Here is a 57,671-nt window from a genome sequence, read left to right on the forward strand (position 1 = left end):
GAACAATGTTGAAGCAATGAAAGCTGAGGGGGATACTTATGATGTTAAAGAATGTCAAGCCGTTGATGGTGTTGGTACAATGCTCGGCTCTGTTTTTGGCGGCTTATTCCCTACTACCGTCTATATAGCGACAGTAGGATCAAAGAAAATGGGGGCAGGTCGTGGTTATAGTTTATTGAATGCTATTGTAGTTGGATTCGCCGCCATTTTCGGTGTTATTGCAGCTTTAAGTGCTATTTTACCAGTAGCCGTCGTTGCCCCTATCCTTGTTTTTGTCGGTATATCAATGGTAAGTTCTGCTTTCAGCACGAACAAAGAAAAATATTATCCTGCTGTCGCCATTGCCATGCTTCCATACTTTGCAAATTATTTAATGACACGTTTTGAAAATCGTGCACCCGATGCATTAGCTGATATATCATCAGGGATCATTCCATTAGGACAGGGTGCTATGTTTACAGGTATTATCTTAGGCGCTATGACTGTCTTTATTATAGATCACGACTATCTAAAAGCAGCACTCTTTGCATTTGTCGGTGCTTTATTGAGTTTTGGCGGTCTTATGCATGCGCCTGAAATGGCCTTTGGAGCTGCTAACGACTTTGCCGCAGGTTATAGTTTAATTGGGTTATGTTTTATCGCTTATTTCATTAAAGAGGTTGTGCAATCAAGAGACCAACGTCTTAACAATGATAAAAAAGTAGCTTAGTTAATGCTACATCACCGTCTAAAAAGAGCCCCTCCATCTCTGGCTGGGCTCTTTTTGCATTGTTAGTCTTGTAATTGGTGAGTGATAACTGAACGTATGGCTTTAGCTACGCCATCTTCTCCATTAGTCGCTGTCGTGAAATCACATAGCTGTTTGATCTCTTTTTCAGCATTCCCCATAGCTACAGCATAACCTGCTATTTGCATCATTGAGACATCATTAAAGTTATCGCCCACTACCATGGCTTCTGAGACGTCTAAATTAAAACGTTTTGTCATTATCTCGATACCTTTACCTTTTGTTGCATACTGGTGGGTAATTTCTAAATTATCTCTTGCTGAAGCACTGACGCTAATATTTAATTCTTGAGCCAATTTAGCTTCTGCCCGTTCACGTTTTTCACGGTCAGTTGAAAAAGCCAATACTTTTAGTAATAGGGTCCCTTCTCCTCGTAAAATCTCGTGATAATCATCTGTTCGAAAAACAGCTCCTTGCTCAAACCTTTTCTCAGCTAATGCCATCGCTTCCTCGTAGGACGAAAACTCTCCAGTCGTTTTTAACAAATCGACGACTAACTCTAATCCTCGTTTTTCGTTATTTGTATATGTCCCTTTAGATGTCGTTATTTCAAAATAAATTTCTTCTTCTTGTAAAATGCGATTAATAACGTTAAATTGATCTGTTGACAGGGATTGTTGCTGAATAACGTTTCCATCTTCTTCTCTTATATCTGCGCCATTAACACAAATTAGAGGAAGACGTAGACCCACTTCTTTCAATGGTGTAATCGCTTCTGTATAATCGCGCCCTGTTGCTACAACTACTGTTATACCTGCCTTTTGTGCTTCTTTTATAGCACGAACACTTTCCTCTGAAACTTTACGATTATTATCTAGTAATGTTCCATCCATATCGGTTGCAATAAATTTAATTGTTTTCATATGATAATCTCCTTCTGTCTGTGCTGCACCAACTTAATAAAATCCGTTCACAATTCGTATTCGCCAAGAAAGGTTAGACGCCTAAAATACGAAATAAAACATATGATTTAATGATGATAAATCATTTTTCGAGTCATTCCCCCATCGATAATGATATTTTCTCCAGTAATGAAGTCAGCGTCTTCCCTTGATAAAAAAAGGCATGCTTTTGCCACATCAGCCGGTTGACCGACTCGTTGTGAGAAATGTTGATGATGGTCTTCTTCACGAAGCAGAGAATAATTTTCCGTTTGAATCCACCCAGGGCTAATAGCATTCACTCGAATATATTTTTCTGACAAGGTTGCTGCCAAAGCATGTGTGAGAGCTATTACTGCTCCTTTGGATGCGGCATATGCTTCACAATTAGGCTCTGACATAAGAGCTCTTGTAGAAGCTATGTTAATGATAGATCCTCCTAACTTCATTAAGGGCACACAATATTTTGACATTAACATCATGCTTCTCACATTTGTATTCATGACAGTGTCCCATTCAGTGACTTCCAGTTCACTAAATCGTTTAAAATGAGAGATACCAGCGTTATTAACAAGCGTATTGATAACGGCATTTTCACCAGCTAGTCGTAAAAAAAATGCTTTAATTTCTTCGGGATGTTGAACATCTAATTGTTGAAATGTAACATTGTACCCTTTCTCCTGTAAATCCCCTTCCACTTGTTTCCCCTTCGATAAATTGCAATCAAGTAACCATACATGTGCCCGAGCCTCAGCAAATAATTCTGCTATCTTTTTTCCAATACCTTGGGATGCCCCGGTTACAATAACATGTTTATCGTCTCGTTGATTCAAATTTCTTACCTCCTTGTCTATTTTACCATATCGTTTAAAACCGATCATTTTATTGTGAGGAAAGAGAATCTAGTTAGAAACTCTCACTATAGAAAACTCCCCATTCACAAGCCATAAGCCCCACTAAAAAGAAATACTAGTCTTAGTACACCATTATTCTTTCACCATTTTTCGGCCAAATTTAGAAGCATTAAAAAAATCAATTTTTCATAAGGTGAATAATGTTAATTAAACCATTCGAAATAAGAAGTCAAAATTCGAATAAGAATGTGGCCTTCACTTCAGACGGACGCTTTCCTGAGGGCTTGTCTTCAGCGAGTATTTGTACTAGGTAATCCTCGCAAAAGTGGATCTTCAGTCTACGCTTTATCCTCTTCGAGTCGCCGTCTTACGATTAAGCCACTTTTTATCCGTATATTAAAATGAAATGTAACATATTTGTCGTTTTATTGCTCATGAAGCGCCATTATGAAATTGATTTATTTAATTTTAGTTTAGCGTTCTCTCATGATCCACAAACGTACAGAAGTATTTTCCTTCACTCAAATTACTGTTCCATATCGCGTTACTTTCTTACGGATCAGCTTACTAGAAATGGAGAACTTCTGTCACACGTCCTTAGTACTTTTCTTCATTGACACTACTCACTCTTTCACTATAATTAATTTTAAGAAAATACAACTTTATCCTTATCCACACACTTCTTTCCCCTCAATCCATTGCCCCTGAAAGGAGATGTGCCGTAATTCTCGCTGATTCAAAAATCGTTGGTAGCCCACTCCCTGGATGTGTACCCCCTCCAACGAGCCAAAGACCTCGAAATTCTTTCAATTTATTATGGGGTCTGAAGTACATCATTTGTCGCAAATTATGAGCTAGGTTAAACGTAGCCCCTTTATAGACGTACTTTTTATTTTCCCAATCAGCCGGTGTTAAAACGGTTTCTGTTTCAATTTTATGTCGAAGGTTGTGTAAGCCTGTTTTTTCCTCCACTTTAGACAGGATTAAATCATGAAAAGCTCCTTTTTCTTTCTCCCAATCTATATGACTAAAATTGTTAGGGACTGGAGCTAGAATGTACAATGCTGACTTCCCCGTCGGAGCTAATGTTGAATCTGTTATTGAGGCATTTTGAATATAGATAGACGGGTCTTGGGATACTGTTTTCAAATGTGAAATCTCTTCTACATTACGTTTGTAATCTTTAGAGAATAATACGGTATGGTGATCTAACGGTACAGAGGTATCTACTCCAGCGTAGATCATAAAAGTAGAACACGAGTAGCGTTTTTTTTCTAAATGGATGGTCTTATACTTTCTTCGCAGATCATCAGCCACAAGCTGACTCATAGCTTGAGCAAAATCAGCATTCATAATCACATGATCAGCCGCTATTTTATCACCAGTATCTAGTTGTAAGCCTTGAACAGTCCGCTTATTATCAATGATTAACTTAGACACCCCTGTTCCTGTATGTATCTCTGCTCCGTGTTCTCTGGCAACTATCCCCATAGCTGCAGTTAACTTACTTAGTCCCCCTACTGGATGGAAAATACCATACTCATGTTCCATAAATGCTAAGATGCTAAATAAACCTGGGCACTCCCAGGGAGACATTCCTAAATATTTGGACTGAAAGGTGAATGATAATTTTAAGCGATCATCGTCAAAATATTTGGATAACACTTCATATAACGTTTTACTTAATTCTAATTTTGGCCAGGCTTTTATACTTCGTAAACGTACATAATCAAAAATAGAATCGTGATTTTTTTGTAGAATTGGTAATAATACGTTCATTTTCTTACGTGTATCTAACATAAAACGTTCGTATTGCATACCATACCCAGGGAAATGTGTCTCTACAATTTGTTTCATTTTTTGTCGATCTGAGCTTGCTTTCATGGAGAAATCATCAAACATAAGCGTATACATAGGATCTATTTTTCTTAGCGATACGTAATCTTCTAACCGGCGGCCTGCTTCCTGAAATAGTTCTTCAAGAATATATGGCATACTAAAAAAAGTTGGGCCTAAATCAAATGTATAACCAAATTTAGAAAATGAGGATGTTCGTCCACCAATATATTTTTGTTTTTCGAACAGCTGAACGTGATAGCCTTTTGCTGACAATAACATCGCTGCGGCTAATCCCCCTGGGCCAGTCCCTATTATTGCAATTTTCTTCCTCTGCATGTGTCACCTCTGCTATAAATATCTATAATAAGTTCCTACTTCTATAAGAAAAACATAATACAGTCAGTATTCTGTTTCCTCTAGACTAAAGTTCTTCTTTTCAATTATGTTCTGAATGTGAAGGCATCATACAAAAAACACCTCCGATTTGTCGTTAAGTTTATATACGACTATGGAGGCATTTTTGTATCATATTATTATAAATTCTTTGGTTTTATAGGGATAAAAGGGGGTACCTAATTTGTTGCCCCAGTAGTTTAAAGATGTTCCAACTTATGTTAAGTTGTATGAAAAATGACTAGATCTTATTAGTAAATCATTATCCTTTCTAAAGCTTAATGGCTTCTTCAACTCACATTATAGTGTCTCATCCAACCATCCAATTGAAGCAAGTAAGCCATTAACTGGGGGCCTGTCATCAATTGTCCGAAATACGGTTTCTTAAAGGAGCTCCCTTCTGTTTCAGCAAGTATCTTTACCTTTTGATAATCAAGCTTATTGAAAATAGGAGACTCTTTCTGTTTAACAAGTTTCATGAGCGAATCTGAGACCAATTTTCGATAAATAGGATGGTGAGTTTTAGGGAAAGGACTTTTCTTTCTATATAATACATCGTCCGGTAGAATGCCTTCCATCGCACGTCTTAATATTCCCTTTTCCCTGCCGTTTAACATCTTCATTTCCCATGGTATGTTCCACACATATTCCACGAGCTTATGATCAGCGAAGGGGACTCGAACCTCCAAGCTTTGTGCCATACTCATACGGTCTTTTCGTTCCAGTAAAGTGGTCATAAACCATATCATATTGACGTAAAATAAGCTTCTCCTTTGCGCCTCTTCTTCTCCTTCTCCTTCTAAAACAGGTACTTCATCTAATGTTTCTCTATAGCGTTCTGTCACGTAATCCTTTAGTTGAAGTTGAGTTTGCCATTCCGGTCTAAGTAACTGTTCTCTTTCTTCTAATGAACTCATCCATGGGAAGATTTCTCCCTGTAATTTTTCTTTATCACGAAACCACGGATAACCGCCAAAAATCTCATCGGCACATTCGCCAGACAAAGCCACAGTCGCTTGTTTACGAATTTCTCCGCAAAACCACAGCAATGAAGAATCAATGTCTGCCATTCCAGGTAAGTCTCTCGCTTTAACTGCTGACTCAAGTAACTTATATAGCTCAGTTTGTTTTATAATCGCTTTCGTATGAGCAGTATTAAGTTCTTCAACCATTCGTTCTACCCATGGGCTATCAGCATCTGGTTGAAAATGACTAGAGGTAAAATAACGGTCATTATCCTCATAATCAAAAGAGAAGGTTTTTAAAGGTGAACGCCCTTTTTGTTTATAAAATCCAGCTGCAATCGCTGAAATAGCGCTAGAATCGAGCCCACCTGACAGAAATGTTGAGACTGGCACATCAGCTACCAACTGTTCTTCAACGGCTGTCGTCAATAAATGGCGTATATGAGCCGCTGTTTCTTCAGTTGATTCACGATGTTGTTGACTTTTTACTTGCCAATATCTTTGAATAGTTGCTTTGCCATTATTAAATCGCATGAAATGAGCAGGTCTTAATTCATTAATGCCACTAAAAATACCATGACCTGGTGTACGAGATGGACTTAATCCAAGTAATTCTTGCCACCCTTCAATACCAACACTTGTATTTATAGCTGGATGAGCTAATAGCGCTTTTATTTCCGAACCAAAGATTATCCCTTTGTTGCCCAAACTATAAAACAATGGCTTCACACCTAATCGATCTCTCGCTAAAAATAGTTCATTTCTTTCTTCATCCCACACAGCAAATGCAAAGATACCTGTTAGTCTTTCAACGCAGGCTTCTCTCCATTGAATATAGGCAGTCAACAGAACTTCTGTATCAGAATGGGAGTTAAAGCTGTATCCGTGAGCGCGCAATTCTTTTCTAATGTCCTCAGTATTGTATAATTCGCCGTTATAACAAATCGTATAGCTAAATCCGTTTTTCTTCTTCGTCATTGGTTGAGCACCACCTGCTGGATCAACTACGATTAGACGTGTATGACCGAAAACAGCCTTTTCACAGCTCCATGTCGTAATCGCATCTGGACCACGCAGGCTCAATTGGTTAGCCATCTGTCTTAACGTGTCTTCGTGGTTCATTAAATTTTCTGATTGATCCACCCATCCAGTAATTCCACACATGTTCATCCCTCGTTTCCAATCTTGAACTGTAAACAGTCGTTTTTTTATGCTATTCAATGAGGGTTGTCCTATTGACTACTGATTAGGTGGTCAATCTATTAAATTGTTTTTCTCATTGTCACTAAGTACCAACCACCTTCTCTAATAAGCGGTTTAATCGTCATTATTTTAAGTCCAGCTTTTTTGCTGTTACGCTTCATTTCTTTTAATGTTGGAAGCGGGTAGAGATTTTTGTGAGCTGTCATAAATGTATTAAATGCCGCTGTAAAGGTTTGTCCATGTTTGGCTCCCTTGACAGGTTGTATAAACGTGATGATGCCTCCTTGATTCATGATTGAAGCTATTTTTTTAAATAGCTCTGCTCTTTCCTCAGGTGCAAAATAATAGAGTAAATTATGTACCATGACCATATCTGTTTTACCGCTATACTTTTCTATAAATGTCTCCATATCAGTACAATGAATCTGCGCGTGTTCATTCAATGCGTCTCTCGCTTGTTTAGCCACCTTGTCATTTATTTCAACGCCATTTAGAGCTATCGTTGGAAAGCGTTTTTGTATGCGTTTTAAATAACCGCCATAGCCGCAGCCTAAATCGATAATTGTGGCCGGCTTATTTTTTTTCACAATTTTTAAAATTGGGTAAATGGAAACCTTTTCCAATAGCGTGGATGTTTCTGCCACTACATTTGCAAAAGAATCTTCCAAATATTCTATCCGCTCGTTATTTTTTAATAGATCAGGATATTTTAATAAAGTGGGAAGGTGTAATTCCATCATCTCTCTTAATAAAACGCCAACAGACTCCGAACTGTTTGCTGAAGCATATTTTATGAGTTTTCGTTTCGCTTTTATTTTACCCGTCATACTTTTTTTCAAATGACCTATCTCCAGACCCACTTCTATCCACCTATTAAGAAGAGCACGGTTGAAATCACATGTTTCTGCTACATGCTCCACAGAGCGATATTGACTAAAATAATAAAACAAATCTAATGTATAGCCTACATGCGCATGCCAAGTGGACAAGAAATTTTCATTTGTTTTCATCCATTTTCTTGCCTGCAGCATACGATTAAATTCACTCAATTCTCTCAACTCCCCAATTGTCTTAACCAAAACACTGTAACCTCTATACCCTATTAGCTACTTGAACTAAACTATTCTAAACATTCATAAGCATAAGGAGGTTATTTAGAAACATTGAGAAGTTTTTTACAAAAAGAGCACCTACCAAATAAAACGCCCGCCCTTCAATCAAGTCATTATCGATCGTTAACTCATGCTAAATAGAGATAGCTCTCTCTCCTCTTTATTTTGAGCCGAGAGGTTTACGGACCTTTATCTATGATAAAAAACCGACCCTGTAGTAGGTCGGTGAACTTTAAATAGGTTTGATATTTGTCTAGATACCTTCTTTATCTTTGATGAACGCTAATAAAGCGCTACACCCCTCATTAATTAAATCATATACTTCATCAAAATTCCCCGTGAAATATGGGTCGGGAACATCTTTTACTTGACTTATTTCTACAAAATCTAGTAGCTTATGCAAGTGAACAATGACTCCTAATGTATTAAGCTCATTAAGATGCTTCATATTCGATGCATCCATGGCAATAATGTAATCATACGTTGATAAATCTTGTTCAACCACCTGACGTGCAACCAACTGTTCGTCCTCTACATGATACTTTGCCAAAATAGCGAGCGTCCCTTCGTGTGGGCGTTTTCCAATATGCCAATTTCCAGTCCCTGCTGAGTCTGTCACTATTTTATTCTGTAATCCCGCCTGTTTTACTTTCTGGCGAAAAATAGCTTCTGCCATTGGTGACCGACAAATATTCCCTAAACATACAAATAAAACGTTTATCACTTTATGTCTCTCCTTTGCACATCTGTTATTTACATTCTAGTAGAGATTTGCTGTTTTTATAATTTAATTGTAAAGCTTCAAACTTCATTATACGCGATTTATCTCCTTTTAGGTGTCGTCATATCGTTTAAGATTTTTTCTCCATTTTATTTCAGCTTTATTTCGCCTGTTTAAAAAAGGTCCTCTTATTTAACCCGATTAACAAGAAAAAACCCCTTGGTTATCCAAGAGGGGCTAATTCAGGCTTATCGATCAGATAGTGTGAATGTTTTAATTTTATATCTTCTATGATCGCTTCGATGGAAGTGAAATCTTCACCAACTTTATAAGTTGCCGCGCTTGTTAACGATTTCGATGCTTCCGGATTACCTATTAAAATCTGAATGATTTCTTCCGGATCACATTCGATCTCCTCTACCGCGTCCCCTACACATTGACAGTCCTTATTATCAAACCTTTCGTACACTACAAAGACATCTTCAGGTGTTTCGTCGGCCAAAAGCTCTCTCGTCTCCACTAAATCTTTTACGATCACTATAAACTTCCTCTCTTTTATTCCGTGAGTTAGCATGTGAAATTATTCACGGTTTTATTAGATTACAAGGTCTACTATACACCATTTCACTAGGTAATTTGTGAACTTTTCGTGAACATTCAGTTACATTTATCGGTCATAAATGAACATAAATTCAGTTATAGCAAGGTTTTGGTGTAATTAACCATTTAACGACACACAATGATATATCATCTGACAATTGACAAAGCTGTTTTCTTCTGATAAGTCATTTTTTATTCATATGCTTACCAAGTATTTTTTGAAATAAGGTGGGACACAGTTGATATAAAATAGCACCTGCTCCCATCCATATCGGAAGGTTAATTTCTCGTTTTGGCTTTTTTAACAATTGGGCTGTCTTTTTAGACACGTACGCTGGCTCTAACATATAATTTTGGACATTTTTTTTGTAATTACCTGATTTATCAGCAACATTGAAAAAATCAGTACGGACAGGCCCCGGATTGACGATGCTTACATGGAGGGGACTGTCTTGAAGCTCCATCCTTAAAGCATTTGCAAAGCCGAGAACAGCATGCTTCGTAGCTGAATAGACACTGGCTTTAGGTGTGGGAATTTTGCTAGCCACTGACCCGATAAAAATAATGTGTCCATATCCTTGCGTCATCATGTATGGAAGAACTTGCTTTGTACATGCAATCGTTCCAAATACATTTACTTTAAACATGTTTTCCATGTCTATTAAGTCAGCTTCTCTGACAGTGTCAAACACGGCAAAACCGGCATTATTTATAAGGGCAGTGATGGTACCTACCTCCTTATAAATGGTTTTAAATGTCGTGTCTATCGCGTTAAGGTCTGATACATCTAATTCATAAATTGGTGCGTCAACGCCAGTTGTACGACATATATAGTCTGAGACTGCTCTTAACTTATCACCCGAACGGGCAAGTAAGACTGGCGTGCCCCCTTGCTGAGCAACCTCAATCGCTAATTCTTTACCAATTCCACCGGATGCTCCTGTAATCACAACAACATCATTGTTTAAACATTTTTTCATCAATATCCCCACTTTTAAAGTACAAAATTTAAAATCACATTTTTACATTGTGTTACGTAAAAATAACAACTAGACAAGCTGATAGTGTAAAGGCACTGTTAGTAATTCGGAAAAAATTTTGACTAACTAAAAAAGCTAACATTGTTAAAATAACGTATTCTTTTAGTACTATCAGAAAATCTTTTGACGTTATTTTATCGTTATTCTATTGACTTTTCATCCATTCCCACTCATAATAATGGAAATTTGAACTATTCTATAATAATGGATGAGATAAAAGGTGGTCACTTATGAATACGATGATTAGTATACTTGGAGCAGGTTCAATGGCAGAAGCCCTTATTTGTGGATGGGTGAAAAGCGGACAGATAGCACCACAAAATATTTTAGTTACAAACCGATCAAATGATAAGCGTCTTGAAGAACTCTCTACTACTTATGGGGTGAAAACAACCCGTAACATAGAAGAGCTCATAGCACACGCACATATACTACTTATTGCTTGTAAACCAAAAGACTGGAAACAAGCGGTAAAACCGTTACAACATCTGTTGACTCAGGATATTCCCCTCGTTTCTGTCATGGCCGGTATTACAACTGAAGCGTTAGAAGACTTCTTCCCAAATTTAAATGCGCCCGTCATTCGCACTATACCAAATACCTCTGCTGTCGTAAATGCTTCGATGACACCAATAGCACTGGGAAAGTGGGTTAATCAAGACCATCTATCTAGAGTGAAAGACACATTTAAGTTAGTTGGGGAAACAGCAGAGGTTCCTGAAGACACGATGGATGCTCTCACAGCTTTAACCGGAACTGGTCCAGCCTATATTTATTATTTAATGGAAGCGATGGAATTGGCAGCTGTAAAAATTGGCGTTGATCAGAATCTTGCGAGACATCTCGTCTCTCAAACGTTGCTTGGAGCGGGCTTGCGTGTGCAGGCAAACGACTCTTCTCCATCCATTTTATACCAACAAATTATGAGTCCGGGAGGTACAACTGAAGCCGGATTCAATGTATTAAGAGAGCAAAAAATGCAAGAGATCATTATTTCCTGCATAGAAAAAGCAGCTGAACGCTCAAAAGAGTTGGGATCACTAACAAATGAGCGTACAATCGCCTCTAACAATGTAAAAAATGACGTAAAGTAGCCGTTATAATTGATTAACCCTGGGTAGCAAAGTAACTACACCCAGGGTATTTTCTCTCTTTAATCCATATTTACAGTAAGTTATAATTATTATTAGCAGTATACGTCATCTATCATACTGAATTCTTGCAGGAGGTCTCACAATGAAAAACAGCCAGTACGATGTGGTCATCGTAGGAGGAGGTCTAGCTGGATTAACCTCAGCCGCATATTTAGCTTACCACGGCAAAAAAGTCGCGCTATTAGAAAGAGGCAAACTTGGCGGTAGAGCTATGACAATCCAACTTAAAGGCTATCAATTTAATTTTGGAGCTCATGCTATTTATGCAAGAGATACCTCTTACCTCACTAAAATTGAACAAGAATTAGACCTTCGTATTCATTGGGAAGACTTCTCTCAATTAAAAGCTAAATATGATATGGGTGAAGAAGCAACTGTTATTACAAGTAATATCGGTGGTCTCTTACAAACAAAACTTCTCAAAGGCTTTGATAAATTTCGTTTTGCTTATCATATGCTTTTTACGACATTAGGATTTGAGAAAGGTGATCCTAACTTATCGATCCAGGAATGGATTGAGTTACGAAAAATAAGTCCAGCAGTGAAAGAAATGATGTTAAATCTCGCTACAACAAATTTTTTCTCTGGAGATCCGGATAGTATTCCTAGTGATGTTTTCTTTAATTATTATCGACGGCTTTTTAAAACAAATATACCCGTTAGCTTCATTCAAGGTGGTTGGAAAGTTCTCATTGAAGAGTACAAACGGGTTATTAAAGAAAATAATGGCGTTATTTTTGAAAAAACTAAAATAACCGATGTTGTTACAGAGCAAGGCCGTATCACAGAAGTACAAACGAAAAAACATGCTTTTTCAGGCGAACAATTTATTTTTGCTATTCCTCCGGAAGAACTACAAAAGTTGCTAAATGACACAGTCATTAAACCTGAATTAGAAAGGTATACAGATTATGAACCGACTTATGTCATGTTTTATGATGTAGGTTTGAAAAAGAGAATTGAATCAGACTATACGTATATTTTTGATAAAAACAGACAAATTTTTGTGACTGATATTTCTTACTATGATATGGAGGCTGCACCAGAAGGTGGACAATTATTACAGGCAGTTGGCTATTTAAAGCAAAGTGATATTAATGATCCAACAGCACATGATGCCATGGTTGAGAAAATGGAGCGATTCTATGACAAGCATTTCCCCGGATGGCGAAAAACGTTAGCTATTCCTAGAGCTTCTAAAAAACCTGTTTTACAAGCTATACGTTGGACGATGAATCAGCGAGGACTACCGTTGCATTTTGAAGCACTACCTAACGTCTTTTTCGCTGGTGATTGGTGTCAAGGTTATGGTCAGCTATCTGAAGTTTCTTTCTCAAGTGCCTATCTCGTCAGTAAAAGCATTCTAAACCAACACAGTGCTATAAATAATTCCTGAATTCAACCTCCAATGGTAATTCATTGGAGGTTTCCTTATGTCATGAATTTTTGTAGAATAATAGAATACTAAAACACGTTATCTCAATTGATTGATAGATGGAGGAATATACAATGAATCATCAAATTACCGATTCTAAATGGAAAATAAAACTCAATCACGTTGTTTCCCATCCATTTTTTAATGGTACAGTCATAACGCTCATTCTTATAAATGCAGTTGTTGTAGGATTAGAAACTTATCCTCATCTTTATTCAGAATATCGAACTGAATTCTGGATAGCGGACAGACTTTTACTTTGGATTTTTACCGTCGAAATTTTCCTTCGTCTACTAGCAGCTCCTCATCCGAAAACATTCTTTAAAAATAGTTGGAATTGGTTTGATTTTATTATTGTTAGTGCTGGCCATATTTTTGCTGGTGCTCACTTCGTTACTGTTTTAAGAATTCTACGTGTACTTCGTGTATTTAGAGCAATCTCTGTCATCCCATCGTTACGACGCCTAGTAGACGCACTCTTAATGACCATTCCTGCTTTAGGGAATATTATGCTTCTTATGAGCATCATCTTTTATATTTTTGCTGTTATCGGAACAATGCTGTTTCAAGAGACAGCACCTGAGTATTTCGGAAGCTTGCAACTTTCCCTTCTCACCCTCTTTCAAGTCGTCACGCTAGAATCATGGGCTAGTGAGGTCATGCGTCCAATTTTTGCTGAACTACCTTGGGCTTGGGTTTACTTTGTAGCTTTTGTACTTGTTGGGACCTTTGTTATTTTTAATTTATTCATCGGCGTTATTGTCAACAATGTTGAAAAAGTAGAAATTGCTGAACAGGAAGTGGAAGAAACTTCCGAAGAATTGAAAGAACTACGTAAAGATGTAAAAGAATTGAAATCACTCATTAAAAAGCAACTTACTGATAGCTAATAGAATCGCTATCTATGTAAGAAAATCTAACAATTTTGCCACTACCTTTACTCATCCATGATATAGTATAAGAAAATCACGGGAGTTACCGTATAAACAACTGTTAACTTCACCATGTATTTAAACACATCTCATCATTCAAATGAGACATGGTTACCTAATCTATAACTAATAAGTTAACAAAACAACGAACTTTCATGGAGAAGGAAGGGGATTCCTTTGGCATTCAGTTACAAGGATAAGAAAGTAATTAGCATTGGTATAACTAGTGAACTAACAGGGTTGTCCGAACGTCAAATACGTTATTATGAAGAACGAAAACTGGTATTCCCAGAGCGGAGTAAAGGCGGCACACGAAAGTATTCGTTTGCAGATGTAGAGAGGCTTGTCGAGATTGCAAACAAAATGGAAGATGGTATGCAGACATTTGAAATTCGTAAAGAAGAAATGAAAAAGGCTGATGTTAGAGATAAAATGCTTCGTGGTCAATTAAATGCTGCCTTTAAAATTAGGAAATAAACTGTGAGTATCTACCGTCAGTGAAAACTGACGGTTTTGTCATGTTCTTAGTCAAAAAGTGCATACTAATGTTATAAAACAGTATTAAAGGAGTATGCCTATGTTCGCCTTACGTGTTACATTCCTATTTTTTGTTAGCAGCCTCATTGTCATAAGTAGTGGTCACAATCTAAATGTCTCAGCAGCCTCTACAGAAGCAAAAGCTGCCATTATAATTGATGATTTTGGTGGGATTGGTAAAGGATCAAACGAATTTCTAACGCATAATATTCCGGTCACTGTTGCTGTCATGCCTTTTTTAGAAAATTCTCGCCTAGTGGCTGAAAAGGCTCATGAAGCTGGGTTTGAGGTAATGATTCATATGCCAATGGAACCAAAACAAGGAAAAAAATCATGGCTTGGTCCAAATCCTATTCTAGATAGCTTAACCGATGAAGAAATTAGATCACGGGTTCGAGAAGCAATCGATGACGTTCCATACGCTAGTGGTATTAACCAACATATGGGGTCAAAAATTGTGGAGAACGAACAAATAATGACGATCATTTTAGAAGTAGCAAAAGAGCATAACCTCTATGTCATAGATAGTGGGACAAACCCCAACTCATGCATTCCTAAGTTATGTGAGCAAACAAATATGTTATACGGTGAAAGGGACCTTTTTCTTGATAACACTCAGTCTTCTCGACACCACACTTACAAAATGGCTATAAAATTAGCTGAACTCGCGGAACAAAATGGCCAAGCTATCGGTATTGGACACGTTGGTATTAAAGGGCTGGATACATTTCACGCTTTACAAGAAGCAAAGTCATATTTTGCTGAAAAGAATGTTGACATCGTTCCAGTATCTCATTTACTAAAATCACCGATTGATAAGGATCCTTGGCACTTCTGGGAAGAAGGTTTATAATTTGTTATCAATTAAACGTCTACCTAACACTACGATCAAATGGAATGATCTCTGCTGGTTGATTGTAAAGGTAGACAGTTCGGCACTGATAGCCGCGCTTTTTCCAATAGTTAAACGTCTTTGCTGTGATCGGTCTCTTCTTCCCCCAATATAAAGAATCTGTATTTTCCCAGCTGTCATTCGTGATGATTTCTTGTTTGAAATAATACTTATTGCCTGATAAGTAGACTTCACAGAAATATCGGACAGTATTTTTTGAATGCAAATCGCTCACCCCTTATTACTTATTTTGTGATAAAACACCCCCATTTAAACGCCCCCTTTCCTTAAACGAGCTGTTCGAAAATGATTCTCTATGATACCCTTTCAAGTTGACATTTGTTCTACGTCTCGCTAACATTAAAGGTGTCAGCATGCTCTGTTTAAAAAGGTTACTTTTGTGGTATAACATTAAAGGTCAAATCTAATATAGAAAGTGTGCATAAGTATGCAAAATTTAGAAGAGAATGATGTGCTAAATTACGCTATAACATCGTTTCTAATATCCGCTGAGCAAGTAGCACATACGCAGCCTGAAAATAGTTTAGAACATGCGCTTTTAGTTTTAGTCAAATCAGGTTATACAGCTGTGCCTGTTTTAGATGACTCATTTAAGCTTAAGGGGATTATTAGCAAAGCCCAAATTTTAGACTCCATTTTAGGGATTGAGCGTATTGAACCAGAGAAACTTAATAATTGGAAAGTAGAAGAAATAATGACGCAGGATATTGCTTGTGTTCAGCGTGATGATCCTTTTGAAAAAGTAATGTCGCTATCAATTAATCATCCATTTATTTGTGTAGAGGATTCTACTGGTGCCTTTTCTGGTATTATTCCACGTAGCAAAATATTGGCTTTTCTTAATGGTTATTTCCATGAACAGCGTAAACAGGATCGTTCTTAATTAACGCCATTTAACCGGGATAATTCCCGGTTTTAAAAATTATTTTTCAACCTCTTATCTCGCTAGCACTGTTAATGAAATTCCTTCCATCAACATAAACTTCTCTATATGAATTACTCATCATATATACATATCAACTAAGAAGACGTCAAAACAAACCATCAATCAATGAGAGTTTTCCTTCTTCCTCCACTAATTGGTAGTGGCGTGAATCAGCGTATTATCCGACCCTTAAATAGATTTACCTCTCCTTTCTATTTCAGGTAGTTATCTGTGATAAATTTAAACCGTCTCATTTTCTTTTCTCACCTGTTAGATTGAATGGCCTCCCTAATTGGTGCGTCTTTTCTGACAAACGCTTCCATTTATGATACATTAACCTTAATTACTAAATAAGGAGTGATTGTTATGACGTCAAGCACAGCATTATTTTCCCCTTTGACCATTAAAGACGTTACATTTAAAAACAGAATTACCATGTCTCCAATGTGCATGTATTCATCGACTAACAAAGACGGTAAAGTTGCTCCATGGCATTACACTCATTACATAAGCAGAGCAGTAGGCCAAGTGGGGCTAATTATGGTTGAAGCTACTGCTGTCCAAATGGAAGGACGTATCTCACCATATGATTTAGGCATATGGGACGATCAACACATTCCTAATTTAAAAAAACTTGTGGATAGTATGAAAGAACATGGTGCTAAAACAGCTATTCAGTTGGCCCATGCTGGGAGAAAGGCTGAATTGAATAGTTCTATCTATGCCCCATCACCACTTGCTTTTGAAAATATGAAACAACCGTTAGAGATGTCAGAAGCAGATATTGCGGACACTATCACCGCTTTTAAAGAAGGCGCAAGACGAGCTAAAGAAGCCGGCTTTGATGTGATTGAAATTCATGGTGCACATGGATATTTAATCAATCAATTTCTTTCTCCACTCACTAATAAAAGGAAAGATGATTTCGGTGGTGACCGCGAAAAACGTTTCACTTTCTTAGATAAGGTCATTAAAGCCGTCAAAACAGCCTGGAATGGCCCATTATTTGTTCGACTGTCAGTGGATGAATACGCTGAAGGCGGCAATACGATGGATGACTTTATTTATTATGCTAAAAAAATGAAAACATTAGGCATAGACCTTATCGATTGCAGTACAGGTGGGGTTATTCATACACCGGTACACACTTATCCAGGCTACCAAATTGTGCATGCGGAAACGATCAAACATAGTGCCGACATCGCGACTGGTGCAGTGGGGATGATCTCAAGTGCTTTTCAAGCAGAGGAAATTTTACAAAATAACAGAGCAGATTTAATTTTTATTGGGAGAGCTTTATTAAAAGATCCCTATTGGCCACGCACTGCAGCTGTCGAGTTAAATGAAAAGCTAGATCCACCAGTGCCGTATTATCATGGCTGGTAACTAATTGAAGTAATGATGCAAATACTTTTCTCTATTAGAGAACATCATCGTTAACCCAATCGTCATAATACGTGACGGAAGGAAAGAGCTTACCGATATACGGTCAATCATCTGTGTTTGATTATGTGATAATGCTTTAAAAGTATGAACGTGCTGCCATGATCTAATGGGCCAAGGCAGCTTTTCTCCTTCATCAATAAAGTACACCCCATCGACTGTTTCACTAATTGTCCCTTTCCAATAAAAATTTAACAGAAGAAAATTCAGACGTAAATGCACTTTCGCTCCTTCATAAACGTTAGAGTCCCCTAAAACAGCTATTTTAGGTACACGCGTCATCTGTGCCAAATTTTCAGTGGACTGGAAAAATCGCCACACCTCTGTTAATGACTCATCAATAATCGTCTCATAATAAAATGTCAAATTAAACATTTAGTTCCTCCTAAAATGAATAGTGTTGTTATGGTTAACTCTTTCTTGTCACACGACGTATTAAAGTCTTTTTAATGTTGAAACATCATACTACTCTAAATACACAAGACAGTACTTCATGAAACAAATAATATTTTGTAACGGAGTTAATAAATAAAAACGTTTCACAGCAATTATTTTGCCGCAAAACGTTATTTACGCATATATATTCACTAGCAAGCCTTTAATTTCACCAACCATATTAAGAATATCTAAGCTCTTTTTTTGCTCATTAAGCACAGCATCAGTTAAATCCAAGAGCTTCCTGTCAACTTCTCGGACTATCTTATATACTTTCGTACGACCTCTTCGATTGAACCCTTTTCGTTCTTCAAGACTTAAGCCTAATTTTACGGCATCATCCATAAATTCTTTTACAAGTTGCTTATATTTTCTTAACTCTTCAACAGTTCGTGATTCAGATAGTATTTTTCCTTGATCGTCAATTTTTTGCATCAATTGGCCTAAACGCTCATATTCAGCGCTATGACGTCCACGTTGCATGATCTCTTGAAAAGAGACTTTTGCTTCTGTTCCATTCGTACTGCTCTTAGATACTGGCTTATTTAAACTTGTCCGACCGAGTTTTTGTACATCCATTTCATTACTTCCTTTCTCCACATCTTCCCCCAATTATAAAGAAGAAGTGCTTAACATGAAAGAGTGCTACGTAAAATACGTGTAATAGTCACGATCCAACCTTTTTCTTGTATCATCCTTTTTAATAAAACAAAATAAAACGTAAGACTGATCAACAGCCTTACGCCACAAATTTATTGCAACAACTGTAAAATCCCCTGTGGCAGCTGGTTCGCTTGAGCGAGCATTGCTGTAGCTGACTGGTTAAGAATGTTGTTACGTGTAAATTCAGTCATTTCAAGTGCCATATCAGCATCGCGAATACGTGATTCTGCACTCGTTAAATTCTCATGTGTCACTTGTAAGTTGTTAATGGTATGTTCCATTCGATTTTGAAGAGCACCCATTTTAGCACGAGCATTAGACACGGCATTAATCGCATTGGATAATGTTTCAATGGCTTCACTAGCATTCTCACGCGTCGTGACGCTTAATGTAATATTCCCGTCATCATCAGCAAGGCCTAATTCTGTCGCATTCATTTTAGGAATTTCAATGTCCACGGATTGTCCAGCATTTGCACCGATTTGGAAAACAAGTGTTAGGAATGGATCACCAGTTCCTTCATCACCATTTAATAAATCTTTTGTGTTAAACTCTGTTTTTTCAGCAATGCTGTTAATTTCGTTTACAAGCTCGTCAATTTCTTGTTGAATTGTTTCACGATCTTCTAACTCATAAGTATCGTTTGCCGCTTGTACCGCTAATTCCCGCATTCTTTGAAGAATAGAATGAACTTCTGTGAGTGCCCCTTCTGCTGTTTGAATAAGTGAAATGCCGTCCATTGCATTTCGTTCAGCTTGCTTTAAACCACGAATTTGCGAACGCATTTTCTCTGAAATAGCAAGGCCAGCTGCATCATCTGAGGCACGATTAATTCTTAATCCTGACGAAAGTTTTTCAAGGTTTTTAGATGTTTGGAATTGGTTTTGATTTAAATTACGATATGCATTTAACGCTTGAATATTGTTATTAATTTTCATCTAGATAACACTCCTTATGATTTGAACATTGAATTTTTTTCATACGCATTTTTTTTCAGTTTCATTACTTTTTGATCGTGATCAACATTGTTCTTCATAGCGTCAGTCCAAGCACGGTAAAGTATTTCAACGTGCTCAATGACTTCATCAATAATAACGGTATTTTTTTCATAGTTTGCCGTTACAACTTTGTCACTAAGATAGTTATACATTGCATCTAATTGATCCGCTATAATCCCTGCTTCATAATTCAACCCAGCACCAAGACGGTAGAAGATATCTGCGGCTTTTTGAAGCTTTGTATTTGCTGTCAAATATTCGCCGCTTTCAATTGCTTCCTTGGCTGACTCAAGATGATCCAGACTAGCTTCATACAATAAAGCTGTCAATTCTTGAGGGGTCTTCTTATGTAGTGCCTCATTTGAAATCACCGTTGCTCATGTCACCTCCGCCAAGTTAGCGCCACATCCATGTGGGTCATGTTAACGTCCTTGTTACTCCTAACCTATTTATCGGCATAATTTAAGAAAAGTTAATAACTTCTTTCCATTTCCTCAATTAATAACAAAATTTCCGCAATAACTGCATAAAGCTGAGGTGGAATGTTTTCTCCCAGATCCATGTCAAGTAAGTTTTCTAGAAGTAATGTATCTTCTTCTACATGTATGTTATTTTCTTTTGCCATAGCCATAATTTTTTCGGCTACATAGCCTTTCCCTTGAGCAACGATTGTCGGTTCTTCACCAGTTGATTCATCGTATCGAATAACAGCTGCAGAAGGGCCATTGACTTTTCGCCGATTCACATGATTAAAATGCTTAGAAATCATCATACTTTATAATCAAACCCTTCTTCAGTCATCACTGGTAATATAGGCTTTTCTTCAGGAGCCTCTTCTCCTACCTCTTGAACGTCATCCACCACTGTCATAGGCGCACTTTGAATCGTTTTCACGTTAAAACCTACTTCTTTTAAATTCTCTAAATACGATGTTGCTAATGGTTCTATTTTGTGAGCAAAGCCGTCAGTATCGTTTTTTAATGTGACATTTAAAGACCGATCATTGACTTGTAGAACGATGCCTAATGGCCCTAGTTTCTTTGTATCAATATGAAAATAGAGTTGGCAGTTTTCCCAATCCACTTGTTCCCCTTCATTACGGGAATTGACATAGACTTGTAGATTCTCGGCCTCACCTTTAAGCATAACGGGTATGGAAAGCTGCAACATTTGTAAGTTTTGTTGGCTATCTGAGCGATTTATAAGCTGCTGTCCAGATAGGCTCTGTAATGCTTGCTGTGCTTGTTGCTGTTGTCTTCCGCCTTCCTCCTCACCTCGCGCCATTTGCATGAGGATAGATTTTACATTACGCTGGTGTTGATCTTGCTGACTGAGATCACGTCCTGAAGCTAACATTTGACCTAGCTCTGTTTCTCGGTTCAAGCCTAACCCTCGTAAACCTTCAAATACGTGACGAGCAGATCCTTCTTGATTCACAAACTGTCTTGCTGTCTGTTCAAATTGCTGTGATAGCCTATGGACTGGTGTACGTGGTTCCCGCCATTCTTGTTCTTGGGTAAGAACATGTTGGACCCGTTGATTAGATGGGCGGAAATTTATTTGATCCATCGTACGCTGTACCTCTTTGACAATTTGTCTTGCCTCAACATACTGTCCTTTTGAGAGAAGATGCTTAGCTTCTGCTAGTCGACTGCTTGCGCCAAGCATACTCCGTTCTGTTTTCATGTCTGCATAGAGCATCCAATCACTTTTCATAATAGCCCGGTCCATCTGCTTAATAACATTCTCAAGCATTGGACGCGTTTGCTGAGTAGATTGACTCTTAAATTGTTGAATCATCGTATCAATACGTGAAAGTTGTTTAACCACATCTTTTTGGAGTAACTTAAAATTATCCGTTGCCTGAGCCAGTTTCTCAGTTACTTCTGTAATTAAAATGTGTTTTGATGATAGTCCACTTGTTTGGATTATTTCATTCCGCATATAATCCTGCATATGTGCAAGTGAATCTGATGCTGGAGATGTGGATTGGCTTGCTTGTAGTTGTTGTAATGTATCCATCAACACTTGCCTTGCTTTCAATTCACGCCCTTGGTTAAGTCTTGCCATGGCATCATTAAGAGCGGTAGTTAGTTTCTCTGTTGTTTGAACAGGAATCCCGCCCGCTTGACTCATATCTTGTTTTATATTAGCAATTGCTGATGAGAGATCAGCGGTATTTTGCACTGAAGTGATCCACTGAGACAAGAAGGACTGACTGATAGACTCACTCGTATTAGCAGCTATTGGTGGATTCACTGTACTCACTGTTTCAGGCGCTTGATTTGTCAAACTCTGCAATAAAACCATTATTCTTTCAGCAGCAGCTTCACGCCCATTAACAGCTTGTATTTGAAGCATCTCTCTTAAAGCTTGATTAATTTCTTTTTTCAGGACAACGCCTCCACTCTGCTCCACGGTTTGTTGTAGGTGTTCTACAGCTTGTCGCACATTCGTTCCTGATATTAAGCTCGTTCTTAACCGCTCAATAGCACGCTGAACTTCACGAGACACATCTCTATCTGATACACTTCCTCTAAGTTGTTCTGAAACAGAACGTGTTATATCTTTTACATGATCTCCCGTAGCACGTCCGTGTAACGCTTCATGAACAGCTCGTATTTGGCCTGCCGTTGGCTCAAGACGCTTTTGTGCCATCGTTTGAACCGTTTGACGACGTTCTCCTTCACTCCCCCGGCCAGATTGAAGATAGTTATTTAAATCATTTACTGACTCACGATTTAAAGACACACCACGATCAAGCAATTGCTGAGTGGCTTGGCGCAATTCTTTACTGGGCTCTTTGAAGCCCATTTCTCGTAAAACACGATCTGCTGATTGTCCGCTGCCGTTACGATGGTTTGTTTTATTTCCTTCATTACTTTGCTTGGTCTCCTCTTTCACTTCACGAACTTTAATGCCATCTTTAGTTTGCTCCTGAACTTGAACAGCCACTCTATCCCGGTCAGGAACCTTTCCATCAAAGGTTGCTTTTACTTCTTGGCCACGGATGGAAACCATTGCTTCCGTTGTAGATATTCGCGACGTTATTTTTGCGTTATATATATCGCCTTGTTTTAGACGTAATGATTGATTTGAACCATTTGTTTTCACATTTAATAATTGGGCCTGAATCTCCATACGTTTTGTCCCCTCCCGATTGCACTCTCTGCCTTTTTTATCGGTTAGAATATCGTTTATTTTAAGCGTTGCTGATAAAAGTGTTATTAATCCATGTAAGAGAACTGGTGAGACTACGGTTAGATAAGGACTTTACTATGTCTGCGGAACATGTCACTATTGAGTAAAATTCAGTTTCTTGCTAATTTATACGTGAGCTTATAGCTTATGAAGCCTTTTGTAATAGTTACATGCCACCTAATGTACAACTCGATATCTGAGTAAGTGACTAAAATAAAAAAAGGAGAGGCGACTATGAACAGTAAAAGTGATAAATTCCCCATACTTGAGACTAAAAGATTATTATTAAGAAACATTATTAATGAAGATGCGAAAAATATTTTACATTATATGTCTGACGAAGATGTTATGCAATATTATGGCTTAGCCCCTTTTAAATCACTGGATGATGCCTTTGAGGAGATTTCTTGGTACCAAACACTGCTTAACAAGAAAACGGGTATTAGATGGGGCATTACACTGAAGGAGAAAGGAATTATTATTGGAAGTTGCGGCTTTCATAATATTGTTTCTCAGCATTTTCGAACTGAAATTGGCTTTGAATTGAGTAAAGAGATGTGGGGAAAAGGGATTGCTTTTGAAGCTGTAGAAGCGATAACTAATTATGGATTTACCCATATGAGTTTTCAGCGGATAGAAGCATTGATTGAACCACCTAACCTATCATCACAAAGGTTGGTAGAAAAGTTGGGTTTTATGAGAGAAGGATTATTGAGGAATTATGAATTTACATGTGGGAAATTTTGTGATTTGTTTATGTATTCTTTGTTAAAACAAGACTTTGACAAAACTGATTAAAGTTAGTTTGTGAGTGTGTCGATTTATACTTATTGGCTTCGCGAAGGGTAGACAATCATATAAAGCTGTCCTTTTGGGATACCCATTTTAAGAGATGACCACAAAAGGTTCGGGAAATCAACTCCCTTGTTTATAGAATTAAAAACAGAAACTCTCATCATAGCAGCGCTTCTGTTTTTTCTAAAAATATGGCATTAGATGCTTTTTATTAAAGAATAGAGTAGATCATAACTATTCATCGGTAAATAATTTGTTTCGCAAAAAATCTTTTTCTAAACTTGTCCCACGCAGCTTTTTATCTCTCAAATCATCACTTCGATCTTTTGAGCCACCTTGTGTACCCTTAAGAAGAACATCCTCTCCATATTTATTACGAAGGGAGTCAACGACATCACTTAGCTTCACTTCTCTTTCTTCTTTTTTATAAGAGAATAAATCTAACTGCTTATATGCTTGCCCTTTTTCTACCAGGTCCATGCCTGTAACTCCGAGAAGTCGAATGGGTTCTCCATTCCAATATTTCTCCCACAGCCTCCAGGAGGCTTCAAAAATATCGTCGTGCAAATCAATGGGATGAGGGAGTTTACTGGAGCGTGTAATCGTTTTGCGATCATAGTACCGAATGGTTAACTGAATATTTCCCGTATAAACATTTTTGCGTCTCAATCTCCGTCCAACGGAATCACTTAAATTCATTAGAACCTTTCTTACTTTCGCCGGTTCTGTTGTATCTTCTGGCAATGTGGTAGAGTTGCCGATACTTTTGAACTCATTAACTGCATCAGGGTCTACAGGTCGGTCATCTATACCATAAGCTCGTTCATAGATACGTAGACCTCCGACTCCTAAGTGTCGATGAAGGAGGTCCTTATTAGCATTTGCAATATCTTTAATCGTATATATCCCTAATTTTTGCAGTTTTTCAGCTGTTTTGCTGCCTATCCCATGCATCTCTATTGTCTTCAGTGACCACAATTTTTCTCGCACTTCTCGTTTTCTCAATACAGTAATACCTTTTGGTTTTTTCATATCGCTCGCTGTTTTTGCTAAAAATTTATTTGGAGCTATTCCAATACTGCAAGGTAAAGAGAGTTCCTTCTCAATTCGCATTTGAATATGATTAGCCAGCTGAAGAGGTGTCATATCCGTCACAACATCGCTGACATCCATGTAACCTTCATCAATTGAAACAGGTTCAACAAGAGGCGTGTAATCGTACAATAACTGGAACATCCGCATGGATGCTTGCCGATAACGGTCAAAATTTGGCTGTCTAACAAGCAATTCAGGACAGGCTCTCTTTGCTTCCCATAGCGGCATTGGCGGCTTCACACCTCTGGCACGTGCCTCATAGCTAGCTGTTACGACAATACCACGTCTTTCTTTAGCATTTCCTGCTATAGCTAACGGTTTGCCAGCTAATGTCGGATCATAAGCCGCTTCTACAGATGCATAAAAGCTGTTCATATCAACATGGAAGATAATTCGGCTTTTCCCCATTTATAACGCCACCTTCTCTTCTATATGACCTTCTTCTATTATCTTGCCTGTTTTCCACAAAAAAATCAACGAACAACCGTTCTATCCTCAAGGTTAAGTATGAAGTTATAGCGGGAACCTAATCCTCTTACTTATGAGCTCTAAATTTTAAAAAACTGCTCCTCCAGTTGCTTCTATAGGAGGGCAGTTCATTTTAGGAGACTCTCAAAAGACATTTTTTCACACTTTCACATGACCTAAGACATACAAGTACATCATGATATGTTAAAATGGAAATTATATAAAGGTGAAAGGTGGTCGAAAAAATGGTTCAAATGACTCGCACAGACTCGACCCACAATGTTGTATTGTTTCTCGTCACTACGGTCATTAATGATTACGTAAAAAATGAATGGCCCTCACCTACGATTAAACAGCTTTCTTCCAAAATCGGTTATTCGGAGGAGGCAATTCTTGAATCAATGGAATTTGGAACGATAGAGCGCGTTCCCTTGCTTCAATAAGCAGGGTGCGGCTCTTTTTTATTGACATCGGGTGTTGAAGACACCTTCTTTAAGATAGCTCGAGCAATATGAACGCCATTAGCCCCAGCTTGTGCCAACCCTCTTGTTACTCCGCCGCCATCTCCACCAGCATAGAGACCACTAATTTCAGTTTCAAACTCATTATTTAATATAGGCCGTGATGAGTAAAATTTAGCTTCCACGCCATAAAATAACGTGTGCTCAGACGCAATGCCCGGTGTTACTTTATCTAGCGCTTCCATCATTTCAATTAAACTTCTCATTGTATTATAGGGCAGTACAAGCCCCAAATCACCTGGCACAGCTTCTTTTAGTGTAGGTTCAAGAAAACCTTCTTTTATGCGTTTTTCAGTCGATCGTCTACCTTTCATTATATCACCATATTTCTGAACAATAACGGATCCGTCCGATAGGTCGTTGGCTCGTTCAGATATCTCTTGAGCAAAAGCATTTGGCTTATCAAAAGGCTCAGTAAATGTGTGGGAGACAAGTAATGCAAAATTTGTGTTTTCACTACCTAACTTAGGATCTTTGTAGGCATGACCATTTGCTGTCATGATGCCACTGTGATTTTCGACCACAACATGGCCCGATGGATTTGAACAGAACGTGCGGACTTTCGTACCTACAGATGTATTATATACAAACTTAGCTTCATAAAGATGAGTGTTTATTTCCTCCATAATTACATCAGATGTTTCCACACGAACGCCAATGTCTACTTGATTATTCACCATAGTGTACCCGCGCTCTCTCAGCAAGCCACCTAGCCATTCAGAACCATCTCGCCCCGGTACAATGACAACGTTATCGGCATAAATTTCTTCTTCCTTTTTCTTTAATTTTACCCCTGTTACGCGATGACCATCCACTGTTTTTTCTGTGAGGATATCAGCGACTTCTGTTCGATGCATCATGTGACAACGTTCCTTAAGAGTTTCGTAAATACTCGTGAGAATTTGCATGTTTACTTCTGTACCTAAGTGACGAACAGAGGCACGCAATAATTTAAGTCCTGCTCCTAAACCGCGGCGTTCAATATTTCTTACTTCATCAGTAGTAGGATCCGTGCTTTCTTCAGGCGCCCCATGATCTAAATTAATGGCATCCACATACTTAATTAGCTCCAACACTTCTGAAGCAGGTAAATAATCCTGCATCCAGCCTCCAAAAGCAGTCGTAATATTAAATTTACCATCAGAGTAGGCACCAGCACCTCCAAACCCGCTCGTAATTGAACAGGCAGGTAAACACCCAGCAAATTCTTTTCGCCCTGCAGGGGGCGGACATTTTTGTATTTTCTTTTCATTAATAGGACAACGTCGTTGATGAATGGCATGACCTTTATCAATAAATAAAATCTTCAATTCAGGTTGTTGTTTTGTTAATTCATAAACAGTAAATATTCCTGCCGGTCCCATACCGACTACGATCACATCATAATGATCCATGGTTGTTCGCTCCTTTATCCCTTAACGTACATGTGTAAAAGGTTTTATAAAAGTCCCTTTCAAGGGCCGCACTTATCTTACCAAAACACCATCACAAAATCAAGTTAAATACGAACATTAAATAATATTAAATGTTTTATATTTCGTATTTTAAACAAAATAGCCTTCCACACACCGTTATATATCATTTTTCACTTCTTTTATCGAACAAACCATCAAAGTAATCATTAAGCGATATCAATAAGTGTGAACACGTCTCCTTTAACAACATAACTGCTTTTCTTATTTATAAAAAAAGGCTCTCAAAATCTAACCTTTGAGTCGCCTTTTTTACAAATTATTTACTGTGACACACTTTTTTCTATAAGAGCCACTACTAATTCAGCTGCCTTAACAAGCTCTTTTACTGGTATTTTTTCGCTTGTTGTATGGATATTTTCGTAGCCGATACCAAGATTCACGGTAGGAATGCCAAGACCAGAGATAATATTTGCATCACTACCTCCTCCACTTTGCTTCAAAACTGGTGTACGGCCAATCGATTGAACCGCTGACTTAGCTTTTTGTACAATATCATCCTTTTCAGTATGTTTAAAGCCTGGATAAGCCACATCAATCGTCACGTCTACCTTTCCACCCATTTCTTCGGCTGCTACTTCAAAGGCTGCTTTCATGTCTTGTGTTTGTTTTTCCATTTTTTCTGTTACAAGTGATCTTGCTTCAGCTAAAATATCAACGCGATCGCACACGATATTTGTTTGACTTCCCCCTTCAATTCGGCCAATATTTGCTGTTGTCTCTTCATCTATCCGGCCCAGTGGCATATTTGCAATTGCCTTGGAGGCGACGGTAATAGCGGAGACACCAAGCTCAGGCGCCACTCCCGCATGAGCCGTTTTCCCGTACACCACAGCTTTTACTTTTGATTGGTTAGGTGCTGCAGTAATTATATGTCCGACTGTTCCATCGCTGTCTAATGCGAATCCGTAATCAGCAAGAATATCTTGCCTGTTCAATGCTTTTGCCCCTACAAGCCCAGATTCTTCTCCAGCAGTAATAATAAATTGAACAGTTCCGTGTGGAATATTCTTTTCTTTTAATAGCTTTATCGCTTCAAGCATTGCTGCTAAACCAGCTTTATCATCAGCTCCAAGGACAGTTGTTCCATCGCTTGCAATATAACCGTTTTCTAATATCGGATTGACGTCTTTACCTGGTACAACAGTATCCATATGAGATGTGAAATATATCGTATCCCCTTGTTCAGCTGTACCAGCCAGTGTACAAATCAAGTTACCTGCACCATGACCTGTTACTACTGCAGAGGAATCCTCATTCACTTCTAGCCCTAATTTTTCAAATTTCTTTGTTAGGATATCAGCTATTTTGCGCTCATACCTTGTTTCTGAATCTATTTTTACAAGCTCCATAAATTCATCAATGAGTCGTTGTTCGTTTACCATAAGATCACTTCCTCTTCTAATCATTAATTTGATCGTTTTAGCCGGTTTAAATTAACTTGTTAAGCGGTTCATATTAAGTGTAGCAAATTACTATGTTAAAATCTCGTCATACCTATGTATATTAAAAGAAACCTTTAGGTCTTGAAAACACTGTTAAAACACATTAAAATAGGAATAGAATTGGGTGCGAAGGAGTGAAAACCGAATGCCTCGTAAATTTAGAAAAGCCATTATTTATATGATGATCGGGATTATGTTTTTAGGCGCCGTATTAAGTGGAGTCGCTTATTTCTAATTGCTACTTATCGTTTAAGGAGACTCACACCTTATTGAGAGTAACCCTGCCTATGGACAAACTAGTGGGGCCCATCCTAATATTTAACTCATTTTAGACAGGTTCCATAGATCTTGTGTAAATATAGGCAAATATTATACACGATTAACGATACACTAAAAGCAGCCAAGTTGGCTGCTTTTCACTTTAAGACCCTACCTCTTTTATAACCATCTTATTCAATCGCGCCATGCTCTCTCCCTAATTCTTCGAAGTTTTTCTCACTAGATATTATTAAAATTTTAGTCCCAATAGGGATCACTTCATAAAGTATTTCTACATCTGAGTTATTAAGCCGGACACAGCCTTTCGTAATTCTTGATCCGATAGAAGAAGGCTGATTTGTACCATGAAGCCCAAATATTCTGCCATCAGTCCCATTTGCATCAAAGCCAATCCACCTAGTACCTAATGGATTATCTTTGTCACCGCCCTCAATATCATGCTTTCGATAGTATGGATTCATTGCCTTTACTATAATATTAAACTCACCTTCAGGCGTTTGGTTGTATTCATGGCCGGTAGCTATTTGAAATTGTTGCTTCACTTCTCCTTCAACGATAAAAGCCAGTTCATTCGTTGCAGTATTTACGATAACGTATGGGTCTCCAACCAGCGGGTTTTCACCAAGCGGCCATAAGGGGGACACAATGAGTAAAAATGATAACATAAAAGAAGCCATCCGTGATCACTCCGGTCTTTTCTTCTCAGTTTGCATAACTAGCTGTTATTTATTCAACGAAATACCCGATATTCTTTTACTGGTTTAAATTGCTGTTTAATAATTAAATATTGATCCAATTCATAGACGAGATGAGCTAAAGCGGATCTCGCTTCAAATTCATTTCTCGTAGTAGGAAGTGGCATTTGTTTAAAGGAAATTTTTAATTCTTCTAATTTTGTAATATAAATGTGAGCTGTATTTTCTGGATGAATACCTTCTGCTAACTCTTCCATATAATCAGCAAGCATGTCTGCTTGTTCTACATGATGCTCAATCGAAGTGAGAAGTGGCATCATTCGTTCAAAGATATCTAATTGCTTCTCTCTCATTTTAAAGTAATGATAGTAAACATCCTCATACCTAAAAATGTGGTTCTCCAAGTTTAGGATTGCCTGATTTTTAGATTTTTCCAGCAAGGACACAGCTTCAGTAATTTCTTGGCCATTCCAATCACTGTCCCCGTCGCGTATATATTTTGCGAATTCATTCAATATTTTTGAAAAATACTTTTCAAGCTTAGCTTGCATCTCCTCTAATTGATTTTGTTTACTAGGCATATACATATTTACTAATAAGGCAAAACCAATTCCGATAACTATTAGAGCCAGTTCATTTACTATTAAGTTAACGCTCAGGTCACTTACAGTATAAATATGAAAGTTAATAACTGAACTCGTTACAATCCCACCCTGTACTTTAAGTATGAGTGTTGTAGGGATAAATAAAATAAGCAGTACAACAATTGATAATGGGTGATAACCAAGTATTTCAAAAACAAGGACAGCGAAGATCATTCCAATAAGACAAGCTAAAAATCGTGCCCATGAGTCTTTCACAGATTTTCGTTTTGTTTTTTGCACACATAGGATGGTTATTATCCCAGCAGAAGCAAAAAAGTCAAGGTCAAGCCATTGAGCAATAGCCACTGCTCCTGCAGTCCCTAAAGCTGTTTTTAATGTTCTATATCCAATTTTAAACATGTCATGCCACCTGTTTAAGTCAGTTTTTTTACATCTATCATCGTAACATATTTTGTTTCACCGTTATCAATGCTGTTAAGCTTATTCACTGACATCATAGGTGATACAAAAATAATATACTTTTCCGAAAATCCGAACGATTCCCTGAATTAGTTCGAGATTTTTGTATAATTTGTATTAAACGTATTTTATATAGCATTTCGTTAGAATAAGTTTCTTTCATATAAAGCATACATACACTGTCGGCAAGGCCATACCGTGTGCCTTACTAGTCCATGGGAATCAGCCTTCAAAAAGCAAAAACGTTTTCTTGTGGGGCCTGCACCACATACTTTTTCTCTTTCATATTATAAAATTTGGTTGTTTGTCTTTTAAGTTTTGTGCCATTCTCTTATACAATAAATAAGTCATTATAAGTTTAATTAAAAAAACCTTCAGCCACGGCTGAAGGTTTATATGTATAATATGTGGCGCGCCTGCCAGGATTCGAACCCGGAACGCGAGAGCCGAAATCTCGTATGATATCCATTTCACCACAGGCGCAAACAATGCGGAACATCGTCATCCGCACTATAGGAGTATAACAATCTCTAGATAGAAATGCAATAGTTTATTTAAAATTACTCAACATTATCTTCAAACATTTTTTCAAAACGCTCATTCATTTGGTCTTTATTGTAACCAAGCTCAGCAAGACGAGCAGCAAAATTTTGGGCCCAAAGTGTCAACCTTTGAGACATTTTAGTGTATTTTTTTGCTTTTGTCCCTTTAACTTCTTTAGCACGCCCTTCAGCATTTGACATCACGTTCTCAGAAATAAAGAGTGCTTTCCACACATCTTCTTCGTTAAATTGATCTGCCTTATCATTAAAATAAGCAATAACTTTTTTATAGTACTTTTCAAAATCATTAAAAGGAATTTCTTCTTCCATATTTAAGTATTCATGAATTTCTTTATAGAGCTCTTGCACCGTTCAACACTCCTTCTTTAATTGGTTGTTATATGTATTTAGAATAAGCCTTATATTTTTAAATTAAGAAGCTCTCTGTAAAACAATATCATAGAAAGCTAAAAATCAAGACAAAGAGCATTATAACATAAAGATGAGGAGGCTTCCAGCGCCTCCTCACAAATAATTCTTTATTTAAAATGTGTGTCGAACCCTTTTTCTAGTTCTTTAACAACTTCAATTGGTTCATGACCTTCAATTTGATGACGTTCAAGCATCATTTTAATTTCTCCGTCTTTCAGAAGGGCAAAAGAAGGTGAGGACGGTGGATATCCCGTAAAGAAAGATCGCGCTTTTTCAGTAGCCTCCTTATCTTGTCCTGCAAATACTGTCACATATTGATCTGCCTTAACATCATAATTTTTCATATAAGCTGCAGAAGGACGGGCAATACCACCAGCACAGCCACATACTGAATTAACAAGGACAAGTGTACTCCCTTCCTTGCTAAAAGCTGCCTCCACTTCTTCAGGGGTCGTCAATTGATCGTAACCTGCTTCTACCATATCATTACGCGCTGCCTGAACGACATCGTTCATAAACATTTGAAATTCCACAAAAAACATCCTTTCTTATTTTGGACTATATCCCTATTTTACAACGTAACGTTTCTGTTTACCAATGATTAAGACAGTCAGACCTCAAGATAGTACTCATAAAATTATTTATATCACGAAAAAGACTCGAATAATCTTATCCGAGTCTTCACAGAATTAATTTAGACCAGTTTCCAATGCTTCGATGTTGCGTCGCATTAAACTAAAATAATCTTCGTTATTCTCAATGTCTTCTTCGGTTAATACTTCTAAGTTGTGAAGCCATACATCTTCAGCACCAACTTCAACTTTAACTGTTTCTGCAATGTTAGTCGGGATATTTTGCTCAAACATCACGTAATTTATATCGTTATCTTCCATTAAAGTAATCGTGTTTTGAATCTGTTGTATTGAGGGTTCATTTGATGGTGATAATCCAGCAATTGCGATTTGTTCAATGCCGTAGCGATCCTCCCAATAACCGTAACCTGCATGGGAAACGACAATCGTGCCACGTTCAGCATTGTCGGCCATAGATTGAAGCTCTTCATCTAATTCTTCAAGTTCTTCTTTAAGAGCTTCAAAATTAGCTTCAAAAGTCTCTTGCGCTTCCGGATTAATGTCGATGAGTGCCTCTTTGATATTCTCCGCTAACTGAATGGAACGGATAGGATCTAACCAAACGTGTGGATCCTGATCACCGTGTGTGTGGTCATGGGCATCTTCAGAATGATTACCCTCCTCATCGTTATGGGCATGATCCTCTTCATGGTCGTGAGCGTGGTCATTATTATGATCATGATCCTCTTCATGGTCGTGATCATGGTCATTATTGTGGTCATGATCCTCTTCATGGTCGTGAGCGTGATCGTGAGTATGATCATAACTAATAAGATCAATGCCTTCTGACGCTGTCACAACAGTTACGTCATGAGACGCCACCGTATCTTTTATACTATCAGCAAACCCTTCAAAATCAGCACCGTTATAAATAAATAAATCCGCTTCTGCCACTTCAATCATTTGATTAGCTGTTGGTTCAAATGTATGAGCATCTGCTCCAATCGGAACAATGTTATCAACCTCTACAAATTCTCCGCCAATTCGGTTAGCAAAGTCTTCAAGTGGATAGAGCGTTGTTTTAACATGAATCGTTTCTATCTCATTATCCCCTGTTTCTACATTTCCTGTTGAGGTGTTATCGCTATTATTCCCACAAGCAGCTAATACAAATGAAAAGGCGCCTAATGCTATCGCTTTTAAGTATCGTCCTTTTTGCATACCCATCCTTTACCCCTTTCGTAATCATTACGTTTTATTAAGATCACAACAGGGATTATATCGTAAATACGTTCTTTTGTAAACCATAACCGTTACGATTACGACTACAATTCTTTTATAATCGTTTTAACTTCTTCATTCCATGTTTTCTTTAATGAACAGAGATGACCTAGACTTAATTTTATTTTTTCATTGTTTCTCTCTTTAACTGCCGCTAATAACCGTTCATGCATTTTTGCGTGATTTTCATACCACTCATTGCTTATACTTTTGAGAATTTTCTCATATTCATCGTTTGAATAAGCTTTAATTTTTTTATAAATAGCTTCACGATCTCGTTCTACTTCTAACCACTCTTCTAACAAGTCTGGTCGATGTTTCGAGATAAGTAGTTCAAAATAATAATCTATGTGCGGTTTCATGCTTTCTTGCTGTAACAAATCTTCAACAGATTCTTCATCCTGTTCTGCAAATAAATACAAAGCCGTATTTTCTGAGTATGCATTCACCTCAGGTGTTAGAATATTCACAGTTAATAATAGCGCACACCATATAGACACACCACGTCACTCCTTAATTTATAAACTCTTACAGTTAGTTTGTGGTTATTATGTCCTGTTTCGCATGATTTATGAAGAAGTGCTCTTCATTATATTAATAACTAAAAAGCCCTCAATAAAAGGGGTAACGCAATATGCGTCTACCGCCGATGTTGAGAGCTATCGTTCCACATATTCAAAATCATTCTTACTTAATAAATGGATAGTGTATTTTCGTTCATTTGTTCAAGAGATTGTTTAATATGAGCCATAAACTTGCCGCAGATGAGTCCATCCAGCACACGGTGATCTAAGGACAAACATAAATTAACCATGTTTCTCACTGCAATAGCATCATTCTCTAATACCACAGGACGTTTAACAATTGATTCTACTGACAATATAGCTGCCTGAGGTGTATTTATAATAGGTTGGGACTGAATTGAGCCAAAGGAACCCGTATTATTAAGCGTGAAAGTTCCCCCTTGCATGTCTGCTTGCGTTAATGAAGAGGACCGAACTTTTCTTGATAAGTCATTCAAAGCTTTTGCAAGTCCTTTTACGTTTTTCTCATCGGCATGCTTAATGACAGGGACAAATAGTTCGTTTTCAGTCGCAACTGCCATTGATAGGTGCACATCTTTATATCGAATGATGTTATCGCCATCCCACTTTGCATTCACCTGTGGAAAGGCTTTTAATGCATCGATAACAGCTTTCATAAAGAAAGGTAAAAAGGTTAATTTAAAGCCTTCTCTGTTCTGAAACTCATTTTTTATTTTTTCACGGTATTTAACAAGCTCCGTTACATCAACTTCAATCATCATCCACGCATGTGGCGCTTCATGTTTTGATTTTACCATATTCTGAGCAATCGCCTTACGAACACCACTTACTGGTATACGTTCAAATCGGTCGAACTCTGAATTTTCCATTGGTTCCTTTGAGGTACCTTTAGATGATGAAGCTATGGACATTTGGTCTGCTCGTGCTTCTCTAGCATGCGATGCCATGGCTTGTGGCGCTTCTTCTTTGGAAGAGGTCTCCCCATTTTCCACAAGCGCTAAAAGGTCCTTTCTAGTGATACGTCCCCCGCGTCCTGATCCATTCACTCGCTCTAAGTCAATGTCATGTTCTTGTGCCAACTTTAGCACAGCTGGAGAGTACCTTTTTTTCATTGATTTTTCTGATGATGAGGGTTCTTCAGCCACTTCTTTTACTGTTTCTTTAGAGGAAGAGGAATCTTTACTATTTAATGACACCTTATTATTTTCGGCCTCCAAAGTGCATATAACCTCACCTACAGCTACTGTTTGATCTTCCTCAGCAATTAATTCTAAGATAGTTCCAGCAAAAGAAGATGGCACTTCTGCGTTTACTTTATCTGTCATCACTTCTGCAATGGGATCGTATTTATTAACATAATCGCCAGGATTAACAAGCCATTTAGTAATCGTGCCTTCAGTGACACTTTCGCCTAATTGAGGCATCGTTATTTCAGTTGCCATAACACAGGACCTCCTTCAAATCTTTAGACATTTCAATTGTCTATTATTAAAATTCCGCTAACTCTCGCATCGCTTTTTCCACTTTATCAGGGGTAACCATAAACTGTTTTTCTAGCGGTGGTGCATAAGGCATGGCAGGCACATCAGGCCCAGCCAGTCGCTGAACGGGCGCGTCTAAATCAAATAAACAATGCTCAGCAATCACTGCTGCTACTTCACTCATAATACTTCCTTCTTTATTAGCTTCAGTCACTAAGAGCACTTTACCAGTTTTTTGAGCCGCTTCAATAATTGCTTGCTTGTCGAGGGGATACACTGTACGTAAATCTAGGATATGAGCAGAATATCCGTCTTTCTCTAGAGCTTCAGCTGCTTGTAATGCAAAATGCACGCATAGACCGTAAGTAATGACAGTAATGTCTTCGCCTTCTCGCTTCACATCAGCTTTCCCTATAGGTAGTGTGTAGTCTTCATCAGGAACTTCACCCTTTATTAAGCGATAAGCTCGTTTATGTTCAAAAAATAACACAGGATCATCTGAACGAATGGCAGCTTTTAATAGGCCTTTAACATCGTATGGCGTAGACGGCATCACGATTTTTAAGCCTGGTGTGTTAGCAAACATCGCTTCTACCGATTGTGAATGATAAAGTGCACCATGAACACCACCGCCATAAGGGGCCCTGATCGTAACAGGACATATCCAATCATTATTTGATCGGTAACGTATTTTGGCTGCTTCAGAAACAATTTGATTGAAGGCAGGCATGATAAAATCCGCGAACTGCATTTCCGCTACCGGTCTCATGCCATACATGGCAGCACCAATTCCAACCCCTGCGATCGCTGATTCAGCAAGAGGAGTATCGATCACTCTTTCTTCACCAAATTCAGTATATAATCCATCAGTAGCCCTGAAAACGCCTCCTCGTTTACCTACATCTTCACCAAGGATGAATACATTTTCATCTCGAGCCATCTCTTCTTTTAATGCTTTCGTTATTGACTCAATATAAGATATAACAGGCATCCTGCTCACTCCTCTCCATAAACATAATCCATTAATGTCTCTACATTAGGATATGATGCGTTTTCTGCATAATCGGTTGCTTCATCAATTTCTCTACGAAGTTTTGCTCGTATTTCCTCGTCCTTTTCCTCAGTTAGAACATGAGCATCTTTTAAATACTGACAGAAGGTATGAACGGGATCTATTTTCTTCGCTTCTTCAACCTCCTCTTTTGCACGATATGTACTGTCATCATCATCGCTTGAATGAGGCGTTAGGCGATAAGATACTGTTTCAATAAGAGAAGGTCCTTCTCCAGCTACTGCACGCTTTCTTGCATTCATTACAGCTTCATATACAGCTAACGGATCATTACCATCGACTGATTCGCCGTGAATACCATATCCTTTTGCTCTCTCAGCCACACTTTCAATGTTCAATTGCTTATCTAATGGGACAGAAATAGCGTATTTATTATTTTCACACATAAAAATAACAGGAAGGTCATGGACGCTGGCAAAGTTGATTCCTTCATGAAAGTCCCCTTGGTTAGATGACCCTTCGCCAAAAGTCGTAAAAGCAACGAATTCCTTCTTTTTCATTTTTGCTGCTAATCCAAATCCCACTGCGTGGGGGACTTGGGTTGTCACAGGAGAGGAGCCTGTGACAATACGAGTAGACTTTTTACCGAAATGGCCAGGCATTTGCCGCCCCCCCGAATTAGGGTCCTCCTCCTTAGCAAATCCAGATAGCATTAAATCTTTAATACTCATACCGAAATGAAGGACAACGCCCATATCTCTATAGTAAGGTAATACATAATCTTGTTCATTATCTAGGGCCATTGCTGCACCTACTTGCGCAGCTTCCTGACCTTGGCAAGAGATAACAAAAGCGATTTTTCCTGCTCTGTTTAACAGCCACATTCTTTCATCAATCATTCTTGCTGCAAGCATTGTTTCATACATTTGTAGAACATCTTTATCCGTCATACCTAATTTATGATGCCGTTTCTCACTCATCGTTTTCCCTCCTCAAAATCGCGTAATAATAAAAGCAACTTAACCACCGTGAATCTCTTTTCCATCAACCGCTAGGGCTGCTTCCCCAATCGCTTCAGATAAGCTAGGATGTGGGTGAATGGTGCTAGCCACTTCCCAATCAGCCGCATCAAGTACTTTTGCAAGAGCCGCTTCTGAAATCATATCTGTCACATGCGGTCCAATCATATGAACACCGAGTAAATCATTTGTCTCTGCATCTGACACAAATTTAACAAATCCTGATGTATCACCGTATACAAGTGCTTTACCTATTGCTTTAAACGAAAATTTACCTATTTTAACCGAATACCCTTGCTCTTTGGCTGCCTGTTCAGATAAGCCAACACTTGCTGCTTCTGGCGAGGAATAAATACATTTCGGAACATGCAAATCTTCCACAGGATGAGATGCCTTTCCTGCCATATGTTCCACTGCCGCTATTCCTTCATGTGAAGCGACATGTGCTAACTGTAGACCACCAATCACATCCCCGATTGCGTAAATATGAGCTTCCTTCGTTTGATAATACTCGTTAACATGAATGACGTCATTTTTAATCTGTATATCTGTATTTTCCAATCCAATATCTGTCACATTAGCCGTTCTGCCTATAGAAATGAGTGTTTTCTCTGATGACACATGTGTTGTTTTACCTTTATGCTCGTAAGCAACACTGACACCATCCTCTGTTATGTCTAATTGATCAGCAAGCACTTTTGCATCGGTTATAATTTTGACACCTTTTTTCTTTAACGATCGCTGCATTTCTTTTGAAACGTCTAAATCTTCAAGCGGTAAAATACGTGAAGCATATTCAAGTACCGTTACTTCCACACCAAAGTCTACTAGCATGGAGGCCCATTCGATGCCGATCACACCTCCACCAATAATGCTTATAGATGCAGGTAACGACTCTAATTGTAAAGCTCCTTCCGAAGAAAGGATATTCTTTTCATCTAATTTCACGCCTGGTAATGTCTTAGGCTTACTTCCAGTAGCAATTAAAACATACTTAGGAATTAGCATCTCATTTTCTGAGCCGTCATTATTTTCAATTGAAACTGTTCCAGCAGTAGGGGAAAAAATAGATGGGCCAAGAATTCTACCGAATCCCTCATATACATCTATTTTTCCTTTTTTCATTAAGTGCTGCACACCCTTATACAATTGATCAACAATTGCTGATTTACGTTTTTGTACTGCGGTAAAGTCAAGAACAGGATTATCTAACGAGACCCCAAATGTTTCCGCTTCTTTAACGGTTTTAAACACTTCCGCACTTCTTAAAAGGGCTTTACTAGGTATACATCCTTTGTGTAAGCACGTCCCTCCAAGCTTTTCTTTTTCCACGACTGCGACGGTCATCCCAAGTTGCGATGCTCTAATTGCTGCTACGTATCCACCTGTACCAGCTCCTAATATGACCAGATCATATTCTTTAGCCATAAAAAATCCCTCCTGCTCGAAATTTAGTTGTCAGCAGATGTGTCAACACCATATTCCTTGACGGTTTCTTCTCCTTTTAATACTCTTAATGCCCCTTCACATAGGGCTTTCATTTCGTTCTCGCCTGGTTCTGTTACAGTCCTTGCTATCCATTTTACACGAGAGGTGATTTTCTCGACAAATTCTTTTGCATGAGCAAGACCACCAGTTAAAATGATGACATCGATCTTTCCAGAAAGAACCACAGCCGCACTACCAATTTCCTTTGCTACTTGATAGGCCATGGCATCATAGATAAGTGCTGCTTTTTTGTCACCATTTGAAATGCGCCTTTCCACTTCAATAGCATCTGTTGTACCTAGGTGACCAGCTAAGCCTCCGTTACCCACAATCTTCTTCATCACTTCTTCTTTGCTATATTTACCAGAAAAACACATTTCTACAAGATCCCCTGCTTGTACCGTGCCAGCGCGTTCAGGGGAAAAAGGCCCTTCACCGTGTAGACCATTATTTACATCGATCACACGACCCTGCTGGTGGGCCCCGATTGTAATACCACCACCCATATGTACCACGATCGCATTAAGTTTATCATACGATGTATTGAGATCAGATGCCACCTTTCGTGCAACTGCTTTTTGATTTAATGCATGAAAAATGCTTTTTCTTTCAAAGTCAGCAAAGCCCGATATTCTAGCGATATTTGTCATTTCATCTACCACTACTGGGTCGACAATATAGGCTTGTAGGTTTAATTCATGGGCGATGTCATATGCCAGTATACCACCTAAATTAGAGGCATGTTGACCAGCGTATCCCACTTCTAAGTCAGCAAGCATTAAGTCATTTACACGATATGTCCCCCCTTCAATTGGACGTAACAATCCCCCCCTTCCAACGACAGCAGATAGCTCTGACAACTTATAGTTGTTGTCCTTTAGAAGGTCAAGTATGACATTTTTTCGAAACTTATATTGCTCTCCTATAGAATGGAATCTAGTCAACGTTGTCTTGTCGTGTCTCAATGTTTCAACAAATAATTCATTTTCGTTTTCATAGAGCGCAATTTTAGTTGATGTGGAGCCGGGATTGATGGCTAAAATTCGATAAACATTATGACTCATGTCTATCCCTCCTGTCCTCTAGTCAATAATAGTATGTGTAAAGAGTAAGCCCGTTGAAAAGAGATATTAGCTGTTAGCCTCTTCCACGGCTTAATATTGTCATACCATTCTGTAAAAATTGGCGACGAGATTTTTTCATAGTCTCAATTCTTTCTTCAGCCATTCGATTTGCTGCTTCATAGGAAGGAATACCATCTCGTTTCGCAATCTCAAAAATCTTTGTAATGCTATCATAAATGGTTTCAACTTTTTTCATAGCTCGCTCACGATTATAACCGACTAACTCATCAGCAACATTAATAACGCCCCCAGAGTTGATTACATAATCAGGGGCGTAGACAATCCCCTTCTCTTGAATGATATCTCCATGGCAAGTTTCTTTCAACTGGTTATTGGCAGCTCCTGCTATTACTTTCGCTTTTAATTGTGGAATTGTCTCATCATTAATTGTAGCACCTAACGCACACGGGGAATAAATATCACACGCAACACTATATATATCATTTATATCTACTGCTTTGGCGTCAAATGCTTCTACTGCCCGTTTAACTGCTTCTTTATTAATATCAGTTACGATTAAACGAGCACCTTCTTCATGCAAATATTTGCACAGACTGAAAGCTACATTACCAACTCCTTGTACCGCAATTGTTTTACCTTCAAGAGAGTCGTCCCCAAATGCTTCTTTAGCTGCAGCTTTCATACCTACATATACGCCATAGGCAGTCACTGGGGATGGATTACCTGATGAACCAAATGCAGGGGAAATACCTGTCACATAATCTGTTTCCGAATAAACAAGATCCATGTCCTCCACAGTGGTCCCCACGTCTTCAGCAGTAATATAACGGCCATTTAAGCCTTGAATGAAACGACCAAAGGCTCTAAACATTGCTTCATTTTTATCTTTACGTGGGTCACCAATAATAACGGTTTTCCCACCTCCAAGATTCAAACCAGCAGCAGCATTTTTATATGTCATACCTTTAGCAAGTCTTAATGCATCTTCAAATGCCTCTTCCTCTGATTGATAAGTCCACATACGTGTTCCACCTAATGCAGGACCTAAAGTAGTGTCATGTATCGCAATAATCGCTTTTAAACCTGACTCCTTATCTTGACACACCACTGTTTGTTCATAATCATACGTCTCCATGTATTTAAATAATTCCATTTATAAGTCCCCCTATGATTTTATTTTTTTGCTATGTTAGAACTTATAGCCATTGCCAACGAGAATAACTTACTCTCAACAGAATCTGACCGTGATGATACGACGACGGGTACTCTAGCACCTACTAATATGCCGCCTACAGTAGCACCACCAAAATAGGTGAGAGATTTATATAATATATTTCCTGCCTCAATTGATGGCACCAGTAATATATCTGCCTTCCCTGCAACAGATGACTGAATATTTTTTTGTTCAGCTGATTCCAAGGACACAGCACTATCAAATCCAAGAGGGCCATCAATAACGCAATCATTAATTTGGCCTCTTGTAGACATTTGCACTAGCGCTGCCGCATCCAATGTGGCAGGCATATTCGTATTAACTGTTTCCACCGCTGCTAGTATCGCAACTTTCGGGTTACTTACGCCCATACTCTTCACAGCCGTAACCGCATTTTGTACAATAGCTGTCTTATCTGCTAAATCAGGTGATATATTCATAGCAGAGTCTGTAATAAATAATAACTTATTACGGTGAGGAAGGGAAAACCCTGCTACATGTGAGAGAATATTCCCCGTCCTTAGGCCCCCTTCTTTTTTCAAAATAGCCTTCAGTAACACCGATGTTGGTAGCATGCCTTTCATAAGAACGCTAGCATGATTATCGTTAATTAATTCAATCGCCTTATTAGCCGAACTTTTTTCATCAAGTGTATTTACCCACTGAACTCGTGAATCACTACGAAAGGAGAATCCTGCCTTTCTCGCTGCTTTTTCCATCTCCTCCCGGGGGCCTGTAAAAATAAATGATGCCATATTTTGTTCAATTGCTCTTTCTGCTGTAAAAAAAACAGAGGGATCTACTGCATGGGCCACAGCAACAGTTTTTGTTGGCTGCTTATTCACTTTTTGCAATAATGTTTCTAAATTCATGATGTGCCACCTTTCAAATCTCCTACTTGCTAACTGCTATATCTAACTACTTCACTATGACATGAATGTTGCAAAAACGATGCCAAGTTAAACATAGTGTTAATGACACGTTAAATCCTCATATCTGCCCTATCATTATACGCAATATTTTGCATACCACGCAAAAAAACGCATGCAATTTTCATCAATCTATCAGATGATGTTTCTTTAATTTGTAATATAAGTTTCTGATGGAAATTTTCAACACTTTAGCTGTCTGAGTCTTATTACCATTATTGTTTACCAAAACTTTTTTTAAAACTTCTTTTTCTTGATTGTCGACGATTTCCTGCAAAGACATTTTAGCATTCAAGAACTGGTCTAGTTGGACATCAGGCTGTTCCTCAACATGATGATCTGTTGTATGTGGGAAAGCCGGAAGATGATGTAGCTTCATTTCATTATCTGTATAATGCATATAAATCATGGCCATTCCTAAAATGTTCTCTAACTCTCTCACATTCCCAGGCCAATTATAGCGCTGTAATGCTTCTAAAACTTCAGTCGACATAGTCGTAACATTTCGTCCGTAATCTTTATTTAACTTTGTAAATATGTGATCGGCAAGTTCTTGAAAATCGTCACGCCTTTCACGGAGAGGTGGAATAAAAATTGGCATACGATTTAGTCGATAATACAAATCAGCTCGAAATTGATTCTTTGCTATCTTTTCTTCCATCTCATCATTAGTTGCTGCTATAACACGTACATCTACCGATATAGGTTTTGTACTCCCTACTCTGACAATTTCTCGTTCTTGTAGCACTCTTAAAAGTTTCGCCTGCATAGAAGGTGATAGTTCTCCTATTTCATCTAAGAAGATACTGCCTTTATGGGCATCTTCAAAAAATCCTTTTTTCCCTCCACGCTTCGCCCCTGAAAAAGCCCCATCTTCATAGCCAAACAATTCACTTTCTAGCAATGTTTCTGATATGGCTGCACAATTAACACGGATGAAATTATTGTACTTACGGTCACTCTCATTATGTATAGCATGGGCAAACAATTCTTTCCCTGTGCCTGATTCTCCCCTTAATAAAATGGTAACGGGAGTAGCTGCTGCAACTTTCGCTTGAGCAATAGCGGTTTGTAGGCCAGCTGAATGCCCAATAATATCTTTAAAACAATATTTAGCTTCAAGTGTTCGAATCATTTGCTTCGCTTGTTCTAGTTGCTTTGACAACGTCACAATTTCGGATCGGTCATGAATGACAGCTACGCTCCCTTTCAAGTGGTCATCGACAATGATTGGTGCTACATTTACAATGACGTCCCTTTTTGCAGGTCCTACCTTCATACGTACACCTCGTACAGGCGCTTTCGTTTTTAGTACTTTTAGGTGCATGCTTTCACCCTCAGAAATATCTGCCGTTGCTGGTTGACCAAGGACTTTATCTTTAGTGAGACCAGTTAGTCGTGTGTAAGCAGGATTAATTAACATGCCAATACCTTTTTCATCAACAACAGAAATGGCATCATTTGACGAATTAATAATCGCTTCTAGCATTGTTTGAATGCTTTTTAAATTTGTCACTTCTTCTGCCATTTTTACGATTTCTGTAACATCTTTAAAGACCCCAAGTGCCCCGATTAATTCTTCGTTTTTCATCATGGGCACACGTGTTGTAACAATGGTCTTATCTTTAGAAATAAGTTGTTTTTTATTTCTTTCTACTTCCTTTGTTTGTAAAACACGTGGGAGTTGACTTGAAGGGATCACACTATTAATTTTTTTCCCTATGGCGTTTGTAGCTGAAATTGAAGCAATTTGCTCAGCTCGACGATTCATAAGCGTAATTTTCTCACTTTTATCAATGGCAATCATCCCATCATGAGTCGTCTCAACGATATTTTTCATTTTTTCGTGATGGTCGCTAATTTCACTAATTAGATCTTCTTTTTCCTCTAATAAATGAAGTAGAATATACGCTATTGAATGAGGTATAACCGTAATATTACTATTTTTAACATAAGTAAGAATATCTTCGTATAAGCGCGTACTTCCAGTCATCTCAATAATAACATTGAGAGGAAGGTTATCTAATGCAGACTTCCAATCATTATAAACATGGAACTGATGCTTAAAATATGTAGTAAGTTTCGATGATTTTTCATGACACACACATCCAACCACATCTAGTTGATCAGTTTGGGAAAGAACTTCAACTAGTGATAGACAGTCTTTTTCTGATCCTATAATGAGTGCTCTCTTCATGTCACGTTTCCTCCCAGTATGCTCATAACCATTAATGTCTGCAATAATTTTCATACTACTATCCACTATACAGTTTTTTTGTCATAATAAAAGTGATATGGTTCATTTACTTACAAGCTTTCTGTTAGTTTGAGGCTCGACCTTCTTCCAATTTTGCGTTAAAATAACGATGAAGTTGAAAAGAGAAAGGACATCACTTTTATGACATTTCAACGCTTTATTGCTTTGATTATTCTGCTTATCCCTATATTTACAGCGGGTTACGGCATAAAGTTAATGCGGGACACATTATTCGGCCAGTTAATTTCCCCTTACCAGACACTTTATGTCCAGTTTTTTGTTGGTATCATCGCTCTCGCTGTTGGTATCTGGCTTATCGGCGGCTTCATTTTGCATAGAGATCGTAAAAATAATAAAGTCGCGCCTAGATTTCAGAATAAAAAAACACCTAGTTAAATATTACTTCATCCTTATTACATGCAAACGGACATTCTGATATAGAGACTTGTTACACAACCAATTGATAAAGAAATCACAGCGACATCCCCCCAAAATAGCTGAGGCTACTCAGGGGGGGAGAATGTTATCTATCGTTAAGATAATGATCGTAATGACTATTCCGCTGAAAATCAACACTTTCTACACCTTTATAACCTTCAATACCAGTCGATAAAAAGCCTTCAATCTCTTCTACATAGCCAATTAGTTCACTATTCTCATCAAGTGATGAATCCTCGAATACCATAGAAAGTTCATTAAAACGTGCGACAGCTTGCCAAGCGTCTTCAGCATCAAATTGTGTTTCATCTTCTGCTTTATCAAAATTAAACTTCCTAAAATCCTCCAACACACCCTCCTCAGCTGGCCGAGAAAAATGATGATTGTTATCTGCATGTTGGATGATCGTTCTCGCCGTTGGTTTCGCTTCTAAACGTTCATAAGGAATTTTTTGACCGGTGACTTCACAAATACCATAGGTCCCATTTGCAAATTTACTTAAAGCATGCTCAATGGCATTTAACTCGAGAACGACCTGCTCATGAAGCGCAATATCTTTTTCCCTTTCATAAAGATCTGTGGCGCTATCTGCTGGATGATTATCATATTGTGATAATTCACCTGACGAATTACTTGACGCAAATCCACGGGAAAGTCCATAATCATCAGACGTCTTTAATCGCTCACTTAATATTTTTTTCTGTTCTTCAAGCTTATTTTTCAAACGAGCATAATCTTCCATTATTTCTCCCCTTTCATGCTCTGTCTTTTAACTTGAGGAAGCCTTTTTTAACTCCTCATAATTAGCTTTTCCCCCTTCTCTTTCTTTAGAGGTATAAGTTATTGTCAATTTACTTTTTAACGAGGAGCAAAAAACCAATAAATCAGTTTAATTTATTGGGCGGTAAAGCTAGAATTGCTAAATTATGAGTGATAAGTTAAAACAGTTGTTGTCACTTAACTAAACTTATGTTGAATACGTAGTTTATTTGCAATCATCGGATAAATCCGGAATTCATCGGTTTTGTTTTATGACTGTTGACTCCAACTGAAATCATTGTTTCTCCTTGATTATGACCGCAAAATCTTTTCCATTGCTTTTCCTTTTGCTAACTCATCTATCAATTTATCCAAATAGCGAATTTCCTGCATAGTTGGTTCCTCGATGTCTTCCACGCGGATACCGCAGATCACTCCTTTGATCAAAGTCCGGGAAGGATTCAGTTGGGGAGATTCCGCAAAAAAGGTCTCAAAGTTTGTCTGTTTTTCCAGTTGAGCCTCTAACTCTTCCTGGCTATACCCTGTCAGCCAACGGATGATCTCATCCACTTCTGTTTTTGTTCGTCCTTTTTTCTCCGCCTTTGTAACATAATGCGGATAGACTTTTGCTACACTCATTGTATATATTTGATGTTTAGTCATTATATATACTTTCCCTTCCTTATATTTATAGTTTGAAAAAATAATCGGGTTTCTTGTTCTTTGGTAGTAGTGGCTATCGCATTTATTTTCGCCAAAAAGTAGAACAATTTGTCTTATCCCAAATTCATTTTCTCAAGAAGTGGGTAATCACGTGGATCACTGCAAAAGATACGTGTACGTTACAGCTCCTTTATGTAGCCATATCCAACCTTCACAATTTCATCCTTATCGTCACACTTTCAGGGGCGAAAGAATCTGCTTTATAGATACACTAAAACCGATAATAATTGTACCATGATCCGTAACATTAGCAGAGTTGGCTTCACAGCTAGTCGATAAAAAGAGACTAATTCCCGCCTCTGATATGGAGAAAATATGCGTTCTCATCGATTAAGGACCAGGTAAGAATCCGATTAGAAAATTTCTCTTTAATAGCATTAGCCATGTCATGACTCGATATTATTAACAAGTTCCGTTCAATATCACAAAAACCCCCTACTACCGGACATGTCCAATAAACAGGGGGTTACTTCGTAAGATATAATTTAACTTACCTTGTGTTCGATACGTAATTTATCTGCAACCATGGCAATAAATTCAGAATTTGTTGGCTTTGCTTTTGAAACATTTACTGTATAGCCGAACATTTTAGAAATGGATTCAATGTTTCCTCGACTCCATGCTACTTCGATGGCATGCCGGATCGCCCGCTCCACACGACTAGCTGTCGTATTGAACTTCTTGGCTATGTCTGGATAGAGAACTTTTGTAATTGAACCGAGTAATTCAATATCATTGTACACCATAGTGATCGCTTCTCTTAAATACATATAACCTTTAATATGAGCTGGTACACCGATTTCATGAATAATACTTGTTATACTCGCATCTAAATTCATCGGCTTATTCTCACGTCGCAATTCTGCTGCTGAAGTTGCCGATCTATGGCTATAGGTATTATTGCTTTGACCAGACACATCTCTAATTTTATTCATTAAAGTATCCATATCAAACGGTTTTAAGACATAATAAGCTGCTCCAAGATCAACTGCTTTTTTAGTAACATCTTCCTGTCCAAAGGCAGTTAACATAATAATACTTGGACGCTTTTCAAGGTTTAATTCGTTTAATTTTTCTAGAACAGCAAGCCCATCTAAATGAGGCATTATAATATCAAGAATAAGTACATCAGGCTGCACTTCTTCAACAACATTTAAACATTCCTGACCGTTATATGCTTTTCCAACCACATCCATATCCTCTTGTGATAGAATATAATCCTCTAAAAGATTCACCAATTCACGGTTGTCATCTGCTACACACACTTTTACTTTTTCCACACTATTGCCTCCCCAAATAATTTTTGTACTGTCTCTGTCTTCATATTCGACAACCACTATTTAAATCCTTTTAATTTTTTATTTTTTTCTAAATAATCTTTGATTTACTCTCATTTAATCAAAAATACTCATGAATTCGACCGCTTTCGATTTATACTGTGTTATTATTTAGCGTTTGTCGAATAATCTTTATAGATAGTATAGCATATCTCGCCCATAAAACGAATTATGAATCTGTGAGTGTTTCGTACTCCTCCGAATGGTCATTACGCGAATCCGACATTAGCGTCCGTTATCTCCCACCTAAATAAATTTAGCACTTCTCGAGCCGGAAGTTTTGAACGCATAAAATCCTGCTCTTTCATTCCAAATACATATTTCCAAACGAACAAAACAAGCACCATAGTAGTGCTTGTTGTACTCATATATTAAGTTAGCTTGCTTTTTTCTCTTCATCATTTAAGTCGATTCCTGCATCATTTAACATCCACTCAATATGACATCCGTATCCTGAAGATGGATCATTCACAAATACATGGGTGACAGCGCCAATAATTTTATCATTTTGTATTATAGGACTACCGCTCATTCCTTGTACAATCCCGCCTGTTTTATCCAATAATTCCTTGTCAGTCACTTTAATCACCATCCCCTTTGTTGCAGGAGATTCTTGTGGAGTACTGCTTATAATGTCAATATTAAAACGTTTTACCTCATCCCCTTCGACAACAGTGAGTATTTCAGCTGGTCCTTCCTTAACTTGTTGTGAGAGGCCAATTTCTAAAGGTTCTATTTCTGTACTTTCTTCTAATTGATCCTTCAATGTCCCAAATATACCAAATTGCGTATTCTTTGCAATATCACCTAATATTTTTTTATCGTTTGAGAAGCGTGCTAATTTTTCGCCAGGCTCTCCAGTTAGTCCTTTTTCGATTGATGTAACATTCGACCTAATAATTTCCCCTTTATCAATTTCGATAGGTTCTTTCGTTTCCATATCGGAAATGACATGTCCTAACGCACCATATTTTTTTGATTCTGGTTCATAAAAAGTTAATGTTCCTACCCCAGCCGCCGAATCTCTAATATATAACCCAAGATGATACCGTTGATCACCTTTTCCTTTCACTGGTGTTAATTCCTTCTCCATCTTTCGACCATTTCGTTTAATTTCAAATTTAATGGTTTCACCATTTTTACCTGCCTCTTGAACGACTGGCTGTACGTCACTCATCTCTTCAATTGCTTTGCCATTCATTTTGATAATGCTGTCACCAACTCGTATATCTGATGCTTCTCCCGGTGATACTTTTCCTGCTTCTGTGTCCATAAGATGATATCCAACTACAAGTACGCCATCTGTGTGAACTCTAACCCCAATTGACTGTCCTCCTGGAATTACTTTTAATTCTGGATAAACAGTCACTTCAGTAGATTTTATTGGGACTCCCATTGCCTGCAAACTAACATTACTTTTTGAGGGTGCCTTACCTGTGACTCCCTGTTCGTTGTCCACAGTGACAGCGGATTTATCGTGCGTAAACACAGTAGTGAATTCTGGAAATTCCAATGTCTGTCCTTCAAATACTTCCACATTGTGTGGGATGTGGAGATACTTTTGAACAGGTGGATAAAATGCCGCAGAGAACAGAATAACAAGGAGAAGTATTCCCGTTATTTTTCGGATCCGTAAATTCAACCTTTTCACTCTCCTCGTCTCTAACCTTCACCTCCACCATGGCTGTAGTACTAATTTTGCCTTTTAAGAGCACATTTATAACTCGCGTAACACAAAAAAACTAACCTTTATTGGTTAGTTTTTTTACGTTTAACGTAACATATACCTATATTACTTTTGTTTCTTTCGCTTGAATAATTAATTCTCTCGCATGTTGTCTCGTTAAATCAGTGATCTCAACACCAGATATCATGCGACTTATTTCTTCAGTTTGTTCTGTTTCATTTAATGGACGAACAACCGTTTGTGTCCTTCCGCTTTGTTGTTTCTTTTCAATAAATAAATGCGTGTCTGCCATCGCCGCTACTTGAGGTAAATGAGTAATACATAATACTTGTGAACCAATTGAAACACGATAAATTTTTTCTGCTATCGCCTGTGCTACTCGGCCACTCACACCAGTATCTACTTCATCAAAAATAATCGATGTCACCCCTTCGTGCTTTGCAAGAATCGCTTTCAAGGCTAAAATCATCCGGGAAATCTCCCCACCCGAAGCCACTTTAGCAAGAGGTTTTAGCGGTTCTCCTTGATTCGTTGCAACCATAAACGACACTTGATCCAAACCAGTTTTGTTAAACGGGCTGGACTTTAATAGCTGCTGAATAGTCACGTTAGTCGCTGATACTTTATTGAATGCTACATCAAACACCGTATCTTTCATGTAGAGCTCTTTTAGTTGTTGTTGAATCGCTTTTTTTAATTTGACTGCATGCTTTTGCCGTAATTGTGATAAATGCTCTGCTTCAATAGTTAAATCTTTAACTAGAGAGCTAAGCTCTTCCTCCCATTGTACAAGTCTTTGCTCTCTGTTTGTAAGTGTATCCATCTCTTCTTCAATTGTTGAAGCATATTCTAATATATCGTTTACCGTGTCACCATATTTTCGTTTTAATTGACTAATTTCACTTAGTCTTGCTTCAATTGTGTTTAATCGATCAGGATCAAACGCAATTCCCTCATAATAGTCTCTTAAGGAAAAAGATGATTCCTCCAGTAAATAATAACAATTAGCAATGGTTTCCTTCACCGTATGTAATTCCGGATCCATACTTGCTGCTTCTTCTATTTGATTCATGGCTGCCATTACCCATTCAAGGCCCTTACCTTCGCCGTAAAGAGATTCATAAGTGCCATGAACAGTTTTATAAAGGCCCTCACTATTATTTAATTTTTGTCTTTCATCCTCTAGTTCTTTATCCTCATCCAGCTCTAATTTAGCATTTTCAATTTCCTTAAATTGATATTGTATTAAATCTAACCGTTGGGCCATTTGCTGTTCATTTTCTGAAAGCTGAAGAAGTTGATCGCGTTTTTTAATAAATTGTTCATAAAGCTTTTCAAATTCACGCTTTGTTTTTTCTAAAGAGGTACCAGCATATCTGTCAAGAAACGTTAAGTGTTTATCTGCTTGTAGTAAGTGTTGATGTTCATGTTGCCCATGTATATCAACAAGCAGTTGCCCCACCTCTCGAAGAAGAGCCAATGTCGTCAACTTCCCATTCACTCTGCAAATGCTTTTACCTTGTGTTGTCATTTCCCTTCTTAAGACAATGGTTTGCTCTTCGTTAGAAGCAATCCCCATATCTTCTAGTAATGCAGCTAACTCTTTTGAAACCGAAGATTCTACTGAGAACATCCCTTCTATTTCTGCTCGTTTACTTCCGTGCCTAACGAAATCAACGGATCCACGCCCTCCAATAAGAAGACCAATTGCGTCGATAATAATTGACTTCCCCGCACCTGTTTCTCCCGTCAGTACTGTTAAGCCTTCTTCAAAAGATATAGATATCTCGTCTATAATTGCAAAGTTGCGAATCGATAATTCCATCAGCATCTTTACTCCACCTTTTCAACTAGGTTTGCTCAGCCAGAAAAATTAAAGCATGTTAAGGAATTTTTCAGTAAGCGGTGCTGTATCCGCATTTTGGCGACATATAATTAAGATGGTATCATCTCCACTTATATTCCCCATTATTTCCGGCCAATCTAAATTATCTATTAGCGCTCCTACAGCGTTAGCATTACCTGGCAATGTTTTCATGACGATTAAATTATTTGTATGGTCTATTGAGACGAAGCTATCCATTAGGGCTCTTTTTAACTTTTGTAACGGGTTAAAGCGCTGATCTGAAGGAAGGCTATATTTATATCGGCCATCCATCATAGGGATTTTGACAAGGTGAAGCTCTTTAATGTCCCTACTTACTGTCGCTTGTGTCACATTAAAGCCGGCTGATCTTAATTGATCTACGAGGTCATCTTGTGTTTCCACGTCCTGATTCGCAATAATATCCCTAATTTTTATATGTCGCTGTCCTTTATTCATTACATGTTCCTCCAGTAATTAGATTCTCTTGTCATTATAAACGAAAATTTATATTTATACAATTCATGAATAAAGTAAACTTCGACGAAAAAGAGACAAATGATATCACCTGTCTCTTTTTGTTAGCACTATTGATGGTGCGCTTCTGTCACCACTTGCTGTATCTCACTTGTTTGTAGAGGTGACAGGGGGCCTTGTGTATTTTTTAAGTAAACAAGAAACTCTATATTACCTTCGCCTCCTCGAATAGGAGAAAAAGTTAAGCCCATTACAGAAAAGCACAAACTTTCGCAAAAGCGTATAATATCTTCAATTACTTTCGCATGAACTTTTGCATCTCTTACAATACCTTTTTTGCCTACTTCATCTCTTCCTGCTTCAAATTGAGGCTTGATTAAGGCTACCACTTCGCCGTCATTTGTTAAAACATTCTTTAAAGGCGGAAGAATGAGTTTCAAGGAAATAAACGACACATCAATGGTTGCAAAGTTAGGCTGTCCTTCCTTAAAATCATCAATGGTCGCGTATCTAAAGTTCTTCCGCTCCATCACAATCACTCTGTCATCTTGGCGAATTTTCCACGCTAACTGGTTATAGCCTACGTCTAAAGCATAAACTTTTTTTACCCCTGCTTGAAGAGCACAATCAGTAAAGCCACCAGTAGAAGCACCAATATCTAGCATAATTTTATTTGATAAACTTAATTGATAAGCCTCTATTGCTTTTTCAAGCTTTAATCCTCCACGACTTACATAAGGAATGGCTTGCCCTTTAACAGATAACGCCACCTCTATAGATACTTTGGTACCTGGCTTGTCTATTCGTTCACCGTCTGCAAGCACTAAACCTGCCATAATGGTACGTTTAGCTTTCTCTCTCGTTTCAACGAGTCCTTTTTCAACTAATAATACGTCTATCCGTTCTTTTTTCATAAATCAGGCCCGTTTTCGTTTCTTTGGGAGCATTTGCTGGATGCGTGCCACCACATTCTCTGACGTCAAACCAATTTCTTCCAATAACTGTGGTACACTGCCATGCTCAATATATCGGTCTGGAATCCCCAATCGCTCCATAATAATTGATCGGGCATTATTTTCATTAAGATATTCTAAGACGGCACTCCCGAAGCCACCTAGAAGAGCCGCTTCTTCGATGGTCATAATCGGTTTTTCTTCTTTCGTCAATTTGTTCAACATTATCTCGTCCAAAGGCTTAATTGAACGGGCATTGACGACTTCTACATGAATCCCTTGACTAGATAACCGTTCTGCTGCTTCTAAAGCAACAGGAATCATCGTACCAAATGTAAGAATTGCTAGGTCTGACCCTTCTCGAAGGACTTCCCATTGACCTATTGGAATTTCTTTTAACTCGCTATCCATTTTTAAACCGGCGCCGCCCCCACGAGGATACCTGACAGCAATTGGGCCATCCTCATATTTCGTCGCTGTATAGATCATGTGCTGTAGTTCATTTTCATCTTTTGGATTGAGGATTGTCATATTTGGAAGGTGACGAAGATAAGAAATATCAAAAACACCTTGATGTGTCTCTCCATCAGCCCCTACAAGACCTGCCCTATCAATAGCAAAGAAAACATTTAAATTTTGACGGCATACATCATGAACAAGTTGATCATAGCCGCGCTGTAAAAATGTTGAGTAAACAGCAAAGACAGGCTTCATTCCTTGTGTTGCAAGACCTGCTGCCATCGTAGTCGCGTGTTGCTCAGCTATTCCTACATCAAACATTCTATTAGGAAACTCAGCTGCAAAAGAGTCCAGCTTCGTTCCTCCTGGCATTGCCGCTGTAATGGCCACAATCCTGTCATCTTCTCTAGCTAAACGTTTTAATGTATTAGCAAATACACCGCTGTAACTAGGTGGGCCAGGTTTTGTTACCACTTCACCAGATTCAATTTTATAAGGTCCAAGACCATGCCACGTTCCTTTCGCATCATTTTCAGCTGGGGCATAACCTTTTCCTTTTTTTGTAATCACATGTATAAGGACAGGTCCTTTTGTTTTTCTAGCGTACGTCATGTTACTTTTTAAATCTTCAAGGTCATGCCCGTCTACAGGTCCTAAATACGTAAATCCTAACTCTTCAAAAAACATGCCAGAAACGAGTAAATACTTAAGACTATCTTTAACACGTTCTGCTGTAGCAGCAAGACGACCGCCAAATGCAGGGATTTTTTTGATAAGCATTTCAAGGTCATCTTTGGCCCGTTGATATTTACCTGCCGTTCTCATTCTCCCTAACATCGTATTAATTGCACCAACATTCGGAGCGATAGACATTTCATTATCATTTAAAATAACGATCATATCTGTTTGCTCATGCCCAATATGGTTAAGCGCTTCCAAGGCCATACCCCCTGTTAGAGCACCGTCCCCTATAACTGGTATTATTGTCTCTTCTGTACCTTTTAAATCTCTTGCTAAAGCCATACCCATCGCTGCTGATAAGGAGGTAGAGCTGTGACCCGTCTCCCATACATCATGTTCGCTTTCCGACCTCTTAGGAAAGCCACATAAGCCTTGGTATTGCCTAAGCTTATCAAACTGATCCGCTCGTCCTGTCAGTATTTTGTGTACATATGCTTGATGCCCTACATCCCAAAGGAATTTATCTTTTGGGCTGTTGAATAGTTGGTGAAGAACAAGAGTAAGTTCAACAACACCGAGATTAGGACCAAGATGCCCACCTGTCACAGACAGTTTCCCAATAAGAAATTCTCGAATTTCTTGAGCAAGTACTTCTAGCTCTTTATTGCTGAATTTTTTTAAAAAAACTGGATCCTTTATACTGAGCAAATCCAAGAAAAACCCTCACTTTCTTTTATTGTTCTTCTTTCTTCGTTTGCGATTTTTCCCTTTAAAAATTGTTAGTTTCAATTTTACCTCTAAAAAGTAAAATAATCTACCCACTTGATAGATGATCTCTGTAGAGTACTGTATCGCCAGTGTTTTACCGACTGATTTACCTCCGACAGTAAGCGCTGCTACAACACTTGTGAATAAAATAGAGATGATAAGCTGTAGAATGGACCCTTCCCCATGACCCATTTGCAAGGCGAGCTGAATGACGACATAAGTAGAGGCTGTTCCACTTATTATCCCTGCGATATCGCCAATTACATCATTAGTGAAGTTCGAAAATCTATCAGCGTTTCTCGTGATAAGAACAGCTTGTTTAGCTCCTGGAACCCTCTCAGCAGCCATAGCATGAAATGGTTTCTCTGCAGCGGCTGTTGCCGCTACCCCAATCGTATCTGATATAATCCCTAATAGGACAATCAAAAAAACAATTAACATTCCAATGCCCCATGTCACACCACTTAGTATCGTCGTGGAGACAATGGAAAAAATAGCCGCCAACACAAACGTGATAACCGCTATGATCAAACTCCAGTTTAATGATTTTTTCATAGATTCTTTCATTATATCATCAATCTCTTTTCTATGTATGAGGCGAGTGGTCATTTAAAGAGTAAAAACTGCGCCTTAGGTCCAGTAGGTTTTCCCAGACAAGTACCTCAGCGTCGCCACTGTGGTGGTTTCCCTTTAAACTCGTCTTGACGTTGTCACCAAGCGTCAGACTGGATTACCACTTAGAACGCACTATAATCCCCTCTAAATGTCCGGTGGAACAGTCTAGGAGTTTTCCTCAACAGTTCTTACCATTCTCTATCCTCTTTTGCAGAAATGATTTCATATGGATGATTGCTTAACTACAACCTAGCATCCATAATCCCCTCAAATTCCACTCAAGGCAGGCTACGCTGCTCACAAGCTCCCATACTTGCAACACAGGTTCATACCCCTAGCCATAACTGCCGTTGCTTAACGGTACCATGAATAGGGGCCTCCGCGGCTGGAGGGTCATCGCCCACATGCCATTGTGGATCGCCCCCCAGCCTTTACTCCCAGTCAGGACCCAAGGCTGGGCGCCTCAAGCCAAGACTAGGAACTTCATCGATGTGCCCTTTAGCGGATTTTTAGGCCCGCTTTCGAGAATGGAGAACCGACTAGAATACTGCACCACTCACCTTACCTATTATAGCACGTATAAAACAGGTCAGACAACTAATAACCTAAGACAATAACACTATTTTTTACCAATTATGTCAATTTGCCCTTTCTCCTATATAGTTCGTCAATTGCCGTAAAAGCGTTTGATCCATATCTACCTGTGCTAATAACTTATGTGCTTCGTTTAAGTGATAGGTCAATGTTTCTTTTGCCTTTTCCACTCCAAGAATCTTAGGATACGTATTTTTTTCATTTGTGGCATCACTACCAACTCGTTTGCCTAAGACATTTTCGTCTCCTTCCACGTCCAGCAAATCATCTTTTATTTGAAAAGCTAACCCTAGATGTTTCCCAAATCGTGTTAATATATGCATTTCCTCTTGTGAAGCTTCAGCTAATAGCGCACCACACTCTAATGATAAAGAGAGAAGATCACCTGTTTTTCTATGATGAATTTCTTGTAATTCTTCTAAATCTAAATCTCGACCCTCTGCTTCCATATCAGCAACTTGGCCGGCAACCATGCCTTTAGGACCTGCCGCTTGAGATATTTTTTGAACAAGCTCAATTTTAATGTGATCTTCTACACTTTGAAGTTGAGAAACAATTGTAAAACTGTATGTCAGTAATCCATCACCTGCGAGGATAGCAAGGGCCTCTCCAAAGACCTTATGGTTTGTTGGCTGTCCTCGTCGTAAATCATCGTCGTCCATCGCTGGCAAGTCATCATGAATTAATGAATAGGTATGGATCATCTCGATCGCACAGGCAATATCATAACCTTTATTTAAATCTTTTCCAAACCCTTTGAGAGTAGCTAGTAATAAAATGGGACGAATTCGTTTACCGCCTGCTTTTAAAGAGTAAATCATCGAGTCTTTTAGTGACTCAGGAGCATTGAGTTGCGTTATGTGTTCAATCAGCTTTTCATCGATAGTCACTTTTTCCTGAGCTAAAAACTTCTCCATCTGTGCTTCCATTATCATGACTCCTCTTCTACTTGGAAGTTGCTAATTTCGCCATCCTCAGATAAAACTTCAGCCATTTGCTTTTCTACTTTTTGCAAGCGATCGTGACATTCTTTTGATAATGTCATACCTTCTTGAAACATAGTGATGGCTTCTTCGAGAGGAACATCACCTTTTTCTAATTTTTCCACTAAGTTTTCTAATGCTTCCATTGATTCCTCAAATGTGTGCGACTCGTTATTTTTCGCCATGGTATAAATCCTCCATCATCCGTCATTGTTGTTCTTTTCTTGCTTTTGCACTTGGCACTTCAGTTTTCCATCTTTTAATTGCACTGTTATTGGTGAAGAAACAGGTGCTTGAGCGATAGATTTAACAAGGGCGTTATCTTCGCTATATACAAGACTGTATCCTCTATCCATCATTTTTAATGGACTGAGTAAGTCTAACTTTGACACTTGCAGAGAAAGTTTGTGCCGTCGTTCTTTCACTACTTCAGCCATGTATCGTTTAAGCGCAATGTCATTTTGTACTAGCCTGTCAGATTCTTTTTTAATTTTTTCCTGAGGGTGAAGCAAAGCGAGTCGTTGGTTCAATTTTTGTTGACTGTCAGATTTCTTTTGAAGAACTCTCTCTGTTTCTCTAACAAGCCTTTCTTTCATCCGATCCAAGTCCTGC

The 57,671-nt window shown here is 38.3% G+C and carries 56 protein-coding genes and 1 tRNA gene (2 of these 57 cut by a window edge); 12 read left to right on the forward strand and 45 right to left on the reverse strand.

The window, feature by feature from the left end; genetic code table 11:
* A protein-coding gene (locus BK581_RS03995; RefSeq protein ID WP_078576951.1) for a uracil permease crosses the window boundary here: on the forward strand, positions 1-709 show its 3' portion. The gene continues 809 nt to the left of window position 1, outside the view; 709 of the gene's 1,518 nt are visible here — the last part of the coding sequence; its start codon lies off the left edge, out of view; it ends in the stop codon at positions 707-709.
* 62 nt (positions 710-771) lie between these two features.
* Here the strand turns inward: BK581_RS03995 and BK581_RS04000 are convergent, their stop codons facing one another.
* The 8 genes from BK581_RS04000 to BK581_RS04035 form a co-directional block, all read right to left on the reverse strand.
* On the reverse strand, positions 772-1,650 hold the full coding sequence (locus tag BK581_RS04000) for an HAD family hydrolase (RefSeq protein ID WP_245828873.1): 879 nt from the start codon (positions 1,648-1,650) through the stop codon (positions 772-774).
* A gap of 107 nt (positions 1,651-1,757) precedes the next feature.
* Positions 1,758-2,501 (reverse strand): SDR family oxidoreductase, encoded by a 744-nt coding sequence (locus tag BK581_RS04005; RefSeq protein ID WP_078576952.1) that lies wholly within the window; start codon positions 2,499-2,501, stop codon positions 1,758-1,760.
* A 711-nt stretch (positions 2,502-3,212) separates the two neighbouring features.
* Positions 3,213-4,697 carry a phytoene desaturase family protein gene (locus BK581_RS04010; protein ID WP_078576953.1) on the reverse strand — a complete coding sequence of 495 codons (1,485 nt, stop codon included), beginning with the start codon at positions 4,695-4,697 and terminating at the stop codon, positions 3,213-3,215.
* 347 nt (positions 4,698-5,044) lie between these two features.
* Entirely contained in the window at positions 5,045-6,883 is a 1,839-nt protein-coding gene (gene asnB / locus BK581_RS04015) for an asparagine synthase (glutamine-hydrolyzing) (RefSeq protein ID WP_078576954.1), read from the reverse strand.
* Positions 6,884-6,981: 98 nt separating this feature from the next.
* Entirely contained in the window at positions 6,982-7,971 is a 990-nt protein-coding gene (locus BK581_RS04020) for a class I SAM-dependent methyltransferase (protein ID WP_169837535.1), read from the reverse strand.
* 316 nt (positions 7,972-8,287) lie between these two features.
* Positions 8,288-8,758 carry a low molecular weight protein-tyrosine-phosphatase gene (locus BK581_RS04025; protein ID WP_078576956.1) on the reverse strand — a complete coding sequence of 157 codons (471 nt, stop codon included), beginning with the start codon at positions 8,756-8,758 and terminating at the stop codon, positions 8,288-8,290.
* 220 nt (positions 8,759-8,978) lie between these two features.
* Positions 8,979-9,293: a hypothetical protein gene (locus tag BK581_RS04030; RefSeq protein WP_078576957.1), complete on the reverse strand. Its 315-nt coding sequence runs from the start codon at positions 9,291-9,293 to the stop codon at positions 8,979-8,981.
* A 247-nt stretch (positions 9,294-9,540) separates the two neighbouring features.
* Complete coding sequence (locus BK581_RS04035) at positions 9,541-10,335, reverse strand: SDR family NAD(P)-dependent oxidoreductase (protein WP_078576958.1); 795 nt, start codon at positions 10,333-10,335, stop codon at positions 9,541-9,543.
* 290 nt (positions 10,336-10,625) lie between these two features.
* Between BK581_RS04035 and proC the strand changes: the two genes are divergently transcribed.
* The 5 genes from proC to BK581_RS04060 all read left to right on the forward strand — a co-directional run bounded on the left by proC (position 10,626) and on the right by BK581_RS04060 (position 15,306).
* Entirely contained in the window at positions 10,626-11,489 is an 864-nt protein-coding gene (proC, locus tag BK581_RS04040; RefSeq protein ID WP_078576959.1) for a pyrroline-5-carboxylate reductase, read from the forward strand.
* A gap of 142 nt (positions 11,490-11,631) precedes the next feature.
* Positions 11,632-12,945 carry a phytoene desaturase family protein gene (locus BK581_RS04045; RefSeq protein WP_078576960.1) on the forward strand — a complete coding sequence of 438 codons (1,314 nt, stop codon included), beginning with the start codon at positions 11,632-11,634 and terminating at the stop codon, positions 12,943-12,945.
* Positions 12,946-13,058: 113 nt separating this feature from the next.
* Complete coding sequence (locus BK581_RS04050; RefSeq protein ID WP_078576961.1) at positions 13,059-13,874, forward strand: ion transporter; 816 nt, start codon at positions 13,059-13,061, stop codon at positions 13,872-13,874.
* Positions 13,875-14,093: 219 nt separating this feature from the next.
* Complete coding sequence (locus BK581_RS04055; RefSeq protein WP_078576962.1) at positions 14,094-14,393, forward strand: MerR family transcriptional regulator; 300 nt, start codon at positions 14,094-14,096, stop codon at positions 14,391-14,393.
* A gap of 100 nt (positions 14,394-14,493) precedes the next feature.
* Entirely contained in the window at positions 14,494-15,306 is an 813-nt protein-coding gene (locus BK581_RS04060; protein ID WP_245828875.1) for a divergent polysaccharide deacetylase family protein, read from the forward strand.
* A gap of 19 nt (positions 15,307-15,325) precedes the next feature.
* Here the strand turns inward: BK581_RS04060 and BK581_RS04065 are convergent, their stop codons facing one another.
* A complete protein-coding gene (locus tag BK581_RS04065; RefSeq protein WP_078576964.1) occupies positions 15,326-15,571 on the reverse strand; it encodes a hypothetical protein in 246 nt (81 codons plus the stop codon).
* A gap of 222 nt (positions 15,572-15,793) precedes the next feature.
* On the opposite strand from BK581_RS04065, the gene cbpB reads away from it, so the two are divergent.
* Entirely contained in the window at positions 15,794-16,249 is a 456-nt protein-coding gene (cbpB, locus tag BK581_RS04070) for a cyclic-di-AMP-binding protein CbpB (RefSeq protein ID WP_078576965.1), read from the forward strand.
* 408 nt (positions 16,250-16,657) lie between these two features.
* The gene (namA, locus tag BK581_RS04075) at positions 16,658-17,677 is read left to right on the forward strand and encodes an NADPH dehydrogenase NamA (RefSeq protein ID WP_078576966.1); all 1,020 of its coding nucleotides are present in this window, start codon (positions 16,658-16,660) and stop codon (positions 17,675-17,677) included.
* Here the strand turns inward: namA and BK581_RS04080 are convergent, their stop codons facing one another.
* From BK581_RS04080 to BK581_RS04105, 6 genes are all read right to left on the reverse strand, one after another.
* Entirely contained in the window at positions 17,678-18,109 is a 432-nt protein-coding gene (locus BK581_RS04080) for a hypothetical protein (protein ID WP_078576967.1), read from the reverse strand. It lies immediately after the preceding gene.
* A 195-nt stretch (positions 18,110-18,304) separates the two neighbouring features.
* A complete protein-coding gene (locus BK581_RS04085; protein ID WP_078579848.1) occupies positions 18,305-18,748 on the reverse strand; it encodes a YaaR family protein in 444 nt (147 codons plus the stop codon).
* A 173-nt stretch (positions 18,749-18,921) separates the two neighbouring features.
* Positions 18,922-19,770: a flagellin N-terminal helical domain-containing protein gene (locus tag BK581_RS04090; protein ID WP_078576968.1), complete on the reverse strand. Its 849-nt coding sequence runs from the start codon at positions 19,768-19,770 to the stop codon at positions 18,922-18,924.
* Between the two features lie 14 nt (positions 19,771-19,784).
* A complete protein-coding gene (fliS, locus tag BK581_RS04095; RefSeq protein ID WP_078576969.1) occupies positions 19,785-20,201 on the reverse strand; it encodes a flagellar export chaperone FliS in 417 nt (138 codons plus the stop codon).
* A 101-nt stretch (positions 20,202-20,302) separates the two neighbouring features.
* Positions 20,303-20,602, reverse strand: coding sequence for an EscU/YscU/HrcU family type III secretion system export apparatus switch protein (locus tag BK581_RS04100; protein ID WP_211273950.1), 300 nt, complete (start codon positions 20,600-20,602; stop codon positions 20,303-20,305).
* Positions 20,599-22,971 (reverse strand): hypothetical protein, encoded by a 2,373-nt coding sequence (locus tag BK581_RS04105; RefSeq protein WP_078576970.1) that lies wholly within the window; start codon positions 22,969-22,971, stop codon positions 20,599-20,601. The genes BK581_RS04100 and BK581_RS04105 overlap by 4 nt, the downstream gene beginning before the upstream one ends.
* A gap of 294 nt (positions 22,972-23,265) precedes the next feature.
* Here BK581_RS04105 and BK581_RS04110 point away from each other — a divergent pair, with 294 nt between their 5' ends.
* Positions 23,266-23,829, forward strand: a complete 564-nt coding sequence (locus BK581_RS04110; RefSeq protein WP_078576971.1) for a GNAT family N-acetyltransferase — start codon at positions 23,266-23,268, stop codon at positions 23,827-23,829.
* 231 nt (positions 23,830-24,060) lie between these two features.
* Here BK581_RS04110 and BK581_RS04115 read toward each other — a convergent pair whose 3' ends face one another.
* The gene (locus tag BK581_RS04115) at positions 24,061-25,329 is read right to left on the reverse strand and encodes a DNA polymerase IV (RefSeq protein WP_078576972.1); all 1,269 of its coding nucleotides are present in this window, start codon (positions 25,327-25,329) and stop codon (positions 24,061-24,063) included.
* 305 nt (positions 25,330-25,634) lie between these two features.
* On the opposite strand from BK581_RS04115, the gene BK581_RS04120 reads away from it, so the two are divergent.
* Entirely contained in the window at positions 25,635-25,832 is a 198-nt protein-coding gene (locus BK581_RS04120) for a hypothetical protein (RefSeq protein ID WP_078576973.1), read from the forward strand.
* On the opposite strand, the gene BK581_RS04125 is transcribed toward BK581_RS04120, so the two are convergent.
* Positions 25,826-27,304 carry an NAD(P)/FAD-dependent oxidoreductase gene (locus tag BK581_RS04125; RefSeq protein WP_078576974.1) on the reverse strand — a complete coding sequence of 493 codons (1,479 nt, stop codon included), beginning with the start codon at positions 27,302-27,304 and terminating at the stop codon, positions 25,826-25,828. The two genes, BK581_RS04120 and BK581_RS04125, sit on opposite strands and share 7 nt — an antisense overlap.
* A gap of 341 nt (positions 27,305-27,645) precedes the next feature.
* Complete coding sequence (locus BK581_RS04130; RefSeq protein ID WP_078576975.1) at positions 27,646-28,767, reverse strand: M20/M25/M40 family metallo-hydrolase; 1,122 nt, start codon at positions 28,765-28,767, stop codon at positions 27,646-27,648.
* Between the two features lie 205 nt (positions 28,768-28,972).
* Here BK581_RS04130 and prli42 point away from each other — a divergent pair, with 205 nt between their 5' ends.
* Positions 28,973-29,062, forward strand: coding sequence for a stressosome-associated protein Prli42 (prli42, locus tag BK581_RS20030; RefSeq protein WP_169837537.1), 90 nt, complete (start codon positions 28,973-28,975; stop codon positions 29,060-29,062).
* Between the two features lie 214 nt (positions 29,063-29,276).
* On the opposite strand, the gene BK581_RS04135 is transcribed toward prli42, so the two are convergent.
* The 15 genes from BK581_RS04135 to BK581_RS04205 form a co-directional block, all read right to left on the reverse strand.
* Entirely contained in the window at positions 29,277-29,783 is a 507-nt protein-coding gene (locus BK581_RS04135) for a L,D-transpeptidase (RefSeq protein WP_078576976.1), read from the reverse strand.
* A 53-nt stretch (positions 29,784-29,836) separates the two neighbouring features.
* The gene (locus tag BK581_RS04140) at positions 29,837-30,805 is read right to left on the reverse strand and encodes an aromatic acid exporter family protein (protein WP_078576977.1); all 969 of its coding nucleotides are present in this window, start codon (positions 30,803-30,805) and stop codon (positions 29,837-29,839) included.
* 468 nt (positions 30,806-31,273) lie between these two features.
* Positions 31,274-31,348: transfer RNA gene (locus BK581_RS04145), tRNA-Arg, on the reverse strand.
* A 77-nt stretch (positions 31,349-31,425) separates the two neighbouring features.
* The gene (locus BK581_RS04150) at positions 31,426-31,776 is read right to left on the reverse strand and encodes a hypothetical protein (RefSeq protein WP_078576978.1); all 351 of its coding nucleotides are present in this window, start codon (positions 31,774-31,776) and stop codon (positions 31,426-31,428) included.
* Between the two features lie 170 nt (positions 31,777-31,946).
* Positions 31,947-32,360, reverse strand: a complete 414-nt coding sequence (locus tag BK581_RS04155) for a BrxA/BrxB family bacilliredoxin (protein WP_257822863.1) — start codon at positions 32,358-32,360, stop codon at positions 31,947-31,949.
* A 168-nt stretch (positions 32,361-32,528) separates the two neighbouring features.
* Positions 32,529-33,638, reverse strand: a complete 1,110-nt coding sequence (locus tag BK581_RS04160; protein ID WP_245828879.1) for a metal ABC transporter solute-binding protein, Zn/Mn family — start codon at positions 33,636-33,638, stop codon at positions 32,529-32,531.
* Positions 33,639-33,736: 98 nt separating this feature from the next.
* Positions 33,737-34,192 carry a hypothetical protein gene (locus BK581_RS04165; protein ID WP_078576980.1) on the reverse strand — a complete coding sequence of 152 codons (456 nt, stop codon included), beginning with the start codon at positions 34,190-34,192 and terminating at the stop codon, positions 33,737-33,739.
* 191 nt (positions 34,193-34,383) lie between these two features.
* The gene (locus tag BK581_RS04170) at positions 34,384-35,679 is read right to left on the reverse strand and encodes a dihydrolipoamide acetyltransferase family protein (protein WP_078576981.1); all 1,296 of its coding nucleotides are present in this window, start codon (positions 35,677-35,679) and stop codon (positions 34,384-34,386) included.
* 46 nt (positions 35,680-35,725) lie between these two features.
* Positions 35,726-36,709, reverse strand: coding sequence for an alpha-ketoacid dehydrogenase subunit beta (locus BK581_RS04175; protein ID WP_078576982.1), 984 nt, complete (start codon positions 36,707-36,709; stop codon positions 35,726-35,728).
* A 5-nt stretch (positions 36,710-36,714) separates the two neighbouring features.
* Positions 36,715-37,710 carry a thiamine pyrophosphate-dependent dehydrogenase E1 component subunit alpha gene (locus tag BK581_RS04180; RefSeq protein ID WP_078576983.1) on the reverse strand — a complete coding sequence of 332 codons (996 nt, stop codon included), beginning with the start codon at positions 37,708-37,710 and terminating at the stop codon, positions 36,715-36,717.
* A 39-nt stretch (positions 37,711-37,749) separates the two neighbouring features.
* Positions 37,750-39,177, reverse strand: a complete 1,428-nt coding sequence (gene lpdA / locus BK581_RS04185; protein ID WP_078576984.1) for a dihydrolipoyl dehydrogenase — start codon at positions 39,175-39,177, stop codon at positions 37,750-37,752.
* 23 nt (positions 39,178-39,200) lie between these two features.
* Positions 39,201-40,301 carry a butyrate kinase gene (gene buk, locus BK581_RS04190; RefSeq protein ID WP_078576985.1) on the reverse strand — a complete coding sequence of 367 codons (1,101 nt, stop codon included), beginning with the start codon at positions 40,299-40,301 and terminating at the stop codon, positions 39,201-39,203.
* A 73-nt stretch (positions 40,302-40,374) separates the two neighbouring features.
* Entirely contained in the window at positions 40,375-41,475 is a 1,101-nt protein-coding gene (gene bcd, locus BK581_RS04195; RefSeq protein ID WP_078576986.1) for a branched-chain amino acid dehydrogenase, read from the reverse strand.
* A 20-nt stretch (positions 41,476-41,495) separates the two neighbouring features.
* Complete coding sequence (locus tag BK581_RS04200; protein WP_078576987.1) at positions 41,496-42,407, reverse strand: bifunctional enoyl-CoA hydratase/phosphate acetyltransferase; 912 nt, start codon at positions 42,405-42,407, stop codon at positions 41,496-41,498.
* A 184-nt stretch (positions 42,408-42,591) separates the two neighbouring features.
* Entirely contained in the window at positions 42,592-44,661 is a 2,070-nt protein-coding gene (locus BK581_RS04205) for a sigma-54 interaction domain-containing protein (protein ID WP_078579851.1), read from the reverse strand.
* Positions 44,662-44,862: 201 nt separating this feature from the next.
* On the opposite strand from BK581_RS04205, the gene BK581_RS04210 reads away from it, so the two are divergent.
* Positions 44,863-45,117 (forward strand): DUF2627 domain-containing protein, encoded by a 255-nt coding sequence (locus BK581_RS04210; RefSeq protein ID WP_078576988.1) that lies wholly within the window; start codon positions 44,863-44,865, stop codon positions 45,115-45,117.
* A 127-nt stretch (positions 45,118-45,244) separates the two neighbouring features.
* Here BK581_RS04210 and BK581_RS04215 read toward each other — a convergent pair whose 3' ends face one another.
* The 12 genes from BK581_RS04215 to xseA all read right to left on the reverse strand — a co-directional run.
* Entirely contained in the window at positions 45,245-45,901 is a 657-nt protein-coding gene (locus tag BK581_RS04215) for a TraR/DksA C4-type zinc finger protein (RefSeq protein WP_078576989.1), read from the reverse strand.
* 329 nt (positions 45,902-46,230) lie between these two features.
* Positions 46,231-46,581: a DUF2200 domain-containing protein gene (locus tag BK581_RS04220; RefSeq protein WP_078576990.1), complete on the reverse strand. Its 351-nt coding sequence runs from the start codon at positions 46,579-46,581 to the stop codon at positions 46,231-46,233.
* A gap of 545 nt (positions 46,582-47,126) precedes the next feature.
* Positions 47,127-47,942: a sporulation transcription factor Spo0A gene (gene spo0A / locus BK581_RS04225; RefSeq protein ID WP_095995587.1), complete on the reverse strand. Its 816-nt coding sequence runs from the start codon at positions 47,940-47,942 to the stop codon at positions 47,127-47,129.
* Positions 47,943-48,354: 412 nt separating this feature from the next.
* Entirely contained in the window at positions 48,355-49,620 is a 1,266-nt protein-coding gene (gene spoIVB / locus BK581_RS04230) for a SpoIVB peptidase (protein WP_078576992.1), read from the reverse strand.
* Positions 49,621-49,765: 145 nt separating this feature from the next.
* Positions 49,766-51,496, reverse strand: a complete 1,731-nt coding sequence (gene recN / locus BK581_RS04235) for a DNA repair protein RecN (protein WP_078576993.1) — start codon at positions 51,494-51,496, stop codon at positions 49,766-49,768.
* A 42-nt stretch (positions 51,497-51,538) separates the two neighbouring features.
* A complete protein-coding gene (ahrC, locus tag BK581_RS04240) occupies positions 51,539-51,988 on the reverse strand; it encodes a transcriptional regulator AhrC/ArgR (protein WP_078576994.1) in 450 nt (149 codons plus the stop codon).
* A gap of 128 nt (positions 51,989-52,116) precedes the next feature.
* Complete coding sequence (locus tag BK581_RS04245; RefSeq protein WP_078576995.1) at positions 52,117-52,920, reverse strand: TlyA family RNA methyltransferase; 804 nt, start codon at positions 52,918-52,920, stop codon at positions 52,117-52,119.
* 3 nt (positions 52,921-52,923) lie between these two features.
* On the reverse strand, positions 52,924-54,813 hold the full coding sequence (gene dxs, locus BK581_RS04250) for a 1-deoxy-D-xylulose-5-phosphate synthase (RefSeq protein WP_078576996.1): 1,890 nt from the start codon (positions 54,811-54,813) through the stop codon (positions 52,924-52,926).
* 9 nt (positions 54,814-54,822) lie between these two features.
* Complete coding sequence (locus tag BK581_RS04255; protein ID WP_078576997.1) at positions 54,823-55,434, reverse strand: hypothetical protein; 612 nt, start codon at positions 55,432-55,434, stop codon at positions 54,823-54,825.
* Positions 55,435-56,120: 686 nt separating this feature from the next.
* On the reverse strand, positions 56,121-57,005 hold the full coding sequence (locus tag BK581_RS04260; RefSeq protein WP_245828881.1) for a polyprenyl synthetase family protein: 885 nt from the start codon (positions 57,003-57,005) through the stop codon (positions 56,121-56,123).
* A 2-nt stretch (positions 57,006-57,007) separates the two neighbouring features.
* A complete protein-coding gene (locus BK581_RS04265; protein WP_078576998.1) occupies positions 57,008-57,244 on the reverse strand; it encodes an exodeoxyribonuclease VII small subunit in 237 nt (78 codons plus the stop codon).
* A gap of 15 nt (positions 57,245-57,259) precedes the next feature.
* Positions 57,260-57,671 carry the end of an exodeoxyribonuclease VII large subunit gene (gene xseA / locus BK581_RS04270; protein ID WP_078576999.1) on the reverse strand. The gene runs 941 nt beyond the window's last position, so the window shows 412 of its 1,353 coding nt (coding positions 942-1,353); the start codon falls outside the window, past its right edge — the gene reads right to left on this strand; it ends in the stop codon at positions 57,260-57,262.

The organism is Salipaludibacillus agaradhaerens (assembly GCF_002019735.1).
In the GTDB taxonomy this organism is placed as follows: domain Bacteria; phylum Bacillota; class Bacilli; order Bacillales; family Salisediminibacteriaceae; genus Salipaludibacillus; species Salipaludibacillus agaradhaerens.

Bases quoted from the DNA above. Each gene is read 5' to 3' on its own strand.
- BK581_RS04035 (WP_078576958.1), bottom strand. From the start codon at position 10,335: ATGAAAAAATGTTTAAACAATGATGTTGTTGTGATTACAGGAGCATCC.
- proC (WP_078576959.1), top strand. From the start codon at position 10,626: ATGAATACGATGATTAGTATACTTGGAGCAGGTTCAATGGCAGAAGCC.
- BK581_RS04115 (WP_078576972.1), bottom strand. From the start codon at position 25,329: ATGGGGAAAAGCCGAATTATCTTCCATGTTGATATGAACAGCTTTTAT.
- BK581_RS04255 (WP_078576997.1), bottom strand. From the start codon at position 55,434: ATGAAAGAATCTATGAAAAAATCATTAAACTGGAGTTTGATCATAGCG.
- BK581_RS04245 (WP_078576995.1), bottom strand. From the start codon at position 52,920: ATGAAAAAAGAACGGATAGACGTATTATTAGTTGAAAAAGGACTCGTT.
- cbpB (WP_078576965.1), top strand. From the start codon at position 15,794: ATGCAAAATTTAGAAGAGAATGATGTGCTAAATTACGCTATAACATCG.
- bcd (WP_078576986.1), bottom strand. From the start codon at position 41,475: ATGGAATTATTTAAATACATGGAGACGTATGATTATGAACAAACAGTG.
- BK581_RS04210 (WP_078576988.1), top strand. From the start codon at position 44,863: ATGACATTTCAACGCTTTATTGCTTTGATTATTCTGCTTATCCCTATA.
- buk (WP_078576985.1), bottom strand. From the start codon at position 40,301: ATGAGTCATAATGTTTATCGAATTTTAGCCATCAATCCCGGCTCCACA.
- BK581_RS04090 (WP_078576968.1), bottom strand. From the start codon at position 19,770: ATGAAAATTAATAACAATATTCAAGCGTTAAATGCATATCGTAATTTA.
- BK581_RS04130 (WP_078576975.1), bottom strand. From the start codon at position 28,767: ATGGTAAACGAACAACGACTCATTGATGAATTTATGGAGCTTGTAAAA.
- BK581_RS04110 (WP_078576971.1), top strand. From the start codon at position 23,266: ATGAACAGTAAAAGTGATAAATTCCCCATACTTGAGACTAAAAGATTA.
- BK581_RS04010 (WP_078576953.1), bottom strand. From the start codon at position 4,697: ATGCAGAGGAAGAAAATTGCAATAATAGGGACTGGCCCAGGGGGATTA.
- BK581_RS04060 (WP_245828875.1), top strand. From the start codon at position 14,494: ATGTTCGCCTTACGTGTTACATTCCTATTTTTTGTTAGCAGCCTCATT.
- BK581_RS04000 (WP_245828873.1), bottom strand. From the start codon at position 1,650: ATGAAAACAATTAAATTTATTGCAACCGATATGGATGGAACATTACTA.
- BK581_RS04170 (WP_078576981.1), bottom strand. From the start codon at position 35,679: ATGGCAACTGAAATAACGATGCCTCAATTAGGCGAAAGTGTCACTGAA.
- BK581_RS04160 (WP_245828879.1), bottom strand. From the start codon at position 33,638: ATGGGTATGCAAAAAGGACGATACTTAAAAGCGATAGCATTAGGCGCC.
- BK581_RS04180 (WP_078576983.1), bottom strand. From the start codon at position 37,710: ATGAGTGAGAAACGGCATCATAAATTAGGTATGACGGATAAAGATGTT.
- BK581_RS04085 (WP_078579848.1), bottom strand. From the start codon at position 18,748: ATGGATGTACAAAAACTCGGTCGGACAAGTTTAAATAAGCCAGTATCT.
- BK581_RS04080 (WP_078576967.1), bottom strand. From the start codon at position 18,109: ATGTTTAATTTGACATTTTATTATGAGACGATTATTGATGAGTCATTA.
- prli42 (WP_169837537.1), top strand. From the start codon at position 28,973: ATGCCTCGTAAATTTAGAAAAGCCATTATTTATATGATGATCGGGATT.
- namA (WP_078576966.1), top strand. From the start codon at position 16,658: ATGACGTCAAGCACAGCATTATTTTCCCCTTTGACCATTAAAGACGTT.
- BK581_RS04215 (WP_078576989.1), bottom strand. From the start codon at position 45,901: ATGGAAGATTATGCTCGTTTGAAAAATAAGCTTGAAGAACAGAAAAAA.
- BK581_RS04200 (WP_078576987.1), bottom strand. From the start codon at position 42,407: ATGAATTTAGAAACATTATTGCAAAAAGTGAATAAGCAGCCAACAAAA.
- BK581_RS04045 (WP_078576960.1), top strand. From the start codon at position 11,632: ATGAAAAACAGCCAGTACGATGTGGTCATCGTAGGAGGAGGTCTAGCT.
- ahrC (WP_078576994.1), bottom strand. From the start codon at position 51,988: ATGAATAAAGGACAGCGACATATAAAAATTAGGGATATTATTGCGAAT.
- BK581_RS04105 (WP_078576970.1), bottom strand. From the start codon at position 22,971: ATGGAGATTCAGGCCCAATTATTAAATGTGAAAACAAATGGTTCAAAT.
- BK581_RS04125 (WP_078576974.1), bottom strand. From the start codon at position 27,304: ATGGATCATTATGATGTGATCGTAGTCGGTATGGGACCGGCAGGAATA.
- BK581_RS04100 (WP_211273950.1), bottom strand. From the start codon at position 20,602: ATGATGATTTCTAAGCATTTTAATCATGTGAATCGGCGAAAAGTCAAT.
- BK581_RS04260 (WP_245828881.1), bottom strand. From the start codon at position 57,005: ATGGAAGCACAGATGGAGAAGTTTTTAGCTCAGGAAAAAGTGACTATC.
- BK581_RS04120 (WP_078576973.1), top strand. From the start codon at position 25,635: ATGGTTCAAATGACTCGCACAGACTCGACCCACAATGTTGTATTGTTT.
- BK581_RS04220 (WP_078576990.1), bottom strand. From the start codon at position 46,581: ATGACTAAACATCAAATATATACAATGAGTGTAGCAAAAGTCTATCCG.
- BK581_RS04265 (WP_078576998.1), bottom strand. From the start codon at position 57,244: ATGGCGAAAAATAACGAGTCGCACACATTTGAGGAATCAATGGAAGCA.
- BK581_RS04140 (WP_078576977.1), bottom strand. From the start codon at position 30,805: ATGTTTAAAATTGGATATAGAACATTAAAAACAGCTTTAGGGACTGCA.
- recN (WP_078576993.1), bottom strand. From the start codon at position 51,496: ATGCTGATGGAATTATCGATTCGCAACTTTGCAATTATAGACGAGATA.
- BK581_RS04175 (WP_078576982.1), bottom strand. From the start codon at position 36,709: ATGCCTGTTATATCTTATATTGAGTCAATAACGAAAGCATTAAAAGAA.
- BK581_RS04155 (WP_257822863.1), bottom strand. From the start codon at position 32,360: ATGTTTATGAACGATGTCGTTCAGGCAGCGCGTAATGATATGGTAGAA.
- BK581_RS04135 (WP_078576976.1), bottom strand. From the start codon at position 29,783: ATGGCTTCTTTTATGTTATCATTTTTACTCATTGTGTCCCCCTTATGG.
- lpdA (WP_078576984.1), bottom strand. From the start codon at position 39,177: ATGGCTAAAGAATATGATCTGGTCATATTAGGAGCTGGTACAGGTGGA.
- BK581_RS04050 (WP_078576961.1), top strand. From the start codon at position 13,059: ATGAATCATCAAATTACCGATTCTAAATGGAAAATAAAACTCAATCAC.
- asnB (WP_078576954.1), bottom strand. From the start codon at position 6,883: ATGTGTGGAATTACTGGATGGGTGGATCAATCAGAAAATTTAATGAAC.
- BK581_RS04205 (WP_078579851.1), bottom strand. From the start codon at position 44,661: ATGAAGAGAGCACTCATTATAGGATCAGAAAAAGACTGTCTATCACTA.